Here is a 54,815-nt window from a genome sequence, read left to right on the forward strand (position 1 = left end):
CTCGCCAGGTCTTCGCCGAACGGCTTCTCCAGGACGATCCGGCTGCCCGGCGGCAGGCCGGCGTCGTGCAGGGCGGTGACCAGGTGCGGGAAGAGCGCCGGGGGCAGGGCGAGGTAGACGGCGACCGGGTCGTCACCGGCGACGACCGCGGCGACGTCCGAGGGGTCGGTGACGTCGGCCTGCCGGTAGTGGGCCGAGGCGGCGACGGCCCTTCTGGCGTCGGCGGGGCAGAAGGCGCCGTGCTGGTCGAGTTGCCCGGCGGCCCACGCGCGGTACTGGTCGCTGTCCCAGTCCTCCCTGCTCGCGCCGGTGAGCCGGAAGCCGTCGTGGAGGTGTCCCGCGGCCCGCAGCGCGGCCAGGGCGGGCAGGAGGTAGCGAGCGGTGAGGTCTCCTGTCGCGCCGAAGACGGCGAGCCGGTCGATCATGTCAGGGCGCCCGCGTCCGCCAGGGCCTCCGCGTCTGCCCGGGCCTCCGCGTCGGCCAGGGCGCCTGCCCTCGCCCGGGCGAGGTTCACGCCGCCGGCGATGACGCCGATGTGGCTGAACGCCTGGGGGAAGTTGCCCATGAACTCTCCGGAGGCGGGGTCGATCTGTTCCGGCAGCAGCCCGAGCGGGCTGGCACGGGCGCACAGCGAGGTGTAGAGCTCCTCGGCCTCGTCGATCCGGCCCTGGGCGGTGAGGTTGTCGGCCAGCCAGAAGCTGCACAGGACGAAGGCGCCCTCGTCGCCCGGGATGCCGTCGGGCGACTCATGGAGCAGGTAGCGGTGGAGCAGGCCGTCACCGGCGGACAGGCGCTCGGCGACGGCGGCGGTGGTCGCCGCCATCCGCGGGTGGTCGGCCGGCACCACCCGGCGCAGGGGGAGCGCGAGCAGGCTGGCGTCCAGGACGCCGCCGCCGTCCAGGTGCGCGCTGAGCGTCTGGGCGTCCTCGTCCCAGGACTCCTCGAGGATGACCCGGCGCAGCCGTTCGGCCGAGGCCCGCCAGACGGTGGTCCGCCCGGGCAGGCCGAGCCGTTCGCCGATGGCGGCGGCCCGGTCCAGGGCCACCTGGCACATCCCGGCCGAGTACGTGAACGCGCGGCCCTCGCTGCGCACCTCCCAGATGCCCTGGTCGGGTTGGCGCCAGGCCTGCTCCGCGGTGTCGGCCAGGCCTGCCAGGCCCGCCCACAGCGCGGGCTGCACCTGCCTGCCCTCGCGCAGCCACTGGTCGGTGCGCAGCCACTGGTCGGCGCAGTCGAGGATCTCGCCGTAGAGGTCGTGCTGGCGCTGGTCGGCGGCGCCGTTGCCCCATCGCACCGGGGCGGAGCGACGGTATCCCTCCAACTCGGCGTCCTCGGTCTCGTCGGGTACGAGGCCGCCGTCGAGGGTGTACATGATGCGGGGGCTGCGGCTGTGCTCGACGGCGTCGAGGACCCAGCCCAGGAAGGCGTCCGCCTCGCCGGTGAAGCCGATGCGCCGCAGGGCGAACACGGCGTAGGCGGCGTCCCGGATCCAGGCGTAGCGGTAGTCCCAGTTGCGGGTTCCGCCGACCGGGGCGGGCAGGGCGGAGGTGGGTGCCGCGACCAGGGCGCCGTTGGCCCAGTCGTCGCAGAGCTTCAGGGTGATGGCGGCGCGTCGGACCAGTGCCTCCTGCGGCCCGGAGTAGGTGAAGTGCTTCATCCATCGCCGCCACGCGTCGGCGGTGTCCGCCAGCATCGCGTCGGCTTCGTACCGGTGGTGGCGGTGGAAGCGGCCCCAGGACAGAAGGAGGTCCAGGTGTTCGCCCTGGCCCAGGTCGTGGGTGGTGCGCAGGCCGGTCAGGGGGCGGTTGGAGCGCAGGTGCAGGCGCAGGCCGGGCCGTCGTGAGGGTCTGAGTTCGAGGCCGCTGAACAGGGCCTGCGCCGTGCCGCCGCCGCGGGGTTCCACCGTCACGTGCAGGCGGACGTGTCCGGACAGGACCACGGCCGATCGGACGAGTTGGCACCGTCCGGCGGGAAGGTCGTCGGTGAGGTCGGCGCCGGGTCGCAGGAGCAGCGCGTCGGTGAGGCGCACCAGGCCGGTGGTGCTGCGCAGCTCGGTCGTCAGTACGCCGGTGTCGGGCTCGTAGCGCTGCCGGGCCTCCACCAGGTCCTCCGGGGCGACGGTGAAGTGCCCGCCGCGTGCCTGGTCGAGCAGGCCGCAGAACAAGGGTTCGGAGTCGAACCGGGGGAGGCACATCCACGGTATCGATCCGTCCAGGCCGACGAGCGCGGCCGTCGTACCGTCTCCGACGAGGCCGAGATCCTCCAGCGGCAGGTAGCCGTCCCGTCTGCGGACCGGCCGGAACGGGGGGTCGGGATCGTGCATGGCTCCTCGCTTCCGCGGAGCCGGGAGTACCGTCCGGCACGCCGCGCGGGTCCGGACGGGCATCGGCCGTCGGCTCCGGCGTACGGCGTCAGTCGCTCACTTCTGCCACTGTCTCAAGGTCCGGGCCGGCTCGCGACCCGACCGTCCGGAGGCAGCGCGTGGCAGCGCGTCACTCCGCCGGCCCGTGATCAGGCCTTGCCGCGGACGACGGTGACCGGGCAGTGCGCGTGGTGCAGCAGCGCCTGGCTCACCGAACCCAGGAGCAGTCCGGAGAAGCCGCCGCGCCCCCTGGCCCCGACGACCACCAGCTGGGCGGTTCTGCTGGCCTCGATCAGGACTTCGCGGGTGTCGCCGCTCACCACGTCCTGTCCGACCGTGACGTCCGGGTACTTCTCCCCGCGGCCGGCGAGTGCCAGAGCGGGCAGGCGCTCCGCGCTCTCCAGGCCCGTACCGGCCGGCGCGTGGTCCGGGAGCCACGCGTGCAGGGCGAGGATCTCGGTCTTGCGCAGTGCCGCCTCGGCGAAGGCGAACTCGATCGCGGCCTCGCCGTGCGGGGAGCCGTCGACTCCCAGCAGGATGGGCCCGGTGTGATCCGTTTCCTCGCGGACCACCATCACCGGGCACTCGCCATGGGCGGCCAGGGACACCGCCGTCGAACCCAGCAGCATGCCGATGAAGCCCCCCATGCCCCGGCTGCCGACGACCACGAGGTCCGCGGCTCGCGACTCGGCCTCCAGCACCGACACCGCACCGCCGATCATCACGGTGCCGGTGACCTCCACGCCGGGCGCCACGCTCCGGGCGAGCTGTGCGGCGTCGTGCGCCAGGTGGTTGAGCGGCGACGGGTCCAGCGGCGCGTACATGGGCCCCACCGGCCAGCTGAAGGCGTGCACCACCCGGAGCTTCGCGGAGCGCCGCCGGGCTTCCCGGGCGGCCTGTACCACCGCGGCGTTGCTCGACGACGAGCCGTCCACTCCCACGACGACCAGGCTGCCCACGGCTCCTCCACTCCTCGTGCACTTCTGGGTCGGCGGCCGCCCGCGTCCCGGGGCGCGGGCGGCATTTCGGTGTCCCGCGAGGTCAGGGGGTGCGCAGCAGCGTCGCCAGGACCTCCCGCAGCACCCGCTCCGGGTCGGGTACGGCGCTCGCCGTGCGCCAGGCCACGAAGCCGTCCGGGCGGACCAGGACCGCGCCGTCGGCCGTGGTGCCGTGGGTGCGCGCCCAGTCGGGTGCCTCCTCGCCCTCGGCGCCCTGGGTGTCGTACACGAGGTCGGCGCCGGCGTCCGCCCCGATGCGGTACGGGACCAGGCGTACGCCCGTGTCCTCGGCGATCCGCCGGGCCGCCGCGTGCCAGCCCGCCCCCGAGCGGGCGTCGCTGAGGAGGACCAGGGAGCGTTCGTACAGGTCGAGGGTCGAGACGCGCTCGCCGTCGCGGCGCAGCCACATGTGGGGTGCGCGGCTGCCCGGTTCGCCGGTCAGGCGCATGCCCTCGGGGACGACCTCCTGGCCGGGGGCGGCGCCGACGACCGCGCCGTGCGGGTAGCGGTATCCGAGGACGACGCCCAGGATCCCGCCGCGCTTGCCGCCGCCGACACCGGGCGCGGGGGCGAAGCCGGGGTGGCTGTGCTCGACGGAGCGGGCGGAGGCGCGGGCGCTGGTCGCCAGGGCCACCGGGCGGCGCTCGGTGTCGTAGGTGTCCAGCAGGCCGGGGCCGGCCCAGCCGTCGAGGACGGCGGCGAGTTTCCAGGCGAGGTTGTGGGCGTCCTGGATGCCGGTGTTGGAGCCGAAGGCGCCGGTGGGGGACATTTCGTGCGCGGAGTCCCCGGCGAGCAGGACACGGCCGGCGCGGTAGCGGTCGGCGACGCGTTCGGCGGCGCGCCAGGAGGCCTTACCGGTGATCTCGACGTCGAGGTCGGGGGCGCCGATGGCGCGGCGGATGTGGCGCTGGAGGCGTTCCTCGGTGAACTCGTCGAGGGTTTCGCCGTGTTCGGGGTGCCAGGGGGCGTGGAAGACCCAGTGCTCCTTGTTGTCGACGGGGAGCAGGGCGCCGTCGGCGTCCGGATGGGTGAGGTAGCAGCAGATGAAGCGGCGCTCGCCGACGACGTCGGCGAGGAGTTTGGAGCGGAAGGTGACGCTGACGTTGGCGAACAGGTCGCCGGGGCCGGTCTGGCCGATGCCGAGGGCGCGGCGGACCGGGCTGCGCGGACCGTCGGCGGCGACGAGGTAGTCGGCGCGGACGGTGTAGCGCTCGTCGGTGGCGCGGTCGCGTACGACCGCGGTGACCGCCTCGCCGTCCTGTTCGAAGCCTTCCATCTCGTGGGAGTAGCGCAGGTCGCCCGGACCGAGTGCGCGGGCGCTCTCCAGCAGGACGGGTTCCAGGTCGTTCTGGCTGCACAGGCACCAGCCGGTGGGGCTGAAGCGCGCGATGCCGCCGCCCGGGTCGATGTGCTTGAACAGCCATTCGCCGGCGTCTCCGACCAGCGTCGGGGTCTGGAGGATGCCGTGGTTGTCGGCGAGGAGCGATGCCGCGGTCTTGATGGCCGGCTCGATGCCGGCCACCCGGTACAGCTCCATCGTCCGTACGTTGTTGCCGCGTCCGCGTGGGTGGATGGAGGTGCCGGAGTGCCGTTCGACCAGCATGTGCGGCACGCCGAGGCGGCCGAGGAACAGCGAGGTGGACAGGCCCACCAGGGAGCCGCCGACGATGAGGACGGGTACCCGGTGGTCGGCTTCTTGGTGCATCGATGCCTCCAGGGCGGGGGTGCGGGGTGCGGTGTGTGTGAGGGGCGGGGCGCGGGGTCCGTGTCCGCGGGCGCGTCGGAAGTTCCATGCCCGGTGGGGGACCGGTCCGCGTGCGTTCGCGGGCTCAATCACCCGTGTGATCACCCACGTGGTGCACACGAGTCGCGCGCGGATCGCACCCGGCACAGGATCGAGATCACGCTGACGTCGCGTCATCCGCGGCGCGGCGCTCGCCTTCCCTCCGACTCTCCGTCCGTTCACCGCAGACCGCCGAGCCCCCGTCAAGGAGACGTACGCAGATGACCGCCATCTCTGAGCGTGTTTCAGATCCGACCGAGCAGCAGGCCTCGAAACGTGTGTCCCAGTCCGTCTTCGACGGTTCCCGGCTCCGGGTCGTGCTGCTGGTGGACGTCTACGACGGCGCCCAGCAGCAGTTCCTGGAGGCGTACGAGGAGATGGGCAAGCAGGTCGCGTCCGTGCCCGGGCACGTCAGCGACCAGCTGTGCCAGTCGATCGAGAACCCCTCCCAGTGGCTCATCACCAGCGAGTGGGAGAGCGCGCCGCCGTTCCTCGCCTGGGTGAACAGCGAGGAGCACGTGCGGATGGTGGAGCCGATGCACAGCTGCATCCGGGACACCCGGTCGCTGCGCTTCCACATCGTCCGGGAGACGGGCGGCGAGGAGGCGCGGTCCGCGTCCGGCGAGCGGCGGCTCCAGGCCTCGCCGCGGATCGGCGACGGGGTGATCCGGCACGCGCTCACCTTCACCGTGAAGCCGGGCAGCGAGCGCAAGGTCGCCGAGCTGCTCGCGAACTACAAGTCGCCCGAGGCGCGGGTCGACGACACCACCCGGCTGTGCCGCACCTCGCTGTTCATGCACGGCAACCGGGTCGTGCGCGCCATCGAGGTCCGCGGCGACCTGCTGGCGGCGCTGCGGCACGTGGCCCGGCAGCCGGAGATCCGCGCCGTCGAGGAGGCCATCAACCCGTATCTGGAGCAGCACCGGGACTTCCACGACCAGGAGTCCGTACGGGTGTTCTTCACCCGGGCGGCGCTGCCGGCCGTGCATCACGTGACGAGCGGTCAGGACATCGAGCAGGCCCAGCGGCACGCCCTGTACTACCCGGCGCGGACGGGCATGGGCATGCGGCTGGCCGAGCTGCTGGCGCGGCAGGACGAGCGTGCCGCGGACGATCCGCGCAGCCCGGTGCTCCAGAGCACGGTCTACGAGCGGGACGACGTGGTCGTACGGCTCATCGACGTCCGGGGCGGTCTGGACGCCGACCCGGCGGCCGCGCTGGGGCTGCCGGACGCCGCGCAGGTGGCGGAGCTGACGACGCTGCTCGACGAGGGCGCCGCGAAGAAGGACGGCGACCTGGCCCGGCTGCTCACCCTCGCCCGCATGGACCTCATCACCGACCGCCGGTCCGCGCCGGACGCCTGAGTCCGCGCGGCCCGGCGCGAGCCGGCACCGACGCCGACGCAGGCCGACGCCGACGCAAGCCGACGTACCACACCACCGGAGGACGACGTGATCAAACCCCGACCCAGAATCGTGGATCTCAGCGAGGTCGAGCCCAACGTCAGGCGCGGAGGCGATCTGCGCGCCATGCTCACCCCGGCCACGGTCGGCTCCACCAGCGGCTTCATGGGCGTGGCCATCGTGCAGCCCGGCGACCGCATCGGTGAGCACTACCACCCCTACTCCGAGGAGTTCGTGTACGTCGTCTGCGGTGATCTGGAGGTGGACCTGGACGGCGACCCGCATGCGCTGCGGCCGGAACAGGGTCTGATGATCCCGGCCTACATGCGGCACCGGTTCCGCAACGTGGGCAAGGTGGAGGCGCGGATCGTGTTCCACCTCGGGCCGCTGGCGCCGCGCCCGCAGCTGGGCCATGTGGACACCGAGGGCACGGAGACGGTTCCGGTCGCGGCCGGGGCCGGGGCCGGACAGGCCGAGGCGGCCGGTCAGGAGTCCGATACGGCAGAGGTCCGGTCATGACCAGGAGGGTCGCGGTCACGGGCATAGGCATCGTGGCGCCGGGCGGGATCGGCGTCCGCGCGTTCTGGGACCTGCTGGCGAACGGGCGCACCGCGACGCGGGGCATCACCTTCTTCGACCCGGCCGGTCTGCGGTCCCGGATAGCCGCCGAGTGCGACTTCGATCCGGCGGCCCTGGGGCTGGACGAGGAGCAGGTGGCGCGCTGCGACCGGTACATACAGTTCGCGCTGGTCGCCGGGGCGGAGGCGGTACGGGACTCGGGGCTGGACCTCGCCGGGGAGAATCCCTGGCGGATCGGGGTCTCCCTGGGCACCGCGGTGGGCGGCACCACGCGGCTGGAGAACGACTACGTGCTGGTCAGCCACGGCGGTGAGCGCTGGGACGTGGACCACGAGCGGGCCCGGCCCCATCTGGAGCGGGCGTTCACGCCGAGCACCCTGGCCTCGACGGTGGCCGAGCGGTTCGGGGTGCGCGGGCCGGTGCAGACGGTCTCCACGGGCTGCACCTCCGGCCTGGACGCCGTCGGGTACGCCCTGCACACCGTGGAGGAGGGCCGGGCCGACATCTGCATAGCCGGCGCGTCGGACTCGCCGATATCCCCGATCACGATGGCGTGCTTCGACGCGATCAAGGCCACGTCCCCGAACAACGACGACCCGGCGCACGCCTCCCGGCCCTTCGACAACGACCGTGACGGGTTCGTCATGGGCGAGGGCGGCGCGGTGCTGGTGCTGGAGGAACTGGAGCACGCCAGGGCCCGGGGCGCCCACGTCTACTGCGAGTTGAGCGGCTACGCCACCTTCGGCAACGCCTACCACATGACCGGTCTGACCAGTGAGGGCCTGGAGATGGCGCGGGCGATCGAGGCCGCCCTCGCCCACGCCCGGCTGGACGGCACCGCGATCGACTATGTCAACGCGCACGGCTCCGGCACCCGTCAGAACGACCGGCACGAGACGGCCGCGGTGAAGCGGGCGCTGGGCCGGCACGCCTACGACACGCCCATGAGCTCCATCAAGTCGATGGTGGGGCACTCACTGGGGGCGATCGGGGCGATCGAGGTGGTGGCGTGCGTGCTGGCGCTGGCCCACCAGGCGGTCCCGCCGACCGCGAACTACGAGACGCCCGACCCCGAGTGCGACCTGGACTACGTCCCGCGGGTGGCGCGTGAGCGGAAGCTGGACGCGGTGCTCTCCGTGGGCAGCGGGTTCGGCGGTTTCCAGTCCGCGGTGATCCTGACCCGGCCGAGGGAGAAGGCACGATGAGCGCACCCCGTCAACGGCGGGCGGCCGTCACCGGTATCGGTGTCGTGGCGCCCAACGGAACGAGTACCGAGACCTTCTGGAAGGCCACTCAGGAGGGCGTGAGCGTCCTGGACCGGGTGACCCGGGAGGGCTGTGAGCACCTGCCGCTGAAGGTGGCCGGCGAGGTGCGGTCCTTCGACCCGGCGGCGGCGGTCGAGGAGCGCCTGCTCGTCCAGACCGACCGGTTCACGCACTTCGCGATGGCCGCGGCCGACGCGGCCCTGGAGGACGCCCGGCTGGGCCGCTCCGACACCGAGGCGGCGCCGTTCGCGGCGGGCGTGGTGACGGCGGCCGGGTCCGGTGGCGGCGAGTTCGGCCAGCGGGAGCTGCAGAAGCTGTGGGGCCAGGGCCGCCGCTATGTGGGTCCCTGGCAGTCGATCGCCTGGTTCTATGCCGCCAGCACCGGCCAGATCTCCATCCGGCGGGGCTTCAAGGGGCCTTGTTCGGTGGTGGCCGCCGACGAGGCGGGCGGTGTGGACGCCCTGGCGCACGCGGCACGGGCGGTGCGGCGCGGCACGGACGCGATAGTGGCCGGTGCGACCGAGGCGCCGCTGGCCCCGTACTCGATGGTGTGCCAGCTCGGTTATCCGGAGCTGAGCGCGGTGACGGACCCGCGGCGCGCGTACCGGCCGTTCACCGAGGCGGCGTGCGGGTTCGTGCCCGCCGAGGGCGGCGCGATGCTCGTGGTGGAGGAGGCGGGTGCGGCCCGGGAGCGGGGTGTGCCCGTGCGGGCCACCGTCGCCGGGCACGCGGCGACCTTCACCGGCGCGTCCCGCTGGGAGCTGTCCCGGCAGGGGCTGGCGGAGGCGATCCGCGGGGCCCTGGCGGAGGCCGGCTGCGCCCCGGAGGAGGTCGACGTCGTCTTCGCCGACGCCCTCGGTGTGCCCGAGGCGGACCGGGCGGAGGCCCAGGCCATCGCCGACGCGCTGGGCGCCCACGGCCGGCGGGTGCCGGTGACGGCGCCCAAGACGGGCACGGGCCGGGCGTACTGCGCGGCACCGGTGCTGGACACGGCGGCGGCCGTGCTCGCGATGGAGCACGGGCTGATCCCGCCCACCCCGAACGTCGACGACATCTGCCATGACCTCGACCTGGTGACCGGCGGTGCCCGCGCAGCGCGGGTGCGTACGGCGCTGGTTCTCAGCCGGGGACTCATGGGCTCGAACTCGGCGCTGGTGCTGCGGCACGGCGCCGGGGACGAGTGAGCCCGACTACCGCCGCCCCGTAGCGGGGCGGCGGGGGAGACCGGACGCCGCCGAACCGATCGGGGGCGGCCGGGAGCAACAAGGAGAGGAACCGCATGAGTGACCGAATCACCGTGGAAGAACTGTCCGAACTCATGAAGAAGGCGGCCGGTATCACCGTCAGCCCGCAGGAGCTGGCGGACCGGCCCGACACCGGCTTCGAGGAGCTCGGCATCGACTCGCTCGGGCTGCTCGGCATCGTGGGCGAACTGGAGAACCGGCACGGCCTGCCGATGCCGCCCGACGCGGAGCGCTGCAAGACGCCCCGGAAGTTCCTCGACCTCGTCAACAGCACCCTTCTGGCAGGAGCGTAGAGATGGCCGGACACACCGAGAACGAGATCACCATCGCCGCACCGGTGGACCTGGTCTGGGACATGACCAACGACGTGGAGAAGTGGCCGCAGCTGTTCAGCGAGTACGCCTCCGCCGAGATCCTGTCCCAGCAGGGGAAGAAGTGCACCTTCCGGCTGACCATGCATCCCGACGAGAACGGCACGGTCTGGAGCTGGGTCTCCGAGCGGGAGCCGGACCGGGACACGCTGACCGTCACCGCCCGGCGGGTGGAGACCGGTCCCTTCGAGTACATGAACATCCGGTGGCGGTACGAGGAGGTGCCCGCCGGCACCCGGATGGTGTGGACCCAGGACTTCGCGATGAAGCCCGAGGCGCCGGTCGACGACGACTGGATGACCGACAACATCAACAAGAACTCCAAGGTCCAGATGGCCCTCATCCGCGACAAGATCGAGAAGGCCGCCGCGGGACGCCGGCCCGAGCCGGCCCTGACCACCGACTGAGCCGCACCGGACGACGACCGAACCGCACCGGATGACGACCGAACCGCACCGGACGACAGGAGAAACGTTCATGCACCAGGCCCTGATCGTGGCCCGGATGGCCCCGGGGTCGGCCCCGGACATCGCGAAGATCTTCGAGGAGTCCGACCGGGGGGAGCTGCCGCACCTGGTCGGCGTCACCCGGCGCAGCCTCTTCCAGTTCGGCGATGTGTACATGCACCTCGTCGAGGCCGACCGGGACCCGGGCCCGGCCATCGCCAAGGTGGCGGGCCACCCCGAGTTCCGGGGCATCAGCGAGCGGCTGTCGGCGTACGTCAGCGCGTACGACCCCGAGACATGGCGCTCGCCGAAGGACGCCATGGCGCATCGCTTCTACGTCTGGGAGCGCGACGGCCAGGGCTGACGCCGTCGTACGACGGACGGACAACGGCCGCCGGACCCGCGATGCCGCGGGCCCGGCGGCCGTCGCCGGGGGTGGTGCCGCCGGTCAGGCGGGCACGGTGCAGTCGAAGGCGTGCAGGTAGGGGTTGACGGGGCTGATGTCGTCGATGACCAGGCCCGCCGCCTCAAGACGGCTCACCATGGAGTCGGTGGTGTGCTTGGCGCCGCCGACGTTGAGCAGCAGCAGCAGGTCCATGGCGGTGCTGAACCGCATCGACGGGGTGTCGTCGACGAGGTTCTCGATGACCACCACCCGCGCCTTGGGACCGCCCGCCTCCATGACGTTGCGCAGACAGCGGGCCGTGGAGTCGTCGTCCCACTCCAGGATGTTCTTGATGATGTAGGCGTCGGCCCGGACCGGGACGGCCTCGCGGCAGTCACCGGCCACGATGCTCACCCGGTCGGCGAGGGCGCCGCCCGGCAGCAGCCGCGGGTCGGCGTGGTCCACCACACGCGGCAGGTCCATCAGGGTGCCGTGCATGTGCGGGTACTTCTCCAGCAGGCAGGCCACCACGTGCCCCTGGCCGCCGCCGATGTCGGCGACCGAGGCGGCCCCGGACAGGTCCAGGAGCTCGGCCACGTCCCGGGCGGACTGCTTGCTGGAGGTGGTCATGGCCCGGTTGAAGACGTCCGCCGACTCGGGGGCGTCCTCGTTGAGGTAGACGAAGAACTCCTTGCCGTACAGGTCCTCGACCACGTTGTGGCCGGTGCGGACCGCCTCGTCCAGCTTCGGCCAGGCGTCCCAGGTCCACGGCTCGGTGCACCACAGGCAGATGTTGCGCAGGCTGTGGGGGTCGTCCTCGCGCAGCAGCCGGGACATGTCGGTGTGCGCGAAGGTGCCGTCCGGGCGCTCGGTGAAGAGGCCGTAGCAGGTCAGCGCCCGCAGCAGGCGGCGCAGCGGCTTGGGTTCGGTCTTCACCGCGGCGGCGAGGTCCTCCACGGTGGCGGGGGCGTCCCCGAGGGCGTCGGCGACGCCCAGCCGGGCGGCGGCGCGGAGGGCGGCGGCACAGGCCGCGCCGAACGCGAGCTCCCTGAGCCGCATGGACGGCGGTGGGGCGGTGTGAGCGGTCGTCATGCCGCCTTCCTTCCTTCTGGCTTCTCGGTCCCGCGAAGGGTGTGCGGGGGGCTACGGGTGACGGCGCGGGGTCTGCGGGGTGCGGCTCAGCAGAGCCCGGCCGGCTTGGACGCCCGGCAGAAGTTGTGGGCGAAGGTGTTGCCGCGCTTGGCGGTCTCCTGGTCGACCAGGTCGGCGGGGGAGTTGTCGCGCAGCGAGTTGTCCCGGATCCGGTTGTTGTCGTTGGTGGCCCCGACGAAGCTCTTGAAGAGCACGATGCCGCCCGACAGGGGCGAGGTGCCGGAGTTGCCGGTCACCACGTTGCCGGTGACGTCGGTCTTCTCCACGCCGGTCAGGACGATGCCCGAGCCCTGGAGGAAGGGCAGCCGCTCGGTCTTGGCGCAGTACTTGTTGTTCTTCACGACCCGGTTGCCGCGCACGGTCAGCGCGCCCGCCTTCGGCTTGTTCTCGTCGCCGACGACGAAGACGCCCGCGCAGTTGCCGGTGACGTTGTTGGCGGTGACGGTCAGGTTCCGCAGCCGGCGGACGGTGACGCCGATCCGGTTGTTCTCCACGCGGTTGCCGGTGAGCAGCGTGCCCCTGGTGTCGGTGGCGCCCTGTTCGGCGGTGATCGTGTTGGCCAGGAAGATGCCCGCGTCCCCGCTGTCGCGGACGGTGTTCTCCCGGTACGCGCTGTGCTCGGAGCGCTCCTCGGCGAGTCCCCACACGGCGTTCTTCTCGGCGGTGACGCGCCGTACGGTCAGCCCGTCGGTGCCCACGGCGATCACTCCGGCGCGGGAGAACCCGGTCACCTTGAGATCGGAGACCGTGACACCCTTGAGCAGCTTGGTCTTGGAGCCGGTCACGCAGATGCCGTTGCCGCGCTTGCCGCAGTCGTCCGCTGCCTTCGTCGCCGGCTTGAGGACGGTGGCGTTGCCCATGCCGCGCAGGATCAGGCCGGGCGTCGTCACCTTGACGCTCTGGTGGTAGGTGCCGGGCAGCACGAGCACGGTGTCGCCCGACTTGGCGGAGTCCACCGCCTTCTGAATCGACTCTCCGGGGTGCACCGTGTGCGTCCGCTGCCCCCCCGACTCCGGAGACGCGGCGGCGACACAGGAGGCGACGAGCGCTGCCGAACTCACGAGCAAGGCGATGTAGCGTTTCTTCATATTCTGTACGCTATGACCCGATAAGCCGCCGGACTGGGGGGTGGGCCGTCCGAGGGCGTGTCGCGGGCGCGGTCACGTGCGGTCAGGCGCGGCCGAGTGTGGTCAGGCGCGGTCGAGTGCGGTCAGGCGCGCAGGGCTCGGCCGATCTCCAGGTCCGTGGCCCGCGCGGGCCGGCCGTCCTCGAGCTCCCACAGGCAGTTCTGGAGCACCCGGCCCAGCGTCCAGGCGCGGGCCCGCTCCCGGTCCAGCCCCAGCGCGCCGGTCAGCGCGCCGAAGCGCCGGACGGTCTCGGCGGGGTCGTAGCGGTTCCACAGCGCCGGGAACAGTTCGAAACCGGGGTCGCCGGCCAGCGGCTTGGGGTCGATGGCCAGCCAGGGCGCGCGCGAGCCGCCCTCGGCCCCGCGCCCGGCGGCGAGGACGTTGCCGTAGTGCAGGTCCCAGTGCAGCAGCCGGTCGCCCGGTTCCGCGGCGAGCTCCCGTACCGCCGCCGCGCAGTCCGCGAGCAGCCGGCGGTCCGCGGGGTCCGGGACGCGTTCCAGGGCCCGTGGCGTCCGCTCCAGCATGCCCCGTGCGATGTCACCCAGCCGGCGTATCCCCGCCGGGGCGGCCACGGAGGTCAGCCGGGCCAGCAGGTCGCCGATGACCGCGACGGCCTCACGGGTGTCCGGCACATGCGTCAGCGCACGGGAGGAGTCCAGCCGCTCCAGCAGCAGCGTGCCGGTGGGCTCGTCGTGCTCCAGCAGCCGTACGGCACCGTCGCCGTCCCACACCCGCAGCGCCACCGGCTCACCCGCGCTCTCCTCGTCCAGGAGCTGGAGCTTGAGCGCGGCCGGTGTGCGGTCGGCGCGGACCACCGGAAGGACCAGCGCGCACACCCCGTACATCGGCGGGCCGTCGACGCGCAGCTCCCAGCGCCGCAGGAAACCGGCCGCCCGCCGCGGCAGGCCGGCGACGAACGCCCGGCCCGCCGCCCCGTTGAATTTCTCCTGAGAAGCGGCCAGCTCGGCGGGCACCTCGATCACCTTCCCGACCATACTGGCGCGTGTGAACGGGGTCATCCGGTTTCGGCGCGGGTTCCGGGCGGTGGCGGAATACGTCCGCAGCGCCCCGGGGACGTACGTCTGGCTGCTGATCCTGTTCCTCACCACCGTCGCCCTGCACCACATGTCGCCTCAGTTCGAGGAGGACTTCCTGCGGCAGCGTTCGACGAACCTTCATGAGCTGTCGGACAACCCGGTGCGGGTGCTCTTCGCCAGCGCGATGTGGATCCCGAGCGGCCGGTGGGTGCCGTACGTGGCCCTGTACACGGTCTTCCACGCGCAGGCCGAGCGCCGGCTGGGCACGCTGCGCTGGCTGCTGGTGTGCGCGGCCGCGCACGTGCTGGCCACGCTGATCAGCGAGGGCGCGCTGCTGTGGGCGATCCGGCGCGGCATGGCCCCGGAGTCGGCCGTCAACACGCTCGACATCGGCGTGAGTTACGCGTTCGCGGGGGTGGTGGGGGTGCTGACGTACGGGTTCCCGCGTCCCTGGCGGTACCTGTACGCCGTCGCCGCGCTCGTCTACTTCGGGGTGCCGCTGCTGACCGGGCGCACCTTCACCGATCTCGGGCACTTCACCTCCGTACTGATCGGACTGGCCTGCTTCCCGCTGGTCCCGGGCCGCGGACGAGCGCGGAAAAGCACGGAATCCGAAGGAGACACCGACGGCTCCCAGAGGTTAACGTCCCGCCCATGAGCAGCTCGGCAAGTGCCGCGGGCGGCGGCATCGTGAACGGCGGCACGGTGAACGGCGGTATCTCCTTCTGGTTCGCGGACGACGGCCTCCCGGCGGTGCGGGAGCCGCTGACCGGGGACGCGAGCGCCGACGTGGTGATCGTCGGCGGCGGGTACACAGGGCTGTGGACGGCGTACTACCTGAAGAGGGCGGCGCCCTTCCTGCGGATCACCGTCCTGGAGCAGAAGTTCTGCGGTTACGGCGCCTCCGGCCGCAACGGCGGCTGGCTCTACAACGGTGTCGCCGGCCGCGACCGGTACGCGAGGCTGCACGGCCACGAGGCCGCCGTACGCCTCCAGCGGGCCATGAACGACACCGTGGACGAGGTGATCCGCGTCGCCGCCGAGGAGGGTGTCGAGGCGGACGTCCACAAGGGCGGCGTGCTGGAAGTGGCCCGCACCCCCGCCCAGCTGGCCCGTCTGAAGGCCTTCCACGAGCACGAGCTGGGCTACGGCGAGAAGGACCGCGAGCTGTACGGCGCCCGGGAGACCGCCGAGCGGATCCGGGTCGCCGACGCGGTGGGCTCCACCTGGACCCCGCACGGCGCCCGGCTGAACCCGGCGAAGCTGGTCAAGGGCCTCGCGGCGGCCGTGGAGGCGCTCGGGGTGACCATCCACGAGGCGACACCGGTCACGGAGATCCGCCCCAAGCACGCGGTCACCCCGTACGGCACCGTCCGCGCCCCCTACGTGCTGCGCTGCACCGAGGGCTTCACGGCCTCCCTCAAGGGCCAGCGGCGCACCTGGCTGCCCATGAACTCCTCGATGATCGCGACCGAGCCGCTGAGCGAGGGGCAGTGGGAGGCGATCGGCTGGTCGGGCCGCGAGACGCTCGGCGACATGGCGCACGCCTACATGTACGCCCAGCGCACCGCCGACGGCAGGATCGCGCTCGGCGGGCGCGGAGTGCCGTACCGTTTCGGCTCACGCACCGACAACGACGGCCGCACCCAGCGGGAGACGGTTGAGGCGCTGCGGGACATCCTCGTCGGCTTCTTCCCCGCCCTGGCCGGGGTGCGGATCGCGCACGCCTGGTCCGGGGTCCTCGGGGTGCCGCGCGACTGGTGCGCGACCGTCACCCTGGACCGTGCGACGGGCCTGGGCTGGGCCGGCGGCTACGTCGGCTCGGGCGTGGCCACCACCAACCTCGCCGCCCGCACCCTGCGCGACCTGGTCCAGCAGGACTCCGGGCAGGGCGGCCGCACCGAGCTGACCGACCTGCCCTGGGTGAACCACAAGGTGCGCAGGTGGGAGCCGGAGCCGCTGCGCTGGCTGGGTGTGCAGGGCATGTACGCCACCTACCGCACGGCCGACCGCCGCGAGGCGCTCACCCACCGCGCCCGCTCCTCCCGGCTGGCCCGGATCGCCGACCGCGTGGCCGGACGGCACTGACGACTCGTCAAACACCTTTCCCCGCACGGCTCGGACGGCCCGGCGGAATCTTTACGCCTTGATTGCCGTCACGAGCACCTCCTGTCGCTGCCGTTCCCAAGAAGCTGTGTGCCGTATGTGTGTTCACCTACGCCACGGCTCCCAGGGGAGGGCACTTCATGGCGGCCACAAGCCGGCACAGAAGACGCACGGCGGCGGTACTCGTCACCACCGCCGCACTAGGACTGACCATCACTCAGGCCCAGGCGGCGGGACGCGGCACCGATTCCTTCGGTGTCCGCGCCCTGCGCCACCAGGCCCAGCTGCACGAGCGGGACCAGGGGGTGTCACCCTTCGCCGAGGACGGCGGCGACGACGACGGCGGCGAGGGCGAGGAGATCGCCGAGCAGGCCGACCAGTACGCCGAGGCCCGCACCTCGCCCGGCATCGTGGCGCCGGGCGCGTACGGAGCGGCCTACGAGTCGCTGCGGAACCTGCCGCACACCGGCGGCAGCTGGCGGGACGTCACCCGGCTTCCCTACGACTCCGACGACCCCCGCTACCGGGACGTCAACTCCAACTCCAGCGGTGGTGCGGGCCGGGTCACCGGCCGGGTCACCGGGCTGGCCGCCGACGACCACGGCTATGTGTACGCCGGTTCGGCCAACGGCGGCGTCTTCCGCTCCCGCACCGGCGGCGGCCACTGGACCGAGATCTCCGACCGGCTCCCGGCGCTGTCCACCGGCGACCTGGAGCTCGACGGCCGCGGCCGGCTCTGGTACGCCACCGGTGAGGCCAACACCAGCTCCACCGCGTTCCTCGGCACCGGCGTCTACGTCCTGGACGACCCGCGGCACGGCAGCTTCGGCCGGCGCGACCGGGTCGGCGGCGACGAGCTGGAGTCGACGTCGATCCACGCGCTGCGGTTCGCCGGCGACAAGGTGTGGGCGGCGACCACGCGGGGTGTGTGGAGCCACTCGACGCGGACGCTGAAGGGCCCGTGGAAGCTGGAGTTCGCCCCCAACCCGGACTATCTGCCCGGCGGTGCGAAGGCGGCCGACCCGGACGCCGCGTACAAGAACATCGCCAACGACATCGCCGTCGACCCCAAGGACCCGGACAAGGTCGTCCTCGCGGTCGGCTGGCGCGGCGGCGACGACTACAACGGCTTCTACAGCAAGGGCAAGAACGGCTGGCAGCGGCTGACCGGGCTCGGTGACCTGCCGAGCGACAGCGCGGACGTCGGCAACGTCACCTTCGCGCGCAGCGCGGACGGCTCCCGCTACTACGCGATCGACCAGTCGCCCGAGCAGACGAACGAGAACCCCGACAGCGGCCTGGAAGGCGTCTTCGTCTCGAAGTCCGGCTCGCCGACCGGGCCGTGGACGAGGATCGCCGACTACAAGCAGCTGCGCGACTCCGGCTCGGCGCTGACCGGCGACGGATACCAGCCGGGCATCCAGGCCTGGTACAACGAGTTCCTCGCCGTCGACCCGAAGAACCCCGACCACGTCTACGCGGGTCTGGAGGAGGTCTTCGAGACGAAGGACGGCGGCACGTCCTGGACGGTCCCCGGACCGTACTGGAACTTCGGCTTCAAGTGCTGGTCCATCGACCCGTCCAGGCAGTCCGGATCCTGCCCGCCCACCGTCCACGCCGACCAGCACGCCGTGGCGATCGGCAGCGACCACGGCCGCTCCTACGTCGTCGTCGGCGACGACGGAGGCGCCTACCGCCGCCCGCTGAACGGCAGCGCCGACGCCGAGGGCCACGCCACCGACTGGACCTCGCTCAACGACGGCACGATGGACGCCCTCCAGTACTACTCGGTCGGCGTCGGCACCGACCCGGCCGGCCGGGGCGTCGACGTCACCGGCGGCCTCCAGGACAACGGCCAGTCGATCCTGCGCCCGCACGACCGCGTGATGGGCTCGAACTTCGGCGGCGACGGCGGCGACACGATCACCGACCCGGCCAACGGCTGCAACACCGCGCAGGAGTACGTCTACCTGGCGGTGTCGGTCACCCAGAACTGCGCGGTGAACGACGGCTCCTGGTCCACCGACCCGGCCAAGGCGACCACCTGGTCCGTGGCACCGCCCGACAACGCGACCGGCGAGGCCCGCTTCATCGCCCCGCTGAACGCCGACATCAAGGACAAGAACACCTGGGTCGCGGGCGGCCGGCACGTGTGGGTCAACACCAAGGGGTGGGCGATCCGCAGCGGCAGCGAGTGGTCCGGGGCGTACGACCTCGGTGAGGGCCGCACCGCCACGGCCGTCGCCTCCTCCGGGGGCAAGGTGTACGCGGCCTGGTGCGGGCCCTGCAACAACCAGGGCTTCGCGCGGGGCATCGCGGTCGGCAACGCCGACGGCACGGGCTGGCACGAGCTGACCCTGCCGGTGGACGGGACCGTCCCGAACCGGTACCTGTCGGGGCTGGCGATCGACCCGGCCGACGCGAACCACGTGCTCCTCGCCGTGAACGGCTTCTCCCGCAAGTGGACCGAGGGCCCCGGCGCGGGTGTCGGTCACCTGTTCGAGACCCGGGACGGGGGAGTGACCTGGAAGGACGTCTCCGGCAACCTGCCGGACATCCCGGCGAACTCGGTGGCGCTGCTGCCGGGCGGGACGGTGGTGCTGGGCACCGACCTCGGTGTCCTGGTCCGGACGCCGAGGTCGCACGGCTGGCAGGTGGCGGGCGGCAACCTGCCGACGACCGCGGTCATGCAGCTGCGCACCGGCCCGGACGGACTGCTGTACGCGGCCACGCACGGGCGGGGCATCTGGGCGATCGATTCGCGACGCCTGCGCTGACCGCGGCGTCCGCCGGTCGTGCGGTGCCGGTAGCGCGGCGGGAGGGTCCCGAGTGCGACTCGGGACCCTCCCTCGCCCCTCGCGGGTCTTCGGCGCCGGTCAGACCACCGACTCGGGTACGGCCTCCCGCGCCGGACGTGTGTTCCCGGGCGCCCGCGCGTTCACCATCAGGCCCGCGACCAGACCGGCCAGGAGCATGACGGCGGCGGCCCACCAGATGGCGACGGTGTAGCCGTGCACCACACCCTCCGGTACCACCCGGGCCCGGTCCGCCGGGCTGTGCAGGTGGGCGGCGATGTACGCGGCGCTGCTGGTCGTGGCGACGGTGTTGAGCAGGGCGGTCCCGATCGAACCGCCCACCTGCTGCGAGGTGTTCACCGTCGCCGAGGTCACGCCCGAGTCCCGGACGGCGACGCCCGCGGTCGCGGTGGCGAACACCGGCATGAAGGTCAGGCCCATGCCCAGGCCCATCAGCAGCAGCGCCGGCAGCACCTCGGAGGTGTAGTGCGAGGCGACCGTCAGCCGGGTCAGGAGCAGCATGCCGCCCGCCGCCAGGACCATGCCGGGGACCATGAGGGCGCGCGGTGCCACCCGCTGCAGCAGCCGGGCCGAGACCTGCGTGGAGCCGATGACGATCGCCGCGGTCAGCGGCAGGAAGGCCAGGCCCGTCCGCAGCGGCGAGTAGCCGAGGATGCCCTGGAGGTAGTAGGTCATGAACAGGAACAGCCCGAACATGCCGATCACGGCCAGCAGCATGGTCAGGAAGCAGCCGGCCCGGTTGCGCTCCCGGATCACGTGCAGCGGCAGCAGCGGCCTCGGCGCCCGGGTCTGCCAGGTCACGAACCCCGCGAGCAGGGCCGCCCCCGCCGCGAACAGGGCCAGCACCAGCGGATCGGTCCAGCCGCGCGGCTGGGCCTCGCTGAACCCGTAGACGACGGCGACCAGTCCGCCGCAGCCCAGCACGGCACCCGGCACGTCCAGGCGGGCGCCCGGGTCGCCCGGCCGGTCGTGCAGCAGGGCGCACGCGCCGAGCACCGCGACGACGGCGATGGGCACGTTGACGTACAGGCACCAGCGCCAGTTCAGGTACTCGGTCAGCAGGCCGCCGACGATGAAGCCGATCGCCGAGCCGCTGCCCGCGAGGGCGCCGTAGATGCCGAACGCCTTCCCGCGCTCTCTCGGGTCGGTGAAGGTCGTGGTCAGCAGGGACAGCGCGGACGGGGCGAGCACGGCGGCGAAGGCGCCCTGCAGCGCGCGGGCGCCGAAGAGCATGCCCGAGGACGTGGCGCCGCCGCCGAGCGCCGAGGCGGCGGCGAAGCCGACGAGCCCGATGACGAACGTGCGCTTGCGCCCCACCAGGTCGGCGATCCGCCCGCCCAGCAGGAGCAGTCCGCCGAAGGCGAGGGTGTAGGCGGTGACCACCCACTGACGGTTGCCGTCGGAGATGCGCAGGGCGTGCTGCGCGGAGGGGAGCGCGATGTTCACGATGGTCGCGTCCAGGACGACCATCAGCTGCGCGAGCGCGATCACGACAAGGGCCCACCAGCGGTGGGCGTCGGCGGGTCGGGCGTGCCGGGGAGGGTGCGCCGCGTGCCTGTGGAGCAACGGACCGGCACGGCTTCCCTGGCGCCGGTGTGGGGGATGTTTGGGGGAGGACTCACCTTTTCGGGTGATACTCATGCCGCCAGAAGACCACGAAACCGGGCGAATCGCACATCTCAAGCCTGCTTGAGGTCGGCATGGCCCCGGTGTCCCCGGCGGCGGCCGAGGCCGGGCGCTCCGAGGGCGAGGGTGACCGCGGTGAGGGCGCTGGTGAAGGAGACCTCCGAGAGGACACCGGGCGCGGCGACCTGGTCGCCGGCCAGGTAGACGCCGTCGCCGCGGTCGACGGCCGGCCGGTCGCGCCAGCTGGTGCCGGGCGGGTCCACGGCCCCGGTACGTCCGCTCGCGACCGCTTCCCGCCGCCAGGTCACCCGCTCCCGCCAGCCGGGAAAGCCCAGGTCGAGCAGTTCCTCGGCGCGGGCGACGCCGTCGGCGCGGGACTCGTGGGGGGCGAGCGGGATCTGTCCCTGGATCAGCTGCTCACCGGCGGGGGCGAGGGTGCGGTCCTGCGCGGTGAAGCGCTCGATCCAGCCGGGCGCGTCCAGGTCGGAGACGGCGAACGCGTCGCCGCGACGGGTGCGCACCGCCAGGTCGATCAGGGCCGTACGGCCGCTGGGCCAGGTCAGCGAGTCGTCGCGGAGGAGCCGGCGGGCGGCGTCCAGGGAGGTGGCGACGACGACGGGGGTGTCGGTGGGCAGTGTGTCGACGCGGGACAGGGTCTCCATCCGCACGCCCAGGTTCCAGGCGCGGGCGGCCATCCGGTCGACCACGCTCGCCCAGCCGCCGCGCGGGTAGTGCGCCTCGGGCGGCAGCTTGGTGGCGCGCCGCAGCCGCTCCTGCACGAAGGCGGCCGACAGCGCGCCCGGGTCGTGGTGGAACAGGGCGACGGCACTGTAGTGGGCGGCGGCGCGGGCCCCTTCCTCCCCCGCGATGCCGGTCGCCCAGGTCAGGAAGTCGGCGTCGACGGGCGCCTGCGGCAGTCCGCGGCGCAGCAGCTTGAGCATCGGGAAGGGCGGGGTGCGGCGCAGCGCGCCCTGGTGCCGCAGCCGGAGCCGGGTGGCCTCCAGCGGCGGCAGCGGGCCGAGCGGCCCGATGAGGTCGCGCCGGCGGAGCCAGGCCCAGTGCGGGCCGCCGTTGTAGAGGGCGTGCGGGCCGTCGTTCGTCCGGTACGGTCCCTCCGCCGTCCGCGCCCGTCCGCCGAGCGTGTGGTGGGCCTCGTACACGGTGACCTTGGCGCCCGCTTCGGCGGCGGAGATCGCCGCGGTCAGCCCGGCGAGGCCGCCGCCGATGACGGTGATGCGGTGCATGGGTGGGCTCTCCCTCTGGTCGGGTTCCGGTCGCTTGCGCCTTCGCCGGTTACGACTCCCCAACGCCCCGGTTTGTGACATCGCGGGTGTTCGCGCAGGTCAGTCGCGTTGTCAGTGGTGGGGTGCAGCATGAGGTCATGGCGAGGAGAACGAACGGCGGGGCGGGCGGGCGCGGTGCGGTGAAGGCCGCGCGGCGGCCGGAGGTGCGGCTGCCCGCGCTGGAGGCGTACGGCGGCGGCGCGCTGTCACCGGACGGGGACTACGACGGGCTGGAGTTCCGGGACACGGACTTCGCCGGGCAGGACGGCGCGGGCGCCCGCTTCATGGACTGCGCGCTGCGGGGCTGCGCGCTGGACGACGCGTCACTGCGACACGCGCGCCTGCTCGACTCGGTCCTCACCGGCGTACGGGGCGTGGGCACCGACCTCGCCGAGTCCACGCTGCGCGACGTGGAGCTGGCCGACGCCCGGCTCGGCGGGACGCAGCTGCACGGCGCGGTGCTGGAACGGGTGTGGATCCGGGGCGGCAAGATCGACTATCTGAATCTGCGCAAGGCGAAGCTGCGGGACGTCGTCTTCGAGGGCTGCGTCCTCGTCGAGCCGGACTTCGCGGGAGCCCGGCTGGAGCGGGTCGAGTTCCTGGACTGCGCGCTGAAGGGCGTGGACCTCAGCGCGGTGACGCTCACGGACGTGGACCTGCGCGGGGCCGCGCCGCTGGAGATCGCGGCCGGCGTGGACCGGCTGGCGGGAGCGGTGATCAGCACCGGCCAGCTGCTCGACCTGGCGCCGGTCCTGGCGGCGGAGCTGGGGCTCCGGGTGGAGGGATGACGTAAATGGGTTCGTTCTACGGGAACGTGCTGGTGGCGCGGGCGTGCGAGGCGGTCGTGCCGCTTCTGGACGGCCAGGGCGTCAGGGGGTACGCGCTGCCGGCGGGACCGGAGCACACGGTGATCTACCCGGACCCGGAGACCTCCGGGCTCGATCTCGCCGGGCCGCTGAGCAAGCTGTTCGCGGCGCCCGCGCTGGGCATGTACCTCTTCGACTCCGACGTCCTCGTGATGACGCTGTACGAGGACGGCGACCTGTGCCACTCCTACGACTCCTTCCCCGGCTACTTCGACGAGCCGGAGGCCGATGGAGAGGATCCGCCGAGCGTCGAGCCCCGGTTCGAGTGGCCCGAGCCGACGGGCGCCGACCCGGACGCCTTCCTGCCGCTCGCCGCCGGCCCGGTGGACCGGGCGGCGCTGGAGTCGGTCCTGCGCGGCATACCCATCGACCCGGAGGACGGGGAGGACGGGCGGTACGTCTTCGCCGAGGCGCAGCACTTCGACGCGATGGACTGCCTGCGCCTGAACGCCCCGCGCCTGACCATCGGCTACCGCTACCTCGCGCAGGGCGAGCTGCCGTACGAGACGACGGCCGACGACCTGGTCCTCCTCGGCGGAGCCCAGCGGCCCACCGCGCGGATCTGACGGCAGGCGGACCGGCCGCCCGGGCCGGGGTCGTGGCTCACGGCAGGCGGGGGAAGCGGGCCTGGAGGGTCCAGATCGCCGGGTTCTCGGCCAGGTCGTCGTGCATGTCCGTCAGGTCGGCGATCAGGTCGTGCAGGAAGTCCCGGGCCTCGCGGCGCAGTTCGGAGTGGGAGAAGGTGAGCGGGGACTCCTCGGCCGGCATCCAGTCGGCCTCGATGTCCACCCAGCCGAAGCGGCGCTCGAAGAGCATCCGGTCGGTGGACTCGGTGAAGTCCAGCTCCGCCCGCTGCGGCCGCGCCGCCCGCGAGCCGGCCGGGTCCCGGTCCAGCCGCTCCACGATGTCGCACAGCGCCCAGGCGAAGTCGAGCACGGGCACCCAGCCCCAGGCCGTGGCGACCTCCCGGTCCGCCTCGGTGTCCGCCAGGTACACATCGCCGCAGAACAGGTCGTGGCGCAGGGCATGGACGTCCACGCGGCGGTAGTCCGTCTGCGGCGGATCGGGGAAGCGGTTGGAGAGGGCGTAGCCGATGTCGAGCACGTAGCAGATGGTGTCACGCCCGCCGCATAAGATCGCACATGTGTACCGATCCGCACCGGTTGCCCGAGCCGCAGTCGCCGGCACGGCCGTCCTCGCCCTCGCCCTGACCGCCTGTGACGGCGGTGTCCACGGCACCCCGGGCGGCTCCGGTGTGCGCGACGCCTACTTCCCCAAGGCGGGCAACGGCGGGTACGACGTCACCCACTACGGCCTCACCCTCGCCTACGACCCGGACCACCGCCGGCTCACCGGCACGGCCCGGATCACGGCCCGCGCCACCAAGGACCTCTCCGCCTTCGACCTCGACCTCAAGGGGCTGACGGTGCAGGGCGTGACCGTCGAGGGACGGCGCGCCCGCTTCCAGCGGGCGGGCCAGGAGCTGACCGTCCGCCCGCACGGCGAACTGGACAAGGGCGAGACGTTCGGCGTGACGGTCCGCTACTCCGGCACCCCGCGGACCCTCACCGACCCCGACGGCTCCAAGGAGGGCTGGCTGTACACCGCAGACGGCGCTCTGGCCCTCGGCGAACCGGTCGGCTCGATGGCCTGGTTCCCCGGCAACGACCACCCCTCGGACAAGGCCGCCTACGACGTCGAGGTCACCGTGCCCAAGGGGCTCCAGGCGGTCTCCAACGGCGAGTTGAAGTCCACGACGACCAGCGGGGACCGGACGACGTACCACTGGCACACCGCCGAGCCGATGGCGAGCTACCTCGCCATGGTCGCGATCGGCCACTACAAGATCACTCGCTCGGTGCTGAAGAACCACCTGCCGGTGTACGCCGCCGTGGACCCCACCCAGGAGGCGGCGAGCCGCGCGGTGCTCGCGAAGCTCCCCGAGATCATCGAGTGGGAGGAGTACAACTTCGGTCCGTACCCCTTCTCCTCCACCGGCATGGTCGTCGACCGCGGTGAGGACGCCGGCTACGCCCTGGAGACCCAGAACCGGCCCGTCTTCCCCGGCGCCCCCGGCACCGGCACCCTCGTGCACGAACTCGCCCACCAGTGGTTCGGCGACTCCGTCACCCCGGCGTCGTGGCGGGACATGTGGCTCAACGAGGGCTTCGCGACGTACGCGGAGTGGCTGTGGGAGGAGGACCACGGCGGCCCGAGCGCGCAGCAGACCTTCGACGCGCTCTACCGGGGCGAGGACGAGAACGTCGACCCCGAGGAGCTCTGGGCCTTCCCGCCGGCCAGACCGAGCGACGCCGCGCACATCTCCGCCCACCCCGTCTACGAACGCGGCGCGATGGTCCTGCACAAGATCCGCCAGAAGGCCGGCGACGACGCCTTCTACGACATCGTCCAGGGCTGGGCCGCCGCCCACCGCCACGGCAACGCCACCACCGCCGACTTCACCTCGTACGTCGAGAAGAAGGCCCCGGGCAAGGACTTCAGCGAGATCTGGAAGGACTGGCTGTACGGCGACGGCAAGCCCGCCCGTCCCTGACCCGGGCCCGCGGCGGTCACACCCGCCGCAGATCCCGCCGCATCGCCGCACGGGCGGCCCACACGGCCCGTGCGTGCTTCAGCCGCTCCTCCTGGAGCTCGGCGGAGTCCCACGGCGGGCTGCCGGTGGCGAACGCCTCCAGCAGGTCCCGCAGGGTCGTGTAGACGGCCTCGATGACGTCCGCCATGGCCTCCGGCGCGCAGATCAGCGCCGACTCGCGCACCTCGTCGCACCCGGAGGACCGGAACGCCTCCCGCACGGCCGATTCCAGGGCCTGCCCCGGCTGCCCGCGGTGCGTGACGGCGGCCGTGTGCATGGCCTCGTAGGCCTGCCGGTACTTCGTCAGGCAGGTCACGTATATCTCCTTGCGCTCCTGCCGGGTGCGTTCGGCCAGGTCGCGCCGCCAGCGCACGCGGTCGGCGAGGAGCGTCGAGGTGACACCGACGAGCGCGCCGAGCCCCGTACCGGCCAGGGTCGTCCAGTCCATCCGCACATGGTGCCCGGCCGCAGCGCGCTCACGCCGACCCGGGCCGGCCCAGTTCCTTGCGCAACACCGCGCAGGGCCGCTGGAGTTGCAGGTCCGGGCGGTGGCCGATGACCTCGTAGCCGAGGGCGGTCCAGAAGGCGAGGCCGCGCGGATTGTTCTCCAGCACGGCGAGGCGCACGGCGGTGCGGCCCGCGGCGCGGAAGCGGTCCTCGACCAGGCCCGCCAACCGCCTTCCGTGACCCCGCCGCTGAGCGTTCGCGTCCACCATCAGCAGACCGATCCACGGGTCAGGGTCGGCCGGGTCGGGATGGTGGGCGAGGGTGATCGCGATGCCCACCAGACGGCCTTCGCTGCGGGCGAGCAGCGCCTCCGCGTCCGGGCCGGCCAGATCGTCGGCCAGGGCGGTCGCCACCTGTTCCGGTCGGATGTCGTCCGGGTCGGGGAACTCGCCGCTGAGGGCGTGGAAGTCGCGGTTGGAGGCGTAGAGAGCGGTGAGTTCGGTCAGCAGCTCGCCGGGCAGGCCGTGGTCCGGGGAGACGGACAGGGGCTCGATGATCACCCGTGCAACGTATCGCGGACCGCGTGGACGGGGCGAGGCACCCGCACGCCCTGGTGGGGTGGGACGGGCGCGGGTACGGGAGCGGGCCCCGCCCGTTCGAGGGCCGGGGCCCCGCCGCCGTACGTGGGCCGGTGTCAGACGTTGACGCCGAAGTCCTGGGCGATGCCCACCAGGCCCGAGGCGTAGCCCTGGCCGACCGCGCGGAACTTCCACTCCGCGCCGTTGCGGTACAGCTCGCCGAAGACCATGGCCGTCTCGGTGGCCGCGTCCTCCGAGAGGTCGTAGCGGGCGATCTCCGCGCCGCCGGCCTGGTTGACGATGCGGATGTAGGCGTTGCGGACCTGGCCGAAGTTCTGGCTGCGGTTCTCGGCGTCGTAGATCGAGACCGGGAAGACGACCTTGTCGATGTCGGCCGGGAGCGCGGCGAGGTTGACGTTGATCGCCTCGTCGTCGCCGGAGCCCTCGCCGGTGCGGTTGTCACCGGTGTGGACGATGGTGTTGTCCGGGGTCTGCTTGTTGTTGAAGAACACGAAGTGGGCGTCGGAGTACACCTTGCCCTGCGTGTTCACCGCGATCGCGGAGGCGTCCAGGTCGAAGTCCGTGCCGGTGGTGGTGCGGACGTCCCAGCCGAGGCCCACGGTGACGGCGGTCAGGCCCGGGGCTTCCTTGGTGAGCGAGACGTTGCCGCCCTTGGAGAGGCTTACAGCCATGGTTTGGGAGTCCCTTCCCTCGTTGCGTGTGCGGACGAAGCTACCGCCACCTCTATGAACGCCGAGAGGGGTCCCGATGGTTCCGGATGTCCTTTACCTTTTTTACCAACCTGGGCTCGAACGCCACCCGGGCGGCAGAGTGCCCGGGAAAATCCCGTGACGTGGACCGGACAGGCGCGGGAACATGGACGGCATGTCCGGTCCCTATGTCATCCGCGGCTCCGTCGCGCTCCCCGAGGCCGAACTGGCCTGGCGCTTCTCGCGGTCCTCGGGGCCCGGCGGACAGCACGTCAACACCAGCGACACCCAGGTCGAACTGCGATTCGACCTGGCGAACACCGAGTCCCTGCCCGAGGTGTGGAAGCAGCGCGCCCTGAAGCGGCTGGCGGGCCGGCTCGTGGACGGGGTGGTCACCGTCCGCGCCTCCGAGCACCGCTCCCAGTGGCGCAACCGCGAGGCCGCCGCCGTGCGGCTCGCCGCCCTGCTCGCCGAGGCGACCGCGCCTCCGCCCAAGGCCCGCAGACCGACCCGTATCCCGCGCGGCATCAACGAGCGCCGCCTGCGGGAGAAGAAGCAGCGCTCGGAGACGAAGCGCGGCCGCTCCGGACGGGACTGGACGTAACCCCCGGCGCCGCGCCGCTCACACGGCGGTGTCGTCCGCGAGCTCCCCGTCCGCGAGCTCCCGTACGCCCACCGTCTGCCCACCGCTCGTCTCGCCGTTCGTGCGAAAGCCCAGCCCCAGATAGAAGCCCTCCGGGCCGCCCGGCCCGGGATGCCAGGTCACGTACATCCGCGTGCCGCCCCGGCGGCGGATCTCGGCGGCGACCGCCTCGACGGCGAACCGGCCGTAGCCGCGGCCCTGCGCCCCGGCGTCGATGTTCAGCCGCCACAGTCCCGAGCGGATCGTGCCGCCGTCCAGATGCCAGTCGATGTCGAAGAACGCCATGAGGAAGCCCACCGGGCGGTCGCCGTCGACGATCAGACGCGGCCAGGCGACGCCCGGATGGACGTAGGCCTCCGCCAGGGACTTCACGACCGGAGCCACCGCGTGCTCCTGGTCGGGGCGGACCCGGATGCCGAGCGCGGCATCGAGGTTGCCCGCGGTGATCTCTTCGAGGCGGGGCACGGACACGGCGGAGCCGGCGTCCACGGCGGCATCGGAGGTCGTCACGCGCGCACCGTAGACCGGACGCCCCGCACCCGACCACCGAAATACCGGCCCAACCGGCTCCGGGCTCGCCCGGGCCGGCGGCCGTCCCCCGTGGACTCGCCGGGGAGGCGGCCTCAGCCCAGGTGCCGGTACCTGCCCCGGAAGTACATCAGTGGGCCGCCGTCGGCGCTGGGGAGGTGGGCCGTCAGGACGCGGCCGACGACCAGGGTGTGGTCACCGGCCGGCACCCGCTGCTCGGTGCGCAGTTCCAGGGTGGCCAGGGCGCCGCCCACCAGTGGGGCGCCGGAGACCTCGCCGCGGACGTAGGGGATGTCCTCGAACAGCAGTCGGTCGCTGATGCGGCCCTTCATGGCGAAGCGGCCGGCGATGTGGCGCTGGCTCTCCGTCAGCACGGACACGGCCCACAGGGGCTGCTCGGCGAGCAGATCGTCCATGCGGGAACCCTCGCGCAGGCTGACCAGGACCAGCGGTGGGTCCAGGGACACCGAGACGAACGCCGTGGCGGTCATGCCCACGTCCTCGCCGCCCGGCGCCAGCGGGTCGTCCGGGTCCAGCGGCGGCTCCTGCGCGGTCACCAGGACCACGCCCGCGGCCAGCCGGGTCATCGCGGCCCGGAACTCGTCGTTGCTCACCCCCTCAGCATGCCGGGCGGCGGTGGCCGTGGCAGAGGCGGACGGGGAGGGGGACGGCGAGGGTGAAGTGTTCAGCACACACTCCACGCTAATCACCGGCCCACGGCCCCCGCATCGGGCCTTGGCCCGAACCCGGACCTAGGACCCGAGGACCAGCGGAAGCCGGGCCCGGCTCCGGGTTCCGCAGGGCGGAACCCGTGATTCCAGCCCGCTCGGCGGGGTGCTGGTGCATCATGTCCACACACCCACAAAGTTTGCGTTCGGTAAACGTGCAGGGAAAACGCGGAAACCCCACTCAATTGCTCACGTTCGGCTGTGACTTGAGTCACAAGAGGCTCTAATTGTTGACCCTGTGTACCGAGTGGGCTTCGCGCTGTGATTCAGTGGCGGAGACCGCACGGAACGATACGCCGAAGAGAACCCTTTGACGCACTGCGAGGTCTCGGGGGGAGGGCGAGCATGGAGACCGAGTCGGAGCCCTACGTCCGTCTTGCGACCCTGCGACAACTGCACCAGGTCATGGCGGACATGAACACCGCACGGAGCCTGGCGGACACGCTGCAGACCGTCGCCGACGGCGTCGTGACCGGCCTCGGCTACGAGCTGGCGTGCGTCAACCTCGTGCGCCCCGACGGCGACCTCGTGGTGGCCGCGTTCTCCGGCAACTCCGCCGCCGAGGCCCTGATCACCGGCCGGGTCGGCTCCCGCGCGTCCTGGGATCGCCGGCTGGCCATGGGCGAGCAGTGGGGCGACCTGGTGTTCATATCCCACACCGAGGGCTGGGTCCTCGACGACGACGACGTCCCGCAGTGGTACACCGACGGGCCCGCCCCCCGCTTCGAGGACGAGTGGCACCCCTCCGACCGGCTCTTCGCGCCCATGTACTCGGCCGGCGGCCCCGGCGGCTCGGGCGAGCTGCTCGGCGTGCTCTCCGTGGACCGCCCGCGCAACGGCCGCCGCCCCGGCGCCTGGGGCCGCGAGGCTTTGCAGGTGTACGCGTTCCAGGCGGCCATCGCGATCAGCAACGCCCGGCTGCGCGCCAACATGCAGCGCGCCCTGGTCCGCCTCGAGCGCGAGCAGCAGGCCCTGCGCGCCAGCGAGGAGAGCTTCCGGCAGGCCTTCGAGTACGCCCCCTCCGGCATGGCCATCGCCGAGATGGGCGGCGACCAGCACGGCCGGATCCTGCGCACCAACGACGCCCTGTGCCGGCTGCTCGGCCGTCCCGCCTCCGCGATGCGCCGCTACTCCTTCTCCGACCTGGTCCACCCCGAGGACATCGGCACACTGCTGCGGACCTCCGCCGAAGGCGGGCGCGCGGAGCTGCGCCTCGGCCGCCGCGACGGCACCTATGTCTGGGTCTCCCTGCGCAACTCCGTGGTGGCCGACGCCGCCGACGGCCCCCGCTTCCTGCTCACCCACGTCGAGGACATCGAGGAGCGCAAGCGCCGCGAGCTGCATCTGGCGCACCGCGCCTCCCACGACTCCCTCACCGGCCTGCCGAACTCCGCCGAGCTGCGCTCCCGCCTCTCCGCCCGCCTGTGCCGCCGCCCCCAGTCGGCCGGCGAGCTGGAGTCGCTGGACGCCGCCTACGGTCACCCGGCCTACGGCGCCGGCCACGGCTTCGACTTCGCGCCCGGCTCCGCGGCGTACGACGGCTACGACCACCATGTGCACACCGTCGCCCCCGAGAACGACCGGGACGACGGCACGAAGGGGCTCGCGGTGCTCTTCTGTGACCTCGACGGCTTCAAGTCGATCAACGACCGCTTCGGGCACAACGCGGGCGACGCGGTCCTCATCGAGGTGGCCCGGCGGCTGTCGAACGGCGTGCGCGACGGCGACACGGTCGCCCGGCTCGGCGGCGACGAGTTCGTGATCCTCGCCGACGGGCTCGGCCGGGCCGACGCCCAGGACCTCGCCGTACGGCTGCGCAACGAGATCATCCAGCCGATCCGCGCCGAGGGCCGTGCCGTCCGGGTCGGCGCCAGCTTCGGCATCGGCTGGGCACATTGCGGCATGACGGCGGACGAAGTCCTGAAGTCCGCTGACGAACGGATGTACGTCGAGAAACGATCTCGTCCCAAACAGCATCGCCGGGCCGGATGATCCGCAGGTCAGCGACCTGATACCGGTTGAGTCACCTGTTTGGGGCCACGGGAGCGGGTAGGCTCGCCATCCTGACGACGTACTGCATCCGACCCGCACCTGTTGAGGAGTACCTAGGGATGACGCCCGGCAACAACGGCGCGAGCACGCCCGAGGACGACGACCCGTTCGGCTACCTCTACGCCGACGGTCAGGCCAACGGAGCCCAGCCGCCGTCCGGTGGCTACGGCTACCCGGGCTCGGTCAACCGCGTCCGGGCCGTCGGCCAGCGTCAGTACGGCCAGCAGGTCGGTCAGCAGGCCCCCACGGCGCCCTACGGCCAGGTCCCGCAGCAGCAGGGCCAGCAGGGTCAGCAGGGCTACGGTCAGCAGCAGGGCGCGTACGGCCAGCCGAGCGCCCACTACGCCGCCCCCGAGACCCTTCCCGGCGGCGCGCCGCCCAGCGGCCGCCGGCCCGCCCAGGGCGGCGGCGCCGGCCGCCGGGGCCCGAACACCAAGGGCCTGCTGATCGGCGCCGTCGCGGTGGTCGCCGCGGTGGTCATCGGCATCAGCGTGGCCATGCTCGGCGACAAGGGCGACGACAACGGCGGCGACAAGGCCGGCGGCGCCACGCCCGCGGCCTCCCAGAGCTCCCAGCCGTCCCCGTCCGCCAGCAGCAGCGTCGCGCCGGACGGCGAGCTGCCGAAGATCGACGCCAAGGCCCTGCTGCTCGGCGGCGGTGCCACCACCGCCTCCACCGTCAAGGGCGCCCAGGCCGACGGCGGCGTCTACGTGACGAACTTCAACGCCGTCGGGGCCTCGGTCACCTGGACCGTCAACGGCATTCCCGAGGACGGCAAGTACACCGTCTTCCTCGGCTACGGCGTCCCCGGCAAGGACGGCACCGCCACCCTCACGGTCAACGGCACGCCGTCCACCACGCCCGTCAACCTGAAGAACTGGGCGAACGCGCCCGCGGGCGACTACGAGAAGGGCTGGACGAAGACGTTCAACTACGTCCAGCTCAACAAGGGCACGAACACCATCAAGATCTCGTGCGAGCAGGGCAACCAGTGCGACGCCAACCTCGACCAGCTGTGGCTGAAAAAGGGATGGGTCAAGTCCGGGGACTGACCCCTCAGGCCGCGCTGGCCTCCCCGGTCACCGCCACCCGCTCCAGCAGCTCCGCGTAGGCCGTGCGGTCGAACTCGCCGGCCGTCGGGGCGAGGACCGTCGCCGTGGACAGGGCGACCGCGCGGGCCAGGCGGTCCGGCCAGGGCAGGTGCTCCACCAGGCCGGAGAGCAGGCCCGCCACCGCCGAGTCGCCGGCGCCGGTCGGGTTGCCGTGGACGCGGGCGGGCGGGACGGCCCGCCACAGGCCCTCCGCGGTGTGCGCCAGGAGCCCGTCGACGCCCAGGGAGGCGACCACTGTGCGGGCGCCGCGCCGGCGGGCGTCCTGGGTGGCGCGCAGCGGCTCGTGGGCGCCGGTCAGCTCGGCCAGCTCGTCGGCGTTCGGCTTGATGATGTCGGGGCGTGCCGCCACCCCGCGCCGCAGGGCCTCGCCGCTGGTGTCCAGCAGCACGGGCACGTTCGCGGCGCGCGCGGTGCGCACCAGGCCGGCGTAGGCGCCCACCGGCAGTCCGGGCGGCAGGCTTCCGCACAGCGCCACCGCCGAGACCGAGCCGAGCAGATCCTCGTAGACGTCCTGGAAGGCGGACCACTCGGCCGGGGTGATGACCGGGCCCGGCTCGTTGAGCTGGGTGGTGTCGCCGGTGCGCTCGTCCACGACCGCGACCGTGCGCCGGGTCGCGCCGGACACCGGCACCAGCGCGTCCACCACACCGGGCGTCGCCGCGAGCCGCTCGTGCACCTCGCGCCCGGTGGTGCCGCCCGCGAAGCCGGTGACGGTCACCTGATGGCCGAGGGCGGCCAGCACCCGGGCCACGTTGACGCCCTTGCCGCCGGGCCGCTCGGTCACCTCCGTCACCCGGTGGGAGACGTGGGGCCTCAGTGACCGCACCCGATAGGTGATGTCGAGAGCGGTGTTCAGCGTGACCGTGAGGATCACGTGGGCCGACCTCCCCCGAGTAGGTGCGCCTGTCACGGCGTACGTACGCCTGTCATGACGTCCCGGACGTCCGCCGGGACTTCGATCATGCCAAACGGACGGCGCACCGCCCAGCCCTCGGACCGGCCGTCCGGCCGACGGCCGGCCGGACGGCGTCCGAGGGACAGGGCGTACGACCGGACGGATCAGCCCAGTCGGGGATCGACCACCCATTCCCCGCGCCGCATCACGCCCTTGAGCGTGAAGTCCTCGTCCAGCAGCACCAGATCGGCGTCCTTGCCGGGCTCCAGGGAGCCCACCCGGTCGTCCATCCCGAGCAGCCGGGCCGGGTTGGCGGACAGTGCCCGCACGACGTCCTCGACGGGCAGCCGGTCGACCGTCACCGCGCGCCGGAAGGCCCGGTCCAGGGTGAGCGTCGAACCCGCGATCGAGCCGCCCTCCACCAGCCGCGCCACACCGTCGGCGACCTCGACCTCCAGCGGGCCGAGCATGTAGCGGCCGTCACCGCTGCCGGCGGCGTCCATGGCGTCGGTGATGAACGCGACCCGGGCCGCGCCCGCGTGGTGGAACGCCAGCTCCAGGGCGGCCGGGTGCAGGTGCACCCCGTCGTTGATCAGCTCGACCGTGACCCGCTCGTCCTCCAGCAGCGCCGCGATCGGGCCGGGCGCGCGGTGACCGAGCGTCGGCATCGCGTTGAACAGGTGGGTGGCGACGGTGGCCCCGGCGTCGATCGCCTCCACCGTCTGTTCGTAGCCGGCGTCCGTGTGCCCGATCGCCGCGATCACCCCGTGCTCGGCGAGCATCCGTACGGAGTCGATGCCGCCGGGCAGTTCGGTGGCGAGCGTGACCATCTTCGCGTGCCCGCGGGCCGCGTCGATCAGCTTGCGCACCTCGGCGGGGTCCGGGTGGCGCAGCAGCGCCTCGGAGTGCGCGCCCTTGCGGCACGGCGAGATGAACGGCCCCTCGAAGTGGATGCCCGCGATCTCGCCCTGCTCGGCCAGCTCCGACAGCAGTCCCGCCTGCTTGGCGAGGACGCCCATGTCGTCGGTGACGGTGGAGGCCACGACAGTGGTGGTGCCGTGCCGCCGGTGGGCGTGCACGGCGGTCAGCGAGTCCTCGGCCGAGCCGGAGAAGGAGGCCCCGCCGCCGCCGTGGTTGTGGATGTCGACGAAGCCGGGCACCAGCCAGTGTCCGGTGACGTCGAGGGTCTCGGCGTCCGCGGGGGCCCTGTCGGCGATCCGCGTGCCGTCGACGATCACACGGCCGCCGTCCGCGATCCCGGTGGGCAGTACCACCCGGGCTCCGGTGAGAACCTTGCTAGGGGCCATCAGCTGGCTACCTCCGCGAAGTCGTAGAAGCGTTGAGGAGATCCCAGGCGAGGAGCCCCGCGCCCAGGCATCCGGCGGTGTCCCCCAGGGCCGCGGGGACGATCGACGGCGGTTTCTGGAAGGTGACCCGCCGCCGGACGGCCTTCCGCAGCGGTGCGAACAGGGTCTCCCCCGCCTCGGCGAGCCCGCCGCCGATGATCAGCGTGCCCGGGTCCAGCAGGGTGAGCGCGGTGACCAGCCCGTCGGCGAGCGCGTCCACCGCCTCCTGCCAGACCGCCTGGGCGCCCGCGTCCCCGGACTGGACGGCCTTGGCGCAGTCCGCCGCGTCCGCGTCCGGGTCCCCGCACGCCTCGGCCCATGCCTGGCTGACCGCCGAGGCGGACGCGAACCGCTCCAGGCAGCCGCGCTGACCGCACGGGCACGGGGTGCCCCCGGGCCGTACGACGATGTGGCCGATCTCGCCGGCGAAGCCGTGCGCGCCCGCCTCCACCCGGCCGTCGATGCCGATGGCGCCCGCGATGCCGGTGCCCAGGGGCACGAAGAAGAACCGGTCGGCGCCCTTGCCCGCGCCGATCCGGCCCTCGGCGAGCCCGCCGGTGCGCACGTCGTGGCCGAGCGCGACCGGGGTGCCGAGCCGCTCGGCGAGCAGGTCGCGCAGCGGTACGTCGCGCCAGCCGAGGTTGGCGGCGAAGGCGGCGATGCCGCGTTCCTCGTCGACGATGCCGGGCACGGCGACGCCGGCGGCGGCCGCGGGCTCGCCGAAGCGCTCGGCGCCGTACGCGCGCAGCTCGGCGGCGAAGCCGAGGATGCCCTCGACGACGGCGTCGGGCCCGCGTTCCCGGCCGGTCGGGCGGCGTGCCTGGTGGAGGAGGCCGCCGTCCGCGCCGATCAGCGCGGCCTTCATCCCGGTGCCGCCCACATCGAGAGCGATGACGTGTCTCACAGGGGACAGTGTGGCCCGTCGACCCGCAAGAGGTCTAGTCCACTCACGTGGTGTAGACCTATCGTGTCCGCATGGTGAACACGACAAGGGTTGGGGCTGAACACAGCAGTGCAGCGGCGTAGGACAGGAATGATCGCGGTGGTGTCCGCGCTGGGCATGACGACCGTCCTCGGCGGCTGCGGGAGCACCGGCTCCTCCGACGTGACCCTCAAGCTGGTCGCGGCCGACTACGGCGACTCACCGGCCAACACCTCACAGAAGTACTGGGAGCGGCTGGCCAGGGACTACGAGTCCCGGCACCCCGGCGTGAAGGTCCAGGTCAGCGTGTACTCCTGGACCGACGTCGACCGCAAGGTCAAGGAGATGGTCGACGCCGGCGACCCGCCGGACCTGGCGCAGATCGGCGCCTACGCCGACTACGCCGACCAGGGGCTGCTCTACAAGGCCGACGACCTGCTCTCCATACCCGTCCAGGCCGACTTCCTCGGCCAGCTCTCCGAGGCCGGACAGGTGCGGCACGTGCAGTACGGCATCCCGTTCGCGGCCTCCACCCGGGTGCTCTTCTACAACAAGACCCTCTTCGACCAGGCCCACCTCACGCCGCCCCAGAACTGGGACCAGCTCGCCGCCGACGCCGAGGCGCTGAAGGCCAGGGGCGTGGAGTACCCCTACGCGCTGCCGCTCGGCCCCGAGGAGGCGCAGGCGGAGACCATGCAGTGGCTGCTGAGCGGCGGCTCCGGCTACACCGACGACATCGGCACCTACACCCTCAACTCGCCGCAGAACACCGAGACCTTCACCTGGCTCAAGGACGAGCTGGTCGGCAAGGGCCTGACCGGCCCCGTCGCCCCCGGCAAGCTCAACCGCGCCGACGCCTTCGCCGCCTTCGCCAAGGGCGACGTCGGCATGCTCAACGGCCACCCCACGCTGATGCAGCAGGCCGCCAAGAAGGGCGTGAAATTCGGCATGGTGCCGATGCCCGGCCGCAGCGGCACGCCCAAGTCCACCATGGGCGTCACCGACTGGATGATGGCCTTCAAGAAGAACGGCCACAAGGACCAGGTCGGCGACTTCCTCGACTTCGTCTACAGCGAGAAGAACGTCCTCGACTTCTCCCGCGAGTACGACCTGCTGCCCGTCACCACCTCCGCCTCCGACGCGATGGCCGCCGCCCAGCAGGACAAGGACCTCTGGCCGTTCCTGGAGGAGCTGCCGGTCGCCCAGCTCTACCCGGTCGGCAAGACGTCCTGGGCCGGGATCAGCGCGGACATCAAGAAGCAGATCGGCCAGACGGTGAGCCCCGGAGGCGACCCCACCGCGGTCCTGAACCGGCTCCAGGAGAAGGCGTCGGAGGCGGAGAGCGCGGAGAGCGCGAAGAGCGCGGGCTAGCGCGACCGCCGGGGCGGGCGTCGTTGTCGGTGCCGCGGGCTACGGTGCACGTATGGACGACGTGGGCGACGTGGACGACGAGCGGGAGGGGCGGGCGGGGAGCCTGGACCGCAGGGAAGGGGACATCCTCGCCCTGGAGCGCCGCGGCTTCCCCGGCCCCGGCGCGAAGGAGCGCGCCATACGCGAGGAGCTGGGCCTGTCACCCGTTCGCTACTACCAGCTCCTCAACGCCCTCCTCGACGACACCCGCGCCCTGGCGCACGACCCGGTGACGGTGAACCGGCTGCGCCGGGTGCGGGAGGCGCGCCGGTCCGAACGCTGAGGAGTGGCCGCGGCCCGCGGTGGATAGGTTCGGCACATGGGCAGCCAGGACAGTCACGAGACGAACCCGACCAACGCCGGCCCCTCCCTGCCGACGCCCGCCACACGGGCCGGAAGGGACGGACTAGCCGCGCTGCTGGCGCACCCGGAGAAGGCGGTGATCGCCCTCGACTTCGACGGCACGCTCGCCCCCATCGTGGCCGACCCGGACCAGGCCCGCGCGCACCCGCAGGCGGTGCCCGCGCTCGCCGCGCTCGCGCCTAAGGTGGCCGCCGTCGCGGTGGTCACCGGCCGCCCGGCCGGCGTCGCGGTCCGCCACGGCGGCTTCGCGGGCGTACCCGGCCTGGAGCACCTCGTCGTCCTCGGCCACTACGGCGCCGAACGCTGGGAGGCCGTCACGGGCACGCTCACCGCACCGGCCCCGCATCCCGGCGTGGCCGCCGTCCGCGCCGAGCTGCCGGGCTTCCTCGACCGGATCGGCGCCTGGCGCGGCACCTGGATCGAGGAGAAGGGCCGCTCCCTCGCGGTCCACACCCGCCGCGCGGACGACCCCCAGGCCGCGTACGAACTGCTCCGCGAGCCCCTGACCGAGCTGGCCGCCCGACACGGCCTGATCGTCGAACCGGGCCGCATGGTCCTCGAGCTGCGCCCGCCGGGCATGGACAAGGGCGTGGCACTGTCGGACTACGTCCGCGGCCTGGGCGCCACCTCGGTCCTCTACGCCGGCGACGACCTCGGCGACCTCCCCGCCTTCGCCGCGATCGAGAAGCTCCGCTCCAACGGAGTGCCCGGCGTCCTGGTGTGCAGCGGCAGCACAGAGGTCACAGAACTCTCGGCCCGAGCAGACCTGGTGGTGGAGGGCCCGGCAGGAGTGGTGGCCCTACTGAGGACGCTGGCCGATCACACGTAGCCTGCGGGCGGTCGTGCCGCAGGGCGGCACGGGTGGGCGCTGGGGGTGCCCCCTCTGGGGGAGGCCCCCCAAGCGGGGCATGCGGCCCCCCAGCACCCCCACCTACCCCAGCTGATCCAACTCCCGCAGCTGATCCAGAAACCACTGAGCGGGCGGCAACGCGGTTGCCGCCGCGGCAAGCCGCTTCGTCCGCTCCGCCCGCTCCGCCCCCGCCATGCCCAACGCCTCGTGCAGCGCCCCCGCCGTCCCCACCACGTCGAACGGATTCACCGCCACCGCGTCCTCCCCCAGCTCCTCGTACGCCCCCGCCTCCCGCGACAGCACCAGCGCACACCCGGAGTCGGAGACGACCGGCACCTCCTTGGCGACCAGGTTCATCCCGTCCCGGATCGGGTTGACCAGCGCCACGTCCGCGATCCGGTACGCCGCCAGCGACCGGGCGAAGTCGTCCTCGACGTGCAGCACGACCGGCCGCCACCCGGCGGTCCCGAACCGCCCGTTGATCTCGTCCGCGAGCCGCCGCACCTCCGCCGTGTAGTGCCGGTACACGGCGAGGTCCTGCCGCGAGGGGTAGGCGAACGCGAGATGCACCACCCGTTCGCGCCACTCGGGGTGGTCCTCCAGCAGCTGCCGGTACGCCAGCAGGCCCCGCACGATGTTCTTCGACAGCTCCGTACGGTCCACCCGGACGATCGTCCGGCGCGGGCCGCCGTCCGGGGCCGCGCCGATCTCCTCGCGCAGGGCCGCCATCCACTCGAAGACGTCCGCCCGGTGCGAGCGCTCCCGCAGGAACTCGGCGTCCGCGCCCAGCCCGTGCACCCCGACCCGGGTGCCCCCGAGCCCGCCCACGAGCGCCTCGCAGCACCCGGTGAACGCGTCCGCCCACCGCCGGGTGAGGAAGCCCAGCCGGTCGGCGCCCAGCATGCCGCGCAGCACCTGCCCGGCGACGTCGTCGGGCAGCATCCGGAAGTAGTCCACCGGCGCCCACGGCGTGTGCGAGAAGTGCCCGATGCGCACATCCGGCCGGAAGTCGCGCAGCATCCCCGGCACCAGGGCCAGGTGGTAGTCCTGCACCACCACGGCAGCGCCCTCGGCCGCCTCCTCCGCCAGCGCCTCCGCGAAGGCCCGGTTGTAGGCCTCGTAGGACGCCCACCGGCGCCGGAACTCCCGGTCGAAGACGGGCTCCAGCGGGGTCTGGTACAGCATGTGGTGGACGAACCACAGCACCGAGTTGGCGATGCCGTTGTACGCGTCGGAGAACACCTTCGGGTCGATGTCCAGCATCCGCACCCGCTGCCCGCCGGTCGCCTCCGGCGGCAGCCGGCGTTCGCCCTCGTAGCGGCGTACGGCCTCCCGGTCGGCGTCGCTCAGCGCGGCGCACACCCACACCGCGCCCGCGTCCGGCCCGATCGCGGACAGCCCGGAGACCAGCCCTCCGCCTCCGCGCCGGGCATGGAGCGAGCCGTCCTCGCGGATCCCGTACGAGACCGGCCCGCGATTGGACGCGACCAGCACCTCGGCACCGTGCGTTGCAGCCATGGTCTGGAACCTAGCCCGGGCCCGAAACGCTCAAACGTACGGTTCCGCTTCGTAGCCGGCCGTACCAGGGCGCGAGCGGGTTTCACGCCACCTTCCGGGTGGCGTACTCCGCGATCTCGTTCATCGGCGGGCGCTCCTCGGTGTCCACCGAGTACGTGCGCGGCTCGAAGCCGTCCTCGCCGCGCTCGAACTGGGTGAGGGCGGGGCGGATCAGATGGCCGCGGGCCAGGCGCAGCTGGGCGGTGCGGTAGATCGCGGCGGCCATCCGGCCGAGCGCCTGCCCGTCCTGGTGCCGGTGCCGGCGCACCCCCACGTCGACCTGCGCGAGCGCGTCCAGGCCCACCAGGTGCAGCGCGTCGACCAGCATGCCCAGCTCGACGCCGTAGCCGACGGGGAACGGCAGCTGTTCCAGCAGGGAGCGGCGGGCGGCGTACTCGCCGCCGAGCGGCTGCACGAAGCCGGCCAGCTGCGGCCAGTGCATGTTGAGCAGCGGGCGGGCCATCAGCTCGGTGACCCGGCCGCCCTGCCCGGCCGCCGCGCCGCCGGCGCCCGGCACCGTCAGCGGACGGTCGTACATCGCCTTGACCAGGTGCACGTCCGGGTCGGTGAGCAGCGGGCCCACGATCCCGGTGACGAAGTCGGAGGAGAACTCCCTCAGGTCGGCGTCGACGAAGCAGATGACGTCCCCGCGGGTGACCAGCAGGGAGCGCCACAGCACCTCGCCCTTGCCGGGGACCGCCGGGATGCGGGGGAGGATCACGTCGCGGTGCACGACCCGGGCGCCCGCGGCGTCGGCCCGCTCGGCGGTGCGGTCGGTGGAGCCGGAGTCGACGACGACGACCTCGTCGACGAGCGGGGCCCGCACCACCAGGTCCCGGCGGATCGCGGCGACGATGTCGCCGACCGTCTCCTCCTCGTTCAGCGCGGGCAGCACCACACTGATGGAGGAACCGGTCGCGCGTTTGGCGGCCAGGAGCGTGTGGAGCGGGCGATCGGTCACGGACCAGGAGCGTGTCCTCAGCCAGCGCTCGACTTCTTCCAGCACGATCGACGGCTCCTCACTCCTGCTCGGCTCGTTCGCCAGGACCGGCGGTGCCCGGATCGCGGCGTGGATCACATCTTCGTGTGATCCGTCTCGCGGTTCGGACGACCCCCTCTCACTGTCCTGGCCGTCGGTTACAGTCTTGAACAACGCGGATGACCATCGCATGCCGGGGGTCATCACCCGCGACTCACAACCGAATACCGCTCATCCAGAGGGGCAGAGGGACACGGCCCGATGAAGCCCCGGCAACCCCCCTGAGCCGAACTCGTCTCCGCGAGGCGCCAGGCCAGGGAAGGTGCCAATTCCGTCTCACGGCGAGATGCGTCGTGAGGAAGATGAGGAGAAAGGGCCTCGCCTCACATGGCTGTGCAGACAGTTGCAAGCAGCACCTCCGGTTCCACCGTCGACCTCGGCCCCGCCGCGGCCCTGAGCTGTCGCGAGTGCGGTCACCGCGTCCCCCTCGGCCCGGTCTTCGCCTGCGAGGAGTGTTTCGGCCCGCTGGAGATCGCCTACGACTTCTCGGCCTACGACACCGAGGAGCTGCGCAAGAAGATCGAGGCGGGCCCCGCGAACATCTGGCGCTACGCCCCGCTGCTGCCCGTCCCCGCGGACGTGGCCGACAAGCCGAACATCAACCCCGGCTGGACCAAGCTCGTCAAGGCCGACAACCTGGCCCGTGAACTCGGCGTCACCGGCGGTCTGTACGTGAAGGACGACTCCGGCAACCCGACGCACTCCTTCAAGGACCGCGTGGTCGCCCAGGCACTGGAGGCCGCCCGCGCCTTCGGCTTCACGACGCTGTCCTGCTCCTCCACCGGCAATCTCGCCGGCGCCGTCGGCGCCGCCGCCGCCCGCGCCGGCTTCCGCTCCTGCGTCTTCATCCCGCACGACCTGGAGCAGGGCAAGATCGTCATGGCCGCGATCTACGGCGGGGACCTCGTCGGCATCGAGGGCAACTACGACGACGTGAACCGCTTCTGCTCCGAGCTGATCGGCGACCCGGCCGGCGAGGGCTGGGGCTTCGTCAACGTCAACCTGCGGCCGTACTACGCCGAGGGCTCCAAGACGCTGGCGTACGAGATCTGCGAGCAGCTCGGCTGGCGGCTCCCGGACCAGATCGTCGTCCCCATCGCCTCCGGCTCCCAGCTCACCAAGGTCGACAAGGGCCTCCAGGAGCTGATCAAGCTGGGTCTGGTCGAGGACAGGCCGTACAAGATCTTCGGCGCCCAGGCCGAGGGCTGCTCGCCGGTGTCCACGGCCTTCAAGGCCGGGCACGACGTCGTGCGCCCGCAGAAGCCGAACACCATCGCCAAGTCGCTGGCCATCGGCAACCCGGCCGACGGGCCGTATGTGCTGGACATCGCGCGCCGCACGGGTGGTGCGGTGGAGGATGTGACGGACGAGCAGGTCGTCGACGCGATCAAGCTGCTCGCCCGCACCGAGGGCATCTTCGCGGAGACGGCCGGCGGCGTGACGGTCGGCGTGACGCGGAAGCTCATCGACAGCGGCGTACTCGACCCGACGAAGACCACCGTCGTCCTCAACACCGGCGACGGCCTGAAGACCCTGGACGCGGTCGCGGGCACCGGCCTGACCGCGACCATCCGCCCGACCCTGGACTCCTTCCGAGAGGCTGGCCTCGTATGAGCGTGACCGTTCGCATCCCCACCATCCTGCGCACCTACACCGGCGGACAGGCCGAGGTGAGCGCCGAGGGCGCGACCCTCGCCGAGGTCATCTCCGACCTGGAGAAGAACCACACGGGCATCGCCGCGCGCGTCCTGGACGACCAGGGCAAGCTGCGCCGCTTCGTCAACGTCTACGTCAACGACGACGACGTCCGCTTCGAGCAGGGTCTTCAGACCGCCACCCCGAACGGCGCGGGCGTGTCGATCATCCCCGCGGTCGCCGGCGGCTGACCATTACCCTGGGTAACTCGGTTACCGGCTGTTCACGGAACGGCCCCTTCCGTAAGAGAAGCGGAGGGGGCCGTTCTGCGTGATTGAGCGCGGTACAGTTGGGGAACGCGCCCCTGATCCATGGATCGGGAAGCCCTGGATTCCTGCCGCACGCCGATAAGAAGTAGCCAAAGTGTGCGGGTTTTTCGCGGCATTTGTCTTGTTTGTGGGGCCCGACTTGCCCTGAATCAAGATGAATTCTCGTCATATTCCGGACCCGGTCCGTCCAGAATTCTCGTCCGATTGACCTGTTGCAGACGGCAGTTGGACAGATACATTCAGCCGCGGTCGACGCGTTCCGGCGCACGCCCCCGTCCACGGGGGGTGAGGTCTGACCCGGGTCCGCGAAGTGTGGATCTGTGCAAGGGCCAGTAATAGGGGAGTTAGGCATGGCTCAGGGCACCGTCAAGTGGTTCAACGCGGAGAAGGGGTACGGCTTCATCGCGGTCGACGGTGGTGCGGACGTCTTCGTCCACTACAGCGCGATCCAGATGGACGGCTACCGCACGCTGGAAGAGGGCCAGCGGGTCGAGTTCGAGATCTCGCAGGGCCAGAAGGGCCCGCAGGCGGACATGGTCCGCGTCACGGCCTGATTCGCGCGACCACCGCAAGCGATCAGCTTTCGAAGGGCCCGCACCTCCACCCGGGGTGCGGGCCCTTCGGTGTGTCGCCGCACGCGCGCGCCGCCGGCCCGGCCGTCACCCCGAGGGGCTCGCTTCGCGAGCGCGCCTTGCACTCGGGTGGGTCGAGTGCTAATCATTGGCGTTAGCACTCTGAAGGTGAGAGTGACAGCGAAGGACCGGGTCGGTGAGGCCCGCGGGCCGGGTGGGGCAAGGAACCACGAGGCCGGCGAGCCGTCCGTCGCGGGCGCGGGCGCGGTCCGAAGGAATCACCCCCAGTCCTGGAGGGACCACTTCACATGGCCAAGATCATCGCGTTCGACGAGGAGGCGCGGCGCGGCCTCGAGCGCGGCATGAACCAGCTCGCGGACGCCGTCAAGGTGACCCTCGGCCCCAAGGGCCGCAACGTCGTCCTCGAGAAGAAGTGGGGCGCCCCCACGATCACCAACGACGGTGTCTCCATCGCCAAGGAGATCGAGCTCGAGGACCCGTACGAGAAGATCGGCGCCGAGCTGGTCAAGGAAGTCGCCAAGAAGACGGACGACGTCGCCGGTGACGGTACGACCACCGCGACCGTCCTCGCCCAGGCCCTGGTCAAGGAGGGCCTGCGCAACGTCGCCGCCGGCGCCAACCCGATGGCCCTGAAGCGTGGCATCGAGAAGGCCGTCGAGGCCGTCTCCGCCGCCCTGCTCGACCAGGCCAAGGAGGTCGAGACCAAGGAGCAGATCGCCTCCACCGCCTCCATCTCCGCCGCCGACACCCAGATCGGCGAGCTGATCGCCGAGGCCATGGACAAGGTCGGCAAGGAAGGCGTCATCACCGTCGAGGAGTCGCAGACCTTCGGTCTGGAGCTCGAGCTCACCGAGGGCATGCGCTTCGACAAGGGCTACATCTCCGCCTACTTCGCCACCGACATGGAGCGCATGGAGGCGTCGCTCGAGGACCCGTACATCCTCATCGCGAACTCCAAGATCGGCTCCGTCAAGGACCTGCTCCCGCTGCTGGAGAAGGTCATGCAGTCGGGCAAGCCGCTGCTGATCATCGCCGAGGACGTCGAGGGCGAGGCCCTGTCGACCCTGGTCGTCAACAAGATCCGCGGCACCTTCAAGTCCGTCGCGGTCAAGGCCCCGGGCTTCGGCGACCGCCGCAAGGCCATGCTCGGCGACATCGCCATCCTCACGGGCGGCGAGGTCATCTCCGAGGAGGTCGGCCTCAAGCTGGAGAACGCCACGCTCGACCTGCTGGGCAAGGCCCGCAAGGTCGTCATCACCAAGGACGAGACCACCATCGTCGACGGTGCCGGCTCTTCGGACCAGGTGAACGGCCGCGTGAACCAGATCCGCGCCGAGATCGAGAACAGCGACTCCGACTACGACCGCGAGAAGCTCCAGGAGCGCCTGGCGAAGCTCGCCGGCGGTGTCGCGGTCATCAAGGCCGGTGCCGCCACCGAGGTCGAGCTCAAGGAGCGCAAGCACCGCATCGAGGACGCCGTCCGCAACGCCAAGGCGGCCGTCGAGGAGGGCATCGTCGCCGGTGGTGGCGTGGCCCTGCTGCAGACCACCAACGTCTTCGAGAAGCTGGAGCTCGAGGGTGACGAGGCGACCGGCGCCCAGGCCGTGAAGCTCGCGCTGGAGGCCCCGCTGAAGCAGATCGCCGTCAACGCCGGCCTCGAGGGCGGCGTCGTGGTGGAGAAGGTGCGCAACCTGACCCCGGGTCACGGCCTGAACGCCGCGACCGGCGAGTACGTCGACCTGGTCAAGGAAGGCATCATCGACCCGGCGAAGGTGACCCGTTCCGCGCTGCAGAACGCCGCCTCCATCGCCGCGCTGTTCCTGACCACCGAGGCCGTCATCGCCGACAAGCCGGAGAAGGCCGCCGCGCCGGCCGGCGGCGGCATGCCGGGCGGTGACATGGACTTCTGATCGACCCGCTGAGGTTGATCGACCGTCCTTCACGGACCGAGGGCGGCACTCCCTGGAAACAGGGGGTGCCGCCCTCGGGCGTGTTCCGGGCCACATCGGCGGGGCGGCGGAAATGACGTAACGCATCTCACGGTTGACACCGCTGTACGCGTTCCATGCGCGTGCACATACCATGCGGTATCCATGCCGTCGTCGTGTCCCGCCAAGGAGCCCCCCATGACCGTCACCGCCTCCGGAACGGCCCCCGAGTCCGGTCCCGCCGACTCCGGGTCCGCCTCCCGCGCGGCCTCGATCCTGTCCCGTCCCGTCACGCTGAACGGCCTGACCGTCCCCAACCGGATCGTGATGGCGCCGATGACCCGCATGTTCTCCCCGGGCGGCGTTCCGGGTGAGGACGTGGTGTCGTACTACGCCCGCCGCGCCGCGGCCGGTGTGGGCCTGATCGTCACCGAGGGCACGTACGTCGGACACGAGTCGGCCGGGGAGAGCAGCCGGGTGCCGCGGTTCCACGGCGAGGAGCAGCTCGCGGGCTGGGCGAGGGTCGCCGAGGCCGTGCACGCGGCGGGCGGCACGATCGTGCCGCAGCTGTGGCACATCGGCATGGTCCGCAAGCCGGGCCGCCCGCCGTTCGCGGACGCGCCCCCGGTCGGCCCCTCCGGGCTGCGCATCGGCGAGTCCGAGGCCACCGGCAAGGCCATGACCCGGCAGGACCTGGACGACGTCATCGCCGCGTTCGCCGAGTCGGCCGCGGCGGCGGAGCGCATCGGCTTCGACGGCGTGGAGCTGCACGGTGCCCACGGCTATCTGCTGGACCAGTTCCTGTGGGCGGGCACCAACCGCCGTACGGACGCCTACGGCGGCGACCCGGTGGCCCGCACGAAGTTCGCCGCGGAGATCGTCGCGGCGGTCCGCGCGGCGGTCTCGCCCGAGTTCCCGGTCATCTTCCGGTACTCGCAGTGGAAGCAGGAGGCCTACGACGCCCGTCTCGCCGAGACGCCCGAGGAGCTGGAGGCCATCCTGACCCCGCTCGCGGCGGCCGGTGTGGACGTCTTCCACGCCTCCACCCGCCGCTACTGGCTCCCCGAGTTCGAGGGCTCGGACCTCAACCTGGCGGGCTGGACGAAGAAGCTGACGGGCAAGCAGGTCATCACCGTGGGCTCGGTCGGCCTGGACGGCGACTTCATCAAGGCGTTCCAGGGCGAGGGCGCCGCGCTCGGCAGCCTGGACAACCTGCTGGACCGCCTGGAGCGCGACGAGTTCGACCTGGTGGCCGTCGGCCGTGCGCTGCTCCAGGACCCGGAGTGGGCGGCGAAGGTCCTGGGCGACCGCTTCGACGAGCTCAAGCCGTACGACGCGGAGGCGGTGAAGACGCTGAGCTGACCGCCGTCACCCGACGGCGGCCGTACGAGGCCTGGCCGCACGAGGCCGGGCCGTACGAGGCCGGCGCCCGCCCGCCCGCGCGCGTGACGCGGTCACGGGAGGCGCCGGCCTCTCTTCGGTCCGGAATTAGCTTGCTTAAGTCAATCAACTCCAATTAAGGTTGCCTGAGTCAAGTACACCCCGCTCGACGGAGACGCCTTCATGTCCGACGCACTCGCCCCGCCGGCCGGCGCCGGGGCACCGCCCAGGCCCAACGTCGTGGTGGCCGTGCTGGCCCTCGGCGGCATCGTGGTCTCGCTGATGCAGACCCTGGTGATCCCGATCGTCCCGGAGCTGCCGAAGCTGCTGCACGCCTCCGCCTCGGACGCCGCCTGGGCCGTCACCGCCACCCTGCTCGCCGCCGCCGTGGCCACCCCCGTGATGGGCCGCCTCGGCGACATGTACGGCAAGCGCCGCATGCTCCTGCTGAGCCTGGCCATGCTGGTGATCGGCTCCGCCACGGCCGCGCTGAGCGACTCCCTCACGCCGATGATCGTCGGGCGGGCCATGCAGGGCCTCGCCTCCGGTGTCATCCCGCTCGGCATCAGCATCATGCGCGACGAACTGCCCGCCGAACGGCTGGGTTCGGCCACCGCGATGATGAGCGCCTCGCTCGGCGTGGGCGGCGCCCTCGGCCTGCCCGCCGCCGCCGTCATCGCCGAGAACTTCGACTGGCACATGCTGTTCTGGACCTCGGCGGCCCTGGGCGTCCTCGCGGCGGTCCTGGTCCTGTTCCTGGTGCCCGAGTCGAGGGTGCGCACCGGCGGCCGCTTCGACGCCGTGGGCGCGGCCGGCATGGCCGTCGGCCTGGTCTGCCTCCTGCTGGCCGTCTCCAAGGGCGCCGACTGGGGCTGGGGCAGCGGCACCACCCTCGGCCTGTTCGCGGCGGCCGTCGTGGTCCTCCTCGCCTGGGGCGCCTTCGAACTGCGCGTCCAGGCCCCGCTGGTGGACCTGCGCACGACGGCCCGCCGCCAGGTCCTGGTGACCAACCTGGCCTCCGTCGCGATCGGCTTCGCGATGTTCTCGATGTCCCTGGTCATCCCGCAGCTGCTCCAGCTGCCGGAGCGGACCGGCTACGGCCTCGGCCAGTCGCTGCTGGCCTCCGGCCTGGTGATGGCCCCCTCCGGCCTGGTGATGATGGCCGTGGCGCCCGTCTCGGCGGCCGTCTCGCGGGCGCGGGGCCCCAAGACGACGCTGATGATCGGCGCCCTGATCGTGGCGGCCGGCTACGGCCTGAACATCGCCCTGATGGACCAGGTCTGGCACTTCGTCCTGGCGTCCTGCGTCATCGGCGCCGGGATCGGCTTCACCTACGGCTCGATGCCCGCGCTCATCATGGGCGCCGTCCCCGCCTCCGAGACCGGCGCGGCCAACAGCCTCAACACCCTGATGCGTTCGATCGGCACCTCCACCGCCAGCGCGGTCGCCGGCGTGGTCCTCGCCCACATGACCACCGAGTTCGGGCCCTACGCCCTGCCCTCCGAGAACGGCTTCCGCACGGTCCTCGCGGTCGGCGCGGGCGCGGCACTCCTCGGCTTCGCCGTCGCCTCCTTCATCCCGCGGCAGCGGGCCACCTCGCCGGGCGAGCCGGTGGCGGCGGCGGAGGAGACGGAGGTGTCCGCGTCGAAGGCGTAGGCACCGCCCTGACCGCCTTGACGGCTGGCTACAGGTTGCCCAGAGGCTCGATGTCGACCCGTACGGGGGTCCCCCAGACGCGTACGACCTCGTAGTCGGTGAACTCGTGCACCAGCCGGTAGGCGGTCGCGGCGCGCGGCCCGCGCCGCTGGGCCGCGATGAACAGTTCGGCCTCGCGCCGGTCCCGGCGCGGGGTGCCGCACAGTTGCCACTCCTGTCCGTTCCACAGCTCCGGCAGCCACCGCTGCTGGGGCTGCGGCCGTTCCTCACGCACGCCGTAGCGGGAGGGAGCGGGAAAGGAGGCGGGCGGTTCGCCGGCCGGGGGGCCGTACGACATCCCGTACAGGTCCGTGCGGCGGGCGACGCGTCGCCGGGTCTCGCAGAGCAGACAGCGGTCGGGCGCGCTGTCGTCCACGGGGCCGTTCGGGTGCTCGGGGCACCGGGTGGCGGGCGCCGCGCCGGCGACGCTCTCCTCCAGCAGGTCGAGGGCGCGCCTGAGGTCGCCCCTGACCTCGTGCAGCTTGGCGTCGGGCGTGTCGGCGGTGAGCGCCTCGCCGTGCTCGCCGAGAAGACGGAGAGCCCGGCCGAGGGCGGTGAGCTGGGCGTGATTCATCGTGCCCTCCAGCGTACGGCCGGGGACCTCCCCCGCGGTCAGGCGCGGGCCCGGTCCAGGGCCGCGCGGAGGTGGCCGGCCGAGTCCTCCAGGAGGCGGGCCGCCGTCTCGGCGTCGACGCCGGACAGCAGGGTGAGGATCGCGTTCTTCACCTCGCCGTCCGTGGCCGCGAGCGCGCTCTCGATCTCCTCGTCCGCCGCGCCCGTGGCGAGGGCCACGATCCGGCGGGAGCGGGCGCGGAGCTTGTCGTTGGAGGCGCGTACGTCGACCATCAGGTTCCCGTACGTCTTGCCCAGCCGGATCATCGTGATCGTCGAGAGCATGTTGAGCACCAGCTTCTGCGCCGTGCCGGCCTTCAGCCGGGTCGAGCCGGTGATCAGTTCCGGGCCGGCGACGATCTCGATGCCGTGCTCCGCCGCGGCGGCCAGCGCGCTGTCCGCGTTGCAGGCCAGGCCGATCGTCAGGGCACCGCGCTCACGGGCGTGCTCGACCGCGCCGAGGGCGTACGGGGTGCGGCCGGAGGCGGAGATGCCGACGACCGTGTCGTCCGCGGTCAGCCCGAGGGCGTCGAGCTCCGTCACGGCCAGCTCCCGCGAGTCCTCCGCGCCCTCGATGGAGGTCACCATCGCCTCCGGGCCGCCCGCGATCAGGCCCACGACCTGGGACGGCTCGGTGTTGAACGTGGGCGGGCACTCCGAGGCGTCCAGCACTCCGAGCCGCCCCGCCGTACCCGCGCCCGCGTAGATCAGCCGCCCGCCGCGTGCCATCCGCTCGGCGACCGCGTCGATCGCGGCGGCGATCTCGGGCAGCCGCTCGGCGACCGCGGCCGGCACGGCGGTGTCCTCGGCGTTCATCAGCCGCGCGATCTCGAGCGTGGGCAGCCGGTCGATCTCGGCCAGCTCGGGGCGGAACGCCTCGGTCGTCAGCGACTCCAACTCGGCGCGCAGCTCACGGTAGTGGGACGTGGAGGTCATGAAGGGCGGCTCTCTCCGGAACTCTCTGGGCTGGGGGCGATGCGGTACGGCCGGCGGTGCGGGTCCGCCTCGCCGGCTCGGGACGCCGTCCGGCCGGCGGACGCCGTCGGGCCGACGGACGCGGTCCTTTCGGCGGACGCGGTCCCGCCGGTGGCTACGAACGGTGGTTGCCGCCGCGTGGGCTGTGCCGGTGGGCCAGCGCCTCGTACGACGCCGCCAGGGCCGGTGCCGCCGTCTCGTACGTACGCTGGGCGACCCCCACGAACAGGCAGTCCACCACCAGCAGTTGGCTGGTGCGGGAGGACATCGCCGCCGGGCGCAGCTCGCTCTCGCGGGAGGTGGAGGTGGTCAGGACGTGGTCGGCGTACTGCGTGACGGGCGCGTCGGGGCGGCCGGTGATGGCGACGGTGGTCGCGCCCCGCTCGAAGGCGACCCGCAGCGGCTCGATCACGTCTCCGGTGGAACCCGAATGGGTGATCGCGATCGCCATGTCGCCGGCGCGCAGCTGCACGGCGTTGGTGACGGCTAGGTGCGGGTCGCTGGGCGCGTGGGCGATCAGCCCTATCCGCAGCAGCTTCTGGGTCAGGTCCTGGGCGACCAGGCCGGAGGCCCCTATCCCGTAGACGTCCGTGCGGCGGGCGGCGGCCAGCGCCGCGACGGCCGCGCCGAGTTGGACGGTGTCCAGACCGGCGGCGGTGTCGGCGAGGGTCTGCTGCTCCTCGTAGGCGAGTTTGGCGACGACGTCGGCGATGGGGTCGTCCACCGCGATGTCGGTCGTGATGGCGGGCGCGCGGCCGGACTGCTGCTGGGCGGCGAGGCCCGCGAGGGCGAGGCGCAGATCGCGGTAGCCGGGGTAGCCGAGCAGCCGGGCGGTGCGCACGACGGTCGCCTCGCTGGTGCCGGTGAGCTCGGCGAGGCCGGTGACCGTGAGGGCCGCGCAGCCGGCCGGGTCGTGGGCCACGGCCTCGGCGACGCGCTGCATGGAGCGCGTCATGGAGGGCGCGAGCGTGCGAACCTTGGCCGCGAGGGCGGCGGGCGCGGGGGGTGTGCCGATCGCCGGGCCGCCGGTGGGGGCGAAAATTTCCTTCACGTCCTGGGTCACACCATGAAAGATATTTTCCGATCGGACATGTGGTCAAGAGTGCGCACAATGGAGGCATGGAGCCCATCAGCCCCCTGGAGCAGGCCCTGCACGCCGCCCGCGCCCTGATCCTGGCCGACCTGATCGCCGGCGAGGTCGCCGACGCGGACGTGGTCTCGCTCGTGGAGGACTCCGTCACCCAGCGCCGCTGGTGGGTGGAGCAGTGGCCGGACGGCGCGCGGTACGTGGCGGGGCTGATCGCCCAGGACGTGCAGGACGCCCTCCTGGAGCGCTACGGCCGCTGGCCGCTGTGCCCCGTCTGCGGATACGGCGACCCGCACGCACTGGACGTGGAGCCGGAGCTCGGACCCGACCCGCACTGGGTGTGCTCCAAGGCGGGCGTGAAGGTGGCCCCGGTGGGAGCGCTGGGGGAGGCGACGGGCGGGGAACCCCTGTCGTGAGGACCCAGCGGACCGTCCTCACCCGGACGGCGGCGCCATGACCCTCTACATCGACCCGCCCACCTGGCCCGGCCACGGCCGCATGTGGTCGCACCTGGTCAGTGACGTCTCCTATGAGGAACTGCACGCCTTCGCCGAGCGGTTGGGCGTGGCCCGCCGCGCCTTCGAACGCGACCACTACGACCTGCCCTCCCACCGCTACGCCGACGCGGTCGCGGCCGGCGCGGTGGAGGTCAGCAGCCGCGAGGTGGTACGGCTGCTGCACGCCTCCGGCCTGCGCCGCCCCAAGCACCGCCCTCAGCGCCGCAGTTCGTAGGCGAGCTCCTCCCCGTCGTCACCCACCTGGACGAAACCGGCCCGGGAGACCACCCGCCGGGAGGGGACGTTGTCCCGGTCGATCCTCGCGTACAGCAGCCGCACGTCGTCCCGTGCCAGGGCCCACCCCGACAGCGCGCGCAGCGCCTCGGTGGCGTAGCCGTGGCCGCGGGCCGGCTCGGTGAGGTCGTACCCGACCTCCGCCCGCCCGTCCCCGTCGGGCGGCCCGTGGAAGCCCATCGCGCCGACGGCGCCCCCGTCCTCCCGCCGCACCAGCACGAACACTCCGAACTCCGGCCGATGGGTCCCGCTCTCGTACGCCTTCACGACCATCCCGGCGGCCTCCCGCGTGCCCTCGTAGGGCCCGCCACCGACCCACGCGAACCCCCCGTCCCCACCGCGGTCGAGATCCCGGGCAGCGGCGGGGGTGACACCTTGAAGGGTGAGCCGCTCGGCGGGAATCACCAGCGGGTTGCTCCACCGCCACTCGGTGACCGGCGCCCGGTCGGGCAGCTCGCCGCGGCCGGTGGCCCACAGCAGGATCGGCCAGGGGGCCGGGCCCGGCCGGACGTGTGGGAAGAGCCGGGTCAGCACGTCCTCGCACAGTTCGGCGGAGGGCTCGTAGGCGAGTCCCAGCCCCTGTGCGACGTCGTGCGTGTGCAGCAGCACCTCCGCGACGCCCATCGCGGCGAAACCCTCGCGGTCCGCACTGCGGAAGGGGTACGGGTGGAAGGCCCGGACGTCCCGCGGAGTGGTGCGGACGGCGGCGGCCAGCAGGGCGCCGGTCGCCTCGATCACGTCCAGCGCGCCCGCGTTGTCGGTGCCCTCGTCGAGGGTGATCTCGAAGGGGACGTACGCGCTCCGCGCGCGGCCCGCCAGCTGCCCGGCGTAGGCGATGAGATCGCTCGCCACATGCTCGACGGTCTGCCGGCAGCTCCACTCCAGCCGCCCGGCCCTCACCCCTTCCCAGTCCCGGTCCGTCGCCGTCCGCAGCAGCGCCACGGCGCCCGCGACGGCCTGCTCCACCTGCTCCCCGCCCCATGCCCGCATACGGCGCAGGGTAGGCGCGAAGACGGCCTCAGAGCGACAGCATTTCCAGTTCGGAGGTGATGTTGTAGCGGGCCGTCGCCTCCCAGTGCCGTTGCGCGTACGGGGTGCGGAACAGGTGGGGCAGCGCGAGGAGTTGGCGCAGGACGGCGGCCCGGCCCTCGCGGAAGGCGTCGTTCGGGACGAAGTGGTACTCCTCGCGGACGGCGGCGGCGTAGGCGGCGTATCCGGACGGGGCCGAGGCCAGGATCGCCAGGTCGGCGTCGCACAGGACCTGGCCGTCGGGGTCGTCGTCGGCCGGGTCGTGGGTGACGGTGAGGCGGACCAGCCGGGCCACCTCCGCGGTCTTCGCCTCCGGCACCCCCGCTTCCGGGAGCGCGCGTTCGGCCAGGCGGGCGGAGCGCTCCTCGTTCTCGGAGCGCTCCGGCAGGTAGACGGCGTCGTGGAACCAGGCCGCCAGCCGGACCGTGTCCGGGTCGGCGGCGTACTCCTCCAGTACGTCCACGTGCTCCAGGACGGCGGTCAGATGCGTGAGCGTGTGGTAGTGCCGCTGCGGCTCCTGCCAGCGGGCGAGCAGGTTGTCGGCGTACGGCACCGGGTCCGGGCCCCCGCCGGGCCCCCGGGCACCCTCCAGGGCACGGGTCCAGCGGGAGCGCAGCGCGTCGAGATCGGCGTGATCGGCCATGGCTTCATTCTCCCGTCGCGGGGGCCAAGACCCCTAGCGTGGACGGCATGACTTCTGCCGATCTGCACGAGGTACGGGACCCCGAGCTGCCCGGGCGGCTGCTGACCATGGAGCGGGACGCGTTGATCCCGCTGTTGCGGGCGCGGTCGGAGGCGGACTTCGCGCTGCCGACCGCCGCGTGTCCGGGGTGGACGGTGCGGGACGTGCTCGCGCACTGTTCCGCCGCGCTGATGAGGGTGGTGGAGAGCCGGTTCGAGAAGGGGGTGTTCTCGCCGGAGTCCAACGAGCGGGACATCGCCGAGCGGGCCGGCTGGACGAACGCGCGGGTGGTGGACGAGCTGGAGCGCGGGATGACCGAGGCGGGTCCGGTGATCGCCGAGGCCGGCGGGGTGCTGGACATGGTCGCGCTCGGCGAGTGGGTGCACGCCGGTGATGTGCGCGACACCTTCGGCGCGCCGGGGGCGTACGCCGGCGCGGGGCTGTCGTACGCCCTTCCGCTGCTCGTACGGGTCACCCGCGAGAAGGCGCACCTGCCGCTCCACGCCGACCTGGACGACATGGACGAGCCGCTGCGGTTCGGTGACGTGAGCGGTGAGCGGCCCCCCGCCCGTTACATCGGCGACGCCGCCACCCTCGTACGGCTCTACGCGGGCCGGCCGGTTCCGCGGGCCGGGGACGGCGCGGGGTACGAGCTCGCGGGCGCCGAGAGGGCGGAGCTGAACATCTTCGGGTGAGGCGGTTGTCGGCCGTGGACCCCATCCGGCGTACCCTGATATTGGACTAGACCTGTCAAGCCCCAGGGGAAACCGAGGAAAGGGTTCCTATGAGCATGCGTACAGTCCTGGAGGTGATCGCCCTCGATGTCGAGGACGCGGTCGCCGCCCAGGCCGGAGGCGCGGACCGCCTCGAGCTGGTCACCGACATGGCGGCCGACGGGCTCACTCCGTCGCTCGACACCGTCACCGGGATCCGCGCCGCCGTCGACATCTCGCTGCGCGTGATGGTGCGGCTCGCGGACGGGTTCGCCGCGGGCGGTGCCGGGGGCGTGGACAGGCTGGCCGGGGTCGTCGGGGAGCTGCGGGCGGCCGGGGCCGACGAGTTCGTGCTCGGGTTCCTCGACGCGGACGGCGCGGTGGACCTGGGGGCCGTGGAGCGGGTGGTCGCCGAACTGGACGGCTGCCCCTGGACCTTCCACCGGGCCATCGACCGGGCCGCCGACCGCGACGCGCTGCGCAAGCAGCTGGACGGGCTGCCCGGTCTCGACACGTACCTGACCGCCGGCGCGGCCGGCGGTGTGGACGACGGCCTGCCCACCCTGGTCGCGGAGGCGGCGCTCGGCGGCCAGCCCGGCTACGAGCAGCGGATCATGGTGGGCGGCGGCCTGCGCCTGGACCACGTGCCCGCCCTGCGGGCCGCCGGTATCGACGCCTTCCACATCGGCGGCGCGGCCCGCCCGGACGGCTGGGCCGGTCCGGTCTCGGTGGACGCGGTCGCGC

Annotated in this window: 53 protein-coding genes, 1 pseudogene and 1 riboswitch (1 of these 55 running past the window's edge); of the genes and pseudogenes, 29 read left to right on the plus strand and 25 right to left on the minus strand. The window is 72.5% G+C overall.

What is annotated here, in order from left to right; translation table 11 throughout:
- The 4 genes and pseudogenes from ABZ484_RS00005 to ABZ484_RS00020 all read right to left on the minus strand — a co-directional run.
- Positions 1-425: pseudogene (locus tag ABZ484_RS00005) on the minus strand (glucose-6-phosphate dehydrogenase); the annotation flags it as partial.
- Positions 422-2,323, minus strand: a complete 1,902-nt coding sequence (locus ABZ484_RS00010; RefSeq protein WP_358863574.1) for a glycoside hydrolase family 15 protein — start codon at positions 2,321-2,323, stop codon at positions 422-424. The gene ABZ484_RS00010 and the pseudogene ABZ484_RS00005, both read right to left, overlap by 4 nt.
- 188 nt (positions 2,324-2,511) lie before the next feature.
- Positions 2,512-3,321, minus strand: coding sequence for a universal stress protein (locus tag ABZ484_RS00015; RefSeq protein WP_358863575.1), 810 nt, complete (start codon positions 3,319-3,321; stop codon positions 2,512-2,514).
- Positions 3,322-3,403: 82 nt separating this feature from the next.
- Positions 3,404-5,065, minus strand: a complete 1,662-nt coding sequence (locus ABZ484_RS00020; RefSeq protein WP_358863576.1) for an FAD-dependent monooxygenase — start codon at positions 5,063-5,065, stop codon at positions 3,404-3,406.
- A gap of 299 nt (positions 5,066-5,364) precedes the next feature.
- Here ABZ484_RS00020 and ABZ484_RS00025 point away from each other — a divergent pair, with 299 nt between their 5' ends.
- The 7 genes from ABZ484_RS00025 to ABZ484_RS00055 all read left to right on the plus strand — a co-directional run bounded on the left by ABZ484_RS00025 (position 5,365) and on the right by ABZ484_RS00055 (position 10,815).
- Positions 5,365-6,507: a SchA/CurD-like domain-containing protein gene (locus ABZ484_RS00025; RefSeq protein ID WP_358863577.1), complete on the plus strand. Its 1,143-nt coding sequence runs from the start codon at positions 5,365-5,367 to the stop codon at positions 6,505-6,507.
- 87 nt (positions 6,508-6,594) lie between these two features.
- Complete coding sequence (locus ABZ484_RS00030) at positions 6,595-7,065, plus strand: cupin domain-containing protein (protein ID WP_358863578.1); 471 nt, start codon at positions 6,595-6,597, stop codon at positions 7,063-7,065.
- On the plus strand, positions 7,062-8,330 hold the full coding sequence (locus tag ABZ484_RS00035) for a beta-ketoacyl-[acyl-carrier-protein] synthase family protein (RefSeq protein WP_358863579.1): 1,269 nt from the start codon (positions 7,062-7,064) through the stop codon (positions 8,328-8,330). The genes ABZ484_RS00030 and ABZ484_RS00035 overlap by 4 nt, the downstream gene beginning before the upstream one ends.
- Entirely contained in the window at positions 8,327-9,574 is a 1,248-nt protein-coding gene (locus ABZ484_RS00040) for a ketosynthase chain-length factor (RefSeq protein WP_358863580.1), read from the plus strand. The genes ABZ484_RS00035 and ABZ484_RS00040 overlap by 4 nt, the downstream gene beginning before the upstream one ends.
- A gap of 95 nt (positions 9,575-9,669) precedes the next feature.
- Positions 9,670-9,927 carry an acyl carrier protein gene (locus ABZ484_RS00045; protein WP_030164875.1) on the plus strand — a complete coding sequence of 86 codons (258 nt, stop codon included), beginning with the start codon at positions 9,670-9,672 and terminating at the stop codon, positions 9,925-9,927.
- A 2-nt stretch (positions 9,928-9,929) separates the two neighbouring features.
- A complete protein-coding gene (locus ABZ484_RS00050) occupies positions 9,930-10,412 on the plus strand; it encodes an SRPBCC family protein (protein WP_358863581.1) in 483 nt (160 codons plus the stop codon).
- Between the two features lie 70 nt (positions 10,413-10,482).
- On the plus strand, positions 10,483-10,815 hold the full coding sequence (locus ABZ484_RS00055) for a TcmI family type II polyketide cyclase (protein WP_358863582.1): 333 nt from the start codon (positions 10,483-10,485) through the stop codon (positions 10,813-10,815).
- A gap of 84 nt (positions 10,816-10,899) precedes the next feature.
- On the opposite strand, the gene ABZ484_RS00060 is transcribed toward ABZ484_RS00055, so the two are convergent.
- The 3 genes from ABZ484_RS00060 to ABZ484_RS00070 form a co-directional block, all read right to left on the minus strand.
- A complete protein-coding gene (locus tag ABZ484_RS00060) occupies positions 10,900-11,928 on the minus strand; it encodes a methyltransferase (protein ID WP_358863583.1) in 1,029 nt (342 codons plus the stop codon).
- Positions 11,929-12,014: 86 nt separating this feature from the next.
- Positions 12,015-13,076 carry a right-handed parallel beta-helix repeat-containing protein gene (locus tag ABZ484_RS00065; protein ID WP_358863584.1) on the minus strand — a complete coding sequence of 354 codons (1,062 nt, stop codon included), beginning with the start codon at positions 13,074-13,076 and terminating at the stop codon, positions 12,015-12,017.
- 122 nt (positions 13,077-13,198) lie between these two features.
- Positions 13,199-14,110 carry an aminoglycoside phosphotransferase family protein gene (locus ABZ484_RS00070; protein ID WP_358863585.1) on the minus strand — a complete coding sequence of 304 codons (912 nt, stop codon included), beginning with the start codon at positions 14,108-14,110 and terminating at the stop codon, positions 13,199-13,201.
- Between the two features lie 10 nt (positions 14,111-14,120).
- On the opposite strand from ABZ484_RS00070, the gene ABZ484_RS00075 reads away from it, so the two are divergent.
- From ABZ484_RS00075 to ABZ484_RS00085, 3 genes are all read left to right on the plus strand, one after another.
- A complete protein-coding gene (locus ABZ484_RS00075; RefSeq protein WP_358863586.1) occupies positions 14,121-14,810 on the plus strand; it encodes a rhomboid-like protein in 690 nt (229 codons plus the stop codon).
- Positions 14,807-16,240, plus strand: a complete 1,434-nt coding sequence (locus ABZ484_RS00080) for an FAD-dependent oxidoreductase (protein ID WP_358863587.1) — start codon at positions 14,807-14,809, stop codon at positions 16,238-16,240. Before ABZ484_RS00075 ends, ABZ484_RS00080 begins: the two co-directional genes overlap by 4 nt.
- Before the next feature lie 158 nt (positions 16,241-16,398).
- Positions 16,399-19,035, plus strand: a complete 2,637-nt coding sequence (locus tag ABZ484_RS00085; RefSeq protein ID WP_358863588.1) for a glycosyl hydrolase — start codon at positions 16,399-16,401, stop codon at positions 19,033-19,035.
- Between the two features lie 99 nt (positions 19,036-19,134).
- Here the strand turns inward: ABZ484_RS00085 and ABZ484_RS00090 are convergent, their stop codons facing one another.
- A complete protein-coding gene (locus ABZ484_RS00090; protein WP_358863589.1) occupies positions 19,135-20,715 on the minus strand; it encodes an MFS transporter in 1,581 nt (526 codons plus the stop codon).
- Between the two features lie 38 nt (positions 20,716-20,753).
- On the minus strand, positions 20,754-21,944 hold the full coding sequence (locus ABZ484_RS00095; protein WP_358863590.1) for an NAD(P)-binding protein: 1,191 nt from the start codon (positions 21,942-21,944) through the stop codon (positions 20,754-20,756).
- A gap of 137 nt (positions 21,945-22,081) precedes the next feature.
- Here ABZ484_RS00095 and ABZ484_RS00100 point away from each other — a divergent pair, with 137 nt between their 5' ends.
- Together ABZ484_RS00100 and ABZ484_RS00105 are read left to right on the plus strand one after the other, a co-directional pair.
- Entirely contained in the window at positions 22,082-22,771 is a 690-nt protein-coding gene (locus ABZ484_RS00100; RefSeq protein WP_358863591.1) for a pentapeptide repeat-containing protein, read from the plus strand.
- Positions 22,772-22,776: 5 nt separating this feature from the next.
- Positions 22,777-23,415: a hypothetical protein gene (locus ABZ484_RS00105; protein WP_358863592.1), complete on the plus strand. Its 639-nt coding sequence runs from the start codon at positions 22,777-22,779 to the stop codon at positions 23,413-23,415.
- A 37-nt stretch (positions 23,416-23,452) separates the two neighbouring features.
- On the opposite strand, the gene ABZ484_RS00110 is transcribed toward ABZ484_RS00105, so the two are convergent.
- Positions 23,453-23,953 (minus strand): hypothetical protein, encoded by a 501-nt coding sequence (locus tag ABZ484_RS00110; protein WP_358863593.1) that lies wholly within the window; start codon positions 23,951-23,953, stop codon positions 23,453-23,455.
- Positions 23,954-23,960: 7 nt separating this feature from the next.
- Here ABZ484_RS00110 and ABZ484_RS00115 point away from each other — a divergent pair, with 7 nt between their 5' ends.
- Positions 23,961-25,403, plus strand: coding sequence for a M1 family metallopeptidase (locus ABZ484_RS00115; RefSeq protein ID WP_358863594.1), 1,443 nt, complete (start codon positions 23,961-23,963; stop codon positions 25,401-25,403).
- A 16-nt stretch (positions 25,404-25,419) separates the two neighbouring features.
- Here ABZ484_RS00115 and ABZ484_RS00120 read toward each other — a convergent pair whose 3' ends face one another.
- From ABZ484_RS00120 to ABZ484_RS00130, 3 genes are all read right to left on the minus strand, one after another.
- Positions 25,420-25,890: a hypothetical protein gene (locus ABZ484_RS00120; protein ID WP_358863595.1), complete on the minus strand. Its 471-nt coding sequence runs from the start codon at positions 25,888-25,890 to the stop codon at positions 25,420-25,422.
- 28 nt (positions 25,891-25,918) lie between these two features.
- On the minus strand, positions 25,919-26,449 hold the full coding sequence (locus ABZ484_RS00125; RefSeq protein WP_358863596.1) for a GNAT family N-acetyltransferase: 531 nt from the start codon (positions 26,447-26,449) through the stop codon (positions 25,919-25,921).
- Positions 26,450-26,583: 134 nt separating this feature from the next.
- The gene (locus ABZ484_RS00130; RefSeq protein ID WP_358863597.1) at positions 26,584-27,159 is read right to left on the minus strand and encodes a TerD family protein; all 576 of its coding nucleotides are present in this window, start codon (positions 27,157-27,159) and stop codon (positions 26,584-26,586) included.
- A 184-nt stretch (positions 27,160-27,343) separates the two neighbouring features.
- On the opposite strand from ABZ484_RS00130, the gene arfB reads away from it, so the two are divergent.
- Complete coding sequence (gene arfB / locus ABZ484_RS00135; RefSeq protein WP_358863598.1) at positions 27,344-27,781, plus strand: alternative ribosome rescue aminoacyl-tRNA hydrolase ArfB; 438 nt, start codon at positions 27,344-27,346, stop codon at positions 27,779-27,781.
- Positions 27,782-27,799: 18 nt separating this feature from the next.
- Here the strand turns inward: arfB and ABZ484_RS00140 are convergent, their stop codons facing one another.
- Both ABZ484_RS00140 and ABZ484_RS00145 read right to left on the minus strand, forming a co-directional pair.
- The gene (locus ABZ484_RS00140) at positions 27,800-28,330 is read right to left on the minus strand and encodes a GNAT family N-acetyltransferase (RefSeq protein ID WP_358863599.1); all 531 of its coding nucleotides are present in this window, start codon (positions 28,328-28,330) and stop codon (positions 27,800-27,802) included.
- Between the two features lie 113 nt (positions 28,331-28,443).
- Positions 28,444-29,040 carry a flavin reductase family protein gene (locus tag ABZ484_RS00145; RefSeq protein ID WP_358863600.1) on the minus strand — a complete coding sequence of 199 codons (597 nt, stop codon included), beginning with the start codon at positions 29,038-29,040 and terminating at the stop codon, positions 28,444-28,446.
- A 381-nt stretch (positions 29,041-29,421) separates the two neighbouring features.
- Between ABZ484_RS00145 and cdgB the strand changes: the two genes are divergently transcribed.
- Both cdgB and ABZ484_RS00155 read left to right on the plus strand, forming a co-directional pair.
- Positions 29,422-31,068: a diguanylate cyclase CdgB gene (cdgB, locus tag ABZ484_RS00150; protein ID WP_358863601.1), complete on the plus strand. Its 1,647-nt coding sequence runs from the start codon at positions 29,422-29,424 to the stop codon at positions 31,066-31,068.
- A 119-nt stretch (positions 31,069-31,187) separates the two neighbouring features.
- Positions 31,188-32,180, plus strand: coding sequence for a carbohydrate-binding protein (locus ABZ484_RS00155; RefSeq protein WP_358863602.1), 993 nt, complete (start codon positions 31,188-31,190; stop codon positions 32,178-32,180).
- Between the two features lie 4 nt (positions 32,181-32,184).
- Here ABZ484_RS00155 and ABZ484_RS00160 read toward each other — a convergent pair whose 3' ends face one another.
- The 3 genes from ABZ484_RS00160 to ABZ484_RS00170 form a co-directional block, all read right to left on the minus strand.
- Complete coding sequence (locus ABZ484_RS00160) at positions 32,185-33,114, minus strand: 1-phosphofructokinase family hexose kinase (RefSeq protein WP_358863603.1); 930 nt, start codon at positions 33,112-33,114, stop codon at positions 32,185-32,187.
- Between the two features lie 185 nt (positions 33,115-33,299).
- The gene (gene nagA / locus ABZ484_RS00165; protein WP_358863604.1) at positions 33,300-34,442 is read right to left on the minus strand and encodes an N-acetylglucosamine-6-phosphate deacetylase; all 1,143 of its coding nucleotides are present in this window, start codon (positions 34,440-34,442) and stop codon (positions 33,300-33,302) included.
- A gap of 7 nt (positions 34,443-34,449) precedes the next feature.
- A complete protein-coding gene (locus ABZ484_RS00170; RefSeq protein ID WP_358863605.1) occupies positions 34,450-35,385 on the minus strand; it encodes an ROK family protein in 936 nt (311 codons plus the stop codon).
- 129 nt (positions 35,386-35,514) lie between these two features.
- Here ABZ484_RS00170 and ABZ484_RS00175 point away from each other — a divergent pair, with 129 nt between their 5' ends.
- Genes ABZ484_RS00175 through otsB form a run of 3 tightly spaced genes read left to right on the plus strand, consistent with a single transcriptional unit; the run spans position 35,515 to position 38,005 of the window.
- Entirely contained in the window at positions 35,515-36,774 is a 1,260-nt protein-coding gene (locus tag ABZ484_RS00175) for an extracellular solute-binding protein (RefSeq protein WP_358863606.1), read from the plus strand.
- Between the two features lie 52 nt (positions 36,775-36,826).
- Positions 36,827-37,096, plus strand: a complete 270-nt coding sequence (locus ABZ484_RS00180; protein WP_358863607.1) for a DUF3263 domain-containing protein — start codon at positions 36,827-36,829, stop codon at positions 37,094-37,096.
- Between the two features lie 36 nt (positions 37,097-37,132).
- Complete coding sequence (gene otsB / locus ABZ484_RS00185; RefSeq protein ID WP_358863608.1) at positions 37,133-38,005, plus strand: trehalose-phosphatase; 873 nt, start codon at positions 37,133-37,135, stop codon at positions 38,003-38,005.
- A 102-nt stretch (positions 38,006-38,107) separates the two neighbouring features.
- On the opposite strand, the gene ABZ484_RS00190 is transcribed toward otsB, so the two are convergent.
- Both ABZ484_RS00190 and ABZ484_RS00195 read right to left on the minus strand, forming a co-directional pair.
- Complete coding sequence (locus ABZ484_RS00190; protein WP_358863609.1) at positions 38,108-39,544, minus strand: trehalose-6-phosphate synthase; 1,437 nt, start codon at positions 39,542-39,544, stop codon at positions 38,108-38,110.
- Positions 39,545-39,626: 82 nt separating this feature from the next.
- Positions 39,627-40,589 (minus strand): glucosyl-3-phosphoglycerate synthase, encoded by a 963-nt coding sequence (locus ABZ484_RS00195; RefSeq protein WP_358863610.1) that lies wholly within the window; start codon positions 40,587-40,589, stop codon positions 39,627-39,629.
- A 201-nt stretch (positions 40,590-40,790) separates the two neighbouring features.
- Positions 40,791-40,931, plus strand: a riboswitch (SAM riboswitch).
- 18 nt (positions 40,932-40,949) lie between these two features.
- On the opposite strand from ABZ484_RS00195, the gene thrC reads away from it, so the two are divergent.
- The 6 genes from thrC (at position 40,950) to ABZ484_RS00225 (ending at position 48,143) form a co-directional block, all read left to right on the plus strand.
- Positions 40,950-42,236 (plus strand): threonine synthase, encoded by a 1,287-nt coding sequence (gene thrC / locus ABZ484_RS00200; RefSeq protein WP_358863611.1) that lies wholly within the window; start codon positions 40,950-40,952, stop codon positions 42,234-42,236.
- Positions 42,233-42,508 carry a MoaD/ThiS family protein gene (locus ABZ484_RS00205; protein WP_358863612.1) on the plus strand — a complete coding sequence of 92 codons (276 nt, stop codon included), beginning with the start codon at positions 42,233-42,235 and terminating at the stop codon, positions 42,506-42,508. The genes thrC and ABZ484_RS00205 overlap by 4 nt, the downstream gene beginning before the upstream one ends.
- Before the next feature lie 428 nt (positions 42,509-42,936).
- The gene (locus ABZ484_RS00210; protein ID WP_004986573.1) at positions 42,937-43,140 is read left to right on the plus strand and encodes a cold-shock protein; all 204 of its coding nucleotides are present in this window, start codon (positions 42,937-42,939) and stop codon (positions 43,138-43,140) included.
- Between the two features lie 326 nt (positions 43,141-43,466).
- A complete protein-coding gene (gene groL / locus ABZ484_RS00215) occupies positions 43,467-45,089 on the plus strand; it encodes a chaperonin GroEL (RefSeq protein ID WP_358863613.1) in 1,623 nt (540 codons plus the stop codon).
- Positions 45,090-45,305: 216 nt separating this feature from the next.
- Positions 45,306-46,469, plus strand: coding sequence for an NADH:flavin oxidoreductase (locus ABZ484_RS00220; protein ID WP_358863614.1), 1,164 nt, complete (start codon positions 45,306-45,308; stop codon positions 46,467-46,469).
- Positions 46,470-46,670: 201 nt separating this feature from the next.
- The gene (locus tag ABZ484_RS00225; RefSeq protein WP_358863615.1) at positions 46,671-48,143 is read left to right on the plus strand and encodes an MFS transporter; all 1,473 of its coding nucleotides are present in this window, start codon (positions 46,671-46,673) and stop codon (positions 48,141-48,143) included.
- Between the two features lie 28 nt (positions 48,144-48,171).
- Here ABZ484_RS00225 and ABZ484_RS00230 read toward each other — a convergent pair whose 3' ends face one another.
- From ABZ484_RS00230 to ABZ484_RS00240, 3 genes are all read right to left on the minus strand, one after another.
- Positions 48,172-48,756, minus strand: coding sequence for a hypothetical protein (locus ABZ484_RS00230; RefSeq protein ID WP_358863616.1), 585 nt, complete (start codon positions 48,754-48,756; stop codon positions 48,172-48,174).
- A 38-nt stretch (positions 48,757-48,794) separates the two neighbouring features.
- A complete protein-coding gene (gene murQ / locus ABZ484_RS00235) occupies positions 48,795-49,730 on the minus strand; it encodes an N-acetylmuramic acid 6-phosphate etherase (RefSeq protein ID WP_358863617.1) in 936 nt (311 codons plus the stop codon).
- A gap of 154 nt (positions 49,731-49,884) precedes the next feature.
- Entirely contained in the window at positions 49,885-50,832 is a 948-nt protein-coding gene (locus ABZ484_RS00240; RefSeq protein WP_358863618.1) for a MurR/RpiR family transcriptional regulator, read from the minus strand.
- 56 nt (positions 50,833-50,888) lie between these two features.
- Here ABZ484_RS00240 and ABZ484_RS00245 point away from each other — a divergent pair, with 56 nt between their 5' ends.
- Together ABZ484_RS00245 and ABZ484_RS00250 are read left to right on the plus strand one after the other, a co-directional pair.
- Positions 50,889-51,272: a hypothetical protein gene (locus ABZ484_RS00245; protein ID WP_358863619.1), complete on the plus strand. Its 384-nt coding sequence runs from the start codon at positions 50,889-50,891 to the stop codon at positions 51,270-51,272.
- 37 nt (positions 51,273-51,309) lie between these two features.
- Positions 51,310-51,588: a DUF4031 domain-containing protein gene (locus ABZ484_RS00250; protein ID WP_358863620.1), complete on the plus strand. Its 279-nt coding sequence runs from the start codon at positions 51,310-51,312 to the stop codon at positions 51,586-51,588.
- On the opposite strand, the gene ABZ484_RS00255 is transcribed toward ABZ484_RS00250, so the two are convergent.
- Together ABZ484_RS00255 and ABZ484_RS00260 are read right to left on the minus strand one after the other, a co-directional pair.
- Entirely contained in the window at positions 51,570-52,637 is a 1,068-nt protein-coding gene (locus ABZ484_RS00255) for a GNAT family N-acetyltransferase (RefSeq protein WP_358863621.1), read from the minus strand. The two genes, ABZ484_RS00250 and ABZ484_RS00255, sit on opposite strands and share 19 nt — an antisense overlap.
- 28 nt (positions 52,638-52,665) lie before the next feature.
- Positions 52,666-53,319 (minus strand): hypothetical protein, encoded by a 654-nt coding sequence (locus ABZ484_RS00260; protein WP_358863622.1) that lies wholly within the window; start codon positions 53,317-53,319, stop codon positions 52,666-52,668.
- A gap of 47 nt (positions 53,320-53,366) precedes the next feature.
- Between ABZ484_RS00260 and ABZ484_RS00265 the strand changes: the two genes are divergently transcribed.
- Both ABZ484_RS00265 and ABZ484_RS00270 read left to right on the plus strand, forming a co-directional pair.
- Complete coding sequence (locus tag ABZ484_RS00265; protein WP_358863623.1) at positions 53,367-54,053, plus strand: maleylpyruvate isomerase family mycothiol-dependent enzyme; 687 nt, start codon at positions 53,367-53,369, stop codon at positions 54,051-54,053.
- 89 nt (positions 54,054-54,142) lie between these two features.
- Positions 54,143-54,815 carry the 5' portion of a copper homeostasis protein CutC gene (locus ABZ484_RS00270; protein ID WP_358863624.1) on the plus strand. 47 nt of this gene lie beyond the right edge of the window, so only the first 673 of its 720 coding nucleotides appear in the window; it begins with the start codon at positions 54,143-54,145; its stop codon lies beyond the right edge, outside the window.

This window comes from Streptomyces sp. NPDC006393, assembly GCF_040628575.1.
Taxonomy (GTDB): domain Bacteria; phylum Actinomycetota; class Actinomycetes; order Streptomycetales; family Streptomycetaceae; genus Streptomyces.

Bases quoted from the DNA above. Each gene is read 5' to 3' on its own strand.
- ABZ484_RS00095 (WP_358863590.1), bottom strand. From the start codon at position 21,944: ATGCACCGCATCACCGTCATCGGCGGCGGCCTCGCCGGGCTGACCGCG.
- ABZ484_RS00035 (WP_358863579.1), top strand. From the start codon at position 7,062: ATGACCAGGAGGGTCGCGGTCACGGGCATAGGCATCGTGGCGCCGGGC.
- ABZ484_RS00055 (WP_358863582.1), top strand. From the start codon at position 10,483: ATGCACCAGGCCCTGATCGTGGCCCGGATGGCCCCGGGGTCGGCCCCG.
- ABZ484_RS00050 (WP_358863581.1), top strand. From the start codon at position 9,930: ATGGCCGGACACACCGAGAACGAGATCACCATCGCCGCACCGGTGGAC.
- ABZ484_RS00090 (WP_358863589.1), bottom strand. From the start codon at position 20,715: ATGAGTATCACCCGAAAAGGTGAGTCCTCCCCCAAACATCCCCCACAC.
- ABZ484_RS00260 (WP_358863622.1), bottom strand. From the start codon at position 53,319: ATGGCCGATCACGCCGATCTCGACGCGCTGCGCTCCCGCTGGACCCGT.
- ABZ484_RS00100 (WP_358863591.1), top strand. From the start codon at position 22,082: ATGGCGAGGAGAACGAACGGCGGGGCGGGCGGGCGCGGTGCGGTGAAG.
- nagA (WP_358863604.1), bottom strand. From the start codon at position 34,442: ATGGCCCCTAGCAAGGTTCTCACCGGAGCCCGGGTGGTACTGCCCACC.
- murQ (WP_358863617.1), bottom strand. From the start codon at position 49,730: ATGACCTCCACGTCCCACTACCGTGAGCTGCGCGCCGAGTTGGAGTCG.
- ABZ484_RS00025 (WP_358863577.1), top strand. From the start codon at position 5,365: ATGACCGCCATCTCTGAGCGTGTTTCAGATCCGACCGAGCAGCAGGCC.
- ABZ484_RS00155 (WP_358863602.1), top strand. From the start codon at position 31,188: ATGACGCCCGGCAACAACGGCGCGAGCACGCCCGAGGACGACGACCCG.
- ABZ484_RS00045 (WP_030164875.1), top strand. From the start codon at position 9,670: ATGAGTGACCGAATCACCGTGGAAGAACTGTCCGAACTCATGAAGAAG.
- ABZ484_RS00040 (WP_358863580.1), top strand. From the start codon at position 8,327: ATGAGCGCACCCCGTCAACGGCGGGCGGCCGTCACCGGTATCGGTGTC.
- ABZ484_RS00255 (WP_358863621.1), bottom strand. From the start codon at position 52,637: ATGCGGGCATGGGGCGGGGAGCAGGTGGAGCAGGCCGTCGCGGGCGCC.
- ABZ484_RS00225 (WP_358863615.1), top strand. From the start codon at position 46,671: ATGTCCGACGCACTCGCCCCGCCGGCCGGCGCCGGGGCACCGCCCAGG.
- ABZ484_RS00250 (WP_358863620.1), top strand. From the start codon at position 51,310: ATGACCCTCTACATCGACCCGCCCACCTGGCCCGGCCACGGCCGCATG.
- ABZ484_RS00220 (WP_358863614.1), top strand. From the start codon at position 45,306: ATGACCGTCACCGCCTCCGGAACGGCCCCCGAGTCCGGTCCCGCCGAC.
- ABZ484_RS00085 (WP_358863588.1), top strand. From the start codon at position 16,399: ATGGCGGCCACAAGCCGGCACAGAAGACGCACGGCGGCGGTACTCGTC.
- ABZ484_RS00245 (WP_358863619.1), top strand. From the start codon at position 50,889: ATGGAGCCCATCAGCCCCCTGGAGCAGGCCCTGCACGCCGCCCGCGCC.
- otsB (WP_358863608.1), top strand. From the start codon at position 37,133: ATGGGCAGCCAGGACAGTCACGAGACGAACCCGACCAACGCCGGCCCC.
- thrC (WP_358863611.1), top strand. From the start codon at position 40,950: ATGGCTGTGCAGACAGTTGCAAGCAGCACCTCCGGTTCCACCGTCGAC.
- ABZ484_RS00210 (WP_004986573.1), top strand. From the start codon at position 42,937: ATGGCTCAGGGCACCGTCAAGTGGTTCAACGCGGAGAAGGGGTACGGC.
- ABZ484_RS00175 (WP_358863606.1), top strand. From the start codon at position 35,515: ATGATCGCGGTGGTGTCCGCGCTGGGCATGACGACCGTCCTCGGCGGC.
- ABZ484_RS00180 (WP_358863607.1), top strand. From the start codon at position 36,827: ATGGACGACGTGGGCGACGTGGACGACGAGCGGGAGGGGCGGGCGGGG.
- groL (WP_358863613.1), top strand. From the start codon at position 43,467: ATGGCCAAGATCATCGCGTTCGACGAGGAGGCGCGGCGCGGCCTCGAG.
- ABZ484_RS00105 (WP_358863592.1), top strand. From the start codon at position 22,777: ATGGGTTCGTTCTACGGGAACGTGCTGGTGGCGCGGGCGTGCGAGGCG.
- ABZ484_RS00230 (WP_358863616.1), bottom strand. From the start codon at position 48,756: ATGAATCACGCCCAGCTCACCGCCCTCGGCCGGGCTCTCCGTCTTCTC.
- arfB (WP_358863598.1), top strand. From the start codon at position 27,344: ATGGACGGCATGTCCGGTCCCTATGTCATCCGCGGCTCCGTCGCGCTC.
- ABZ484_RS00065 (WP_358863584.1), bottom strand. From the start codon at position 13,076: ATGAAGAAACGCTACATCGCCTTGCTCGTGAGTTCGGCAGCGCTCGTC.
- ABZ484_RS00070 (WP_358863585.1), bottom strand. From the start codon at position 14,110: ATGGTCGGGAAGGTGATCGAGGTGCCCGCCGAGCTGGCCGCTTCTCAG.
- ABZ484_RS00115 (WP_358863594.1), top strand. From the start codon at position 23,961: ATGGTGTCACGCCCGCCGCATAAGATCGCACATGTGTACCGATCCGCA.
- ABZ484_RS00020 (WP_358863576.1), bottom strand. From the start codon at position 5,065: ATGCACCAAGAAGCCGACCACCGGGTACCCGTCCTCATCGTCGGCGGC.
- ABZ484_RS00190 (WP_358863609.1), bottom strand. From the start codon at position 39,544: ATGGCTGCAACGCACGGTGCCGAGGTGCTGGTCGCGTCCAATCGCGGG.
- ABZ484_RS00265 (WP_358863623.1), top strand. From the start codon at position 53,367: ATGACTTCTGCCGATCTGCACGAGGTACGGGACCCCGAGCTGCCCGGG.
- ABZ484_RS00080 (WP_358863587.1), top strand. From the start codon at position 14,807: ATGAGCAGCTCGGCAAGTGCCGCGGGCGGCGGCATCGTGAACGGCGGC.
- ABZ484_RS00060 (WP_358863583.1), bottom strand. From the start codon at position 11,928: ATGACGACCGCTCACACCGCCCCACCGCCGTCCATGCGGCTCAGGGAG.
- cdgB (WP_358863601.1), top strand. From the start codon at position 29,422: ATGGAGACCGAGTCGGAGCCCTACGTCCGTCTTGCGACCCTGCGACAA.
- ABZ484_RS00010 (WP_358863574.1), bottom strand. From the start codon at position 2,323: ATGCACGATCCCGACCCCCCGTTCCGGCCGGTCCGCAGACGGGACGGC.
- ABZ484_RS00120 (WP_358863595.1), bottom strand. From the start codon at position 25,890: ATGGACTGGACGACCCTGGCCGGTACGGGGCTCGGCGCGCTCGTCGGT.
- ABZ484_RS00205 (WP_358863612.1), top strand. From the start codon at position 42,233: ATGAGCGTGACCGTTCGCATCCCCACCATCCTGCGCACCTACACCGGC.
- ABZ484_RS00130 (WP_358863597.1), bottom strand. From the start codon at position 27,159: ATGGCTGTAAGCCTCTCCAAGGGCGGCAACGTCTCGCTCACCAAGGAA.